The 57,671-nt window shown below is 61.6% G+C and carries 43 protein-coding genes, 3 pseudogenes and 2 CRISPR repeat arrays (2 of these 48 cut by a window edge); of the genes and pseudogenes, 26 read left to right on the top strand and 20 right to left on the bottom strand.

Annotation, left to right across the window (positions count from 1 at the left end; translation table 11 throughout):
* On the top strand, positions 1-1,574 hold the 3' portion of the coding sequence (locus tag ACX1NL_RS11915) for a DUF2075 domain-containing protein (RefSeq protein ID WP_239356539.1). Its footprint begins 274 nt before the window's first position; the window shows 1,574 of its 1,848 coding nt (coding positions 275-1,848); its start codon lies beyond the left edge, outside the window; the stop codon is at positions 1,572-1,574.
* A 73-nt stretch (positions 1,575-1,647) separates the two neighbouring features.
* Entirely contained in the window at positions 1,648-3,519 is a 1,872-nt protein-coding gene (locus ACX1NL_RS11910; protein ID WP_458898260.1) for a DNA/RNA helicase domain-containing protein, read from the top strand.
* A gap of 12 nt (positions 3,520-3,531) precedes the next feature.
* Here the strand turns inward: ACX1NL_RS11910 and ACX1NL_RS11905 are convergent.
* The 13 genes and pseudogenes from ACX1NL_RS11905 to ACX1NL_RS11845 all read right to left on the bottom strand — a co-directional run.
* A pseudogene (locus ACX1NL_RS11905) lies at positions 3,532-3,723 on the bottom strand (type I-E CRISPR-associated endoribonuclease Cas2); the annotation flags it as partial.
* Positions 3,724-3,830: 107 nt separating this feature from the next.
* Positions 3,831-4,589 (bottom strand): ATP-binding protein, encoded by a 759-nt coding sequence (locus ACX1NL_RS11900; RefSeq protein ID WP_092100363.1) that lies wholly within the window; start codon positions 4,587-4,589, stop codon positions 3,831-3,833.
* 14 nt (positions 4,590-4,603) lie between these two features.
* Positions 4,604-6,211 (bottom strand): IS21 family transposase, encoded by a 1,608-nt coding sequence (gene istA / locus ACX1NL_RS11895; RefSeq protein ID WP_458897662.1) that lies wholly within the window; start codon positions 6,209-6,211, stop codon positions 4,604-4,606.
* A gap of 154 nt (positions 6,212-6,365) precedes the next feature.
* Positions 6,366-6,524 (bottom strand): annotated as a pseudogene (cas2e, locus tag ACX1NL_RS11890) (type I-E CRISPR-associated endoribonuclease Cas2e); the annotation flags it as partial.
* The gene (cas1e, locus tag ACX1NL_RS11885; RefSeq protein ID WP_458898936.1) at positions 6,521-7,411 is read right to left on the bottom strand and encodes a type I-E CRISPR-associated endonuclease Cas1e; all 891 of its coding nucleotides are present in this window, start codon (positions 7,409-7,411) and stop codon (positions 6,521-6,523) included. The pseudogene cas2e and the gene cas1e, both read right to left, overlap by 4 nt.
* A 50-nt stretch (positions 7,412-7,461) precedes the next feature.
* Positions 7,462-8,163: a type I-E CRISPR-associated protein Cas6/Cse3/CasE gene (gene cas6e, locus ACX1NL_RS11880; RefSeq protein ID WP_458898259.1), complete on the bottom strand. Its 702-nt coding sequence runs from the start codon at positions 8,161-8,163 to the stop codon at positions 7,462-7,464.
* Entirely contained in the window at positions 8,160-8,882 is a 723-nt protein-coding gene (cas5e, locus tag ACX1NL_RS11875; protein WP_458898258.1) for a type I-E CRISPR-associated protein Cas5/CasD, read from the bottom strand. The genes cas6e and cas5e overlap by 4 nt, the downstream gene beginning before the upstream one ends.
* Entirely contained in the window at positions 8,882-10,012 is a 1,131-nt protein-coding gene (gene cas7e, locus ACX1NL_RS11870; protein WP_458898257.1) for a type I-E CRISPR-associated protein Cas7/Cse4/CasC, read from the bottom strand. The genes cas5e and cas7e overlap by 1 nt, the downstream gene beginning before the upstream one ends.
* Positions 10,013-10,035: 23 nt before the next feature.
* On the bottom strand, positions 10,036-10,680 hold the full coding sequence (gene casB / locus ACX1NL_RS11865; protein ID WP_458898256.1) for a type I-E CRISPR-associated protein Cse2/CasB: 645 nt from the start codon (positions 10,678-10,680) through the stop codon (positions 10,036-10,038).
* Positions 10,677-12,479, bottom strand: a complete 1,803-nt coding sequence (gene casA, locus ACX1NL_RS11860; RefSeq protein WP_458898255.1) for a type I-E CRISPR-associated protein Cse1/CasA — start codon at positions 12,477-12,479, stop codon at positions 10,677-10,679. The genes casB and casA overlap by 4 nt, the downstream gene beginning before the upstream one ends.
* Positions 12,480-15,305: a CRISPR-associated helicase Cas3' gene (cas3, locus tag ACX1NL_RS11855; RefSeq protein WP_458898254.1), complete on the bottom strand. Its 2,826-nt coding sequence runs from the start codon at positions 15,303-15,305 to the stop codon at positions 12,480-12,482.
* Between the two features lie 255 nt (positions 15,306-15,560).
* Positions 15,561-17,971: a CRISPR direct-repeat array (repeat unit 28 nt; unit sequence GTCTGCCCCGCACCTGCGGGGATGAGCC).
* A gap of 92 nt (positions 17,972-18,063) precedes the next feature.
* Positions 18,064-18,336: direct repeats of the CRISPR family, unit length 28 nt; unit sequence GTCTGCCCCGCACCTGCGGGGATGAGCC.
* 337 nt (positions 18,337-18,673) lie between these two features.
* On the bottom strand, positions 18,674-19,297 hold the full coding sequence (locus ACX1NL_RS11850) for a 5' nucleotidase, NT5C type (RefSeq protein ID WP_458898253.1): 624 nt from the start codon (positions 19,295-19,297) through the stop codon (positions 18,674-18,676).
* On the bottom strand, positions 19,294-19,716 hold the full coding sequence (locus tag ACX1NL_RS11845; RefSeq protein WP_458898252.1) for a hypothetical protein: 423 nt from the start codon (positions 19,714-19,716) through the stop codon (positions 19,294-19,296). The genes ACX1NL_RS11850 and ACX1NL_RS11845 overlap by 4 nt, the downstream gene beginning before the upstream one ends.
* Positions 19,717-20,111: 395 nt before the next feature.
* Here ACX1NL_RS11845 and ACX1NL_RS11840 point away from each other — a divergent pair, with 395 nt between their 5' ends.
* The 3 genes from ACX1NL_RS11840 (at position 20,112) to ACX1NL_RS11830 (ending at position 24,263) form a co-directional block, all read left to right on the top strand.
* Positions 20,112-23,075: a TrlF family AAA-like ATPase gene (locus ACX1NL_RS11840; RefSeq protein WP_458898251.1), complete on the top strand. Its 2,964-nt coding sequence runs from the start codon at positions 20,112-20,114 to the stop codon at positions 23,073-23,075.
* A 66-nt stretch (positions 23,076-23,141) separates the two neighbouring features.
* Positions 23,142-23,318 (top strand): hypothetical protein, encoded by a 177-nt coding sequence (locus ACX1NL_RS11835; protein WP_458898250.1) that lies wholly within the window; start codon positions 23,142-23,144, stop codon positions 23,316-23,318.
* A 132-nt stretch (positions 23,319-23,450) separates the two neighbouring features.
* Positions 23,451-24,263, top strand: coding sequence for a DEAD/DEAH box helicase (locus ACX1NL_RS11830; protein WP_458898249.1), 813 nt, complete (start codon positions 23,451-23,453; stop codon positions 24,261-24,263).
* Between the two features lie 49 nt (positions 24,264-24,312).
* Here ACX1NL_RS11830 and ACX1NL_RS11825 read toward each other — a convergent pair whose 3' ends face one another.
* Positions 24,313-25,080 carry an ATP-binding protein gene (locus ACX1NL_RS11825; protein ID WP_181889237.1) on the bottom strand — a complete coding sequence of 256 codons (768 nt, stop codon included), beginning with the start codon at positions 25,078-25,080 and terminating at the stop codon, positions 24,313-24,315.
* On the bottom strand, positions 25,077-26,720 hold the full coding sequence (gene istA, locus ACX1NL_RS11820; protein WP_458898248.1) for an IS21 family transposase: 1,644 nt from the start codon (positions 26,718-26,720) through the stop codon (positions 25,077-25,079). Before istA (ACX1NL_RS11820) ends, ACX1NL_RS11825 begins: the two co-directional genes overlap by 4 nt.
* 173 nt (positions 26,721-26,893) lie before the next feature.
* Here istA (ACX1NL_RS11820) and ACX1NL_RS11815 point away from each other — a divergent pair.
* Positions 26,894-27,202: pseudogene (locus ACX1NL_RS11815) on the top strand (3'-5' exonuclease); the annotation flags it as partial.
* A 78-nt stretch (positions 27,203-27,280) separates the two neighbouring features.
* Complete coding sequence (locus tag ACX1NL_RS11810) at positions 27,281-28,975, top strand: DUF262 domain-containing protein (RefSeq protein WP_458898247.1); 1,695 nt, start codon at positions 27,281-27,283, stop codon at positions 28,973-28,975.
* Between the two features lie 3 nt (positions 28,976-28,978).
* Here ACX1NL_RS11810 and ACX1NL_RS11805 read toward each other — a convergent pair whose 3' ends face one another.
* Positions 28,979-29,377: a DUF4357 domain-containing protein gene (locus ACX1NL_RS11805; protein WP_458898246.1), complete on the bottom strand. Its 399-nt coding sequence runs from the start codon at positions 29,375-29,377 to the stop codon at positions 28,979-28,981.
* Positions 29,378-29,681: 304 nt separating this feature from the next.
* Between ACX1NL_RS11805 and ACX1NL_RS11800 the strand changes: the two genes are divergently transcribed.
* From ACX1NL_RS11800 to ACX1NL_RS11785, 4 genes are all read left to right on the top strand, one after another.
* Positions 29,682-30,068 (top strand): hypothetical protein, encoded by a 387-nt coding sequence (locus tag ACX1NL_RS11800; RefSeq protein ID WP_034996604.1) that lies wholly within the window; start codon positions 29,682-29,684, stop codon positions 30,066-30,068.
* Positions 30,069-30,291: 223 nt separating this feature from the next.
* On the top strand, positions 30,292-30,516 hold the full coding sequence (locus tag ACX1NL_RS11795; protein WP_034996602.1) for a helix-turn-helix transcriptional regulator: 225 nt from the start codon (positions 30,292-30,294) through the stop codon (positions 30,514-30,516).
* Positions 30,517-30,859: 343 nt separating this feature from the next.
* The gene (locus tag ACX1NL_RS11790) at positions 30,860-31,480 is read left to right on the top strand and encodes a hypothetical protein (protein WP_458898245.1); all 621 of its coding nucleotides are present in this window, start codon (positions 30,860-30,862) and stop codon (positions 31,478-31,480) included.
* Between the two features lie 241 nt (positions 31,481-31,721).
* The gene (locus ACX1NL_RS11785; protein WP_458898244.1) at positions 31,722-33,071 is read left to right on the top strand and encodes an IS256 family transposase; all 1,350 of its coding nucleotides are present in this window, start codon (positions 31,722-31,724) and stop codon (positions 33,069-33,071) included.
* A gap of 92 nt (positions 33,072-33,163) precedes the next feature.
* Here ACX1NL_RS11785 and ACX1NL_RS11780 read toward each other — a convergent pair whose 3' ends face one another.
* Positions 33,164-33,757: a LysE family translocator gene (locus ACX1NL_RS11780; protein ID WP_458898935.1), complete on the bottom strand. Its 594-nt coding sequence runs from the start codon at positions 33,755-33,757 to the stop codon at positions 33,164-33,166.
* Between the two features lie 383 nt (positions 33,758-34,140).
* Here ACX1NL_RS11780 and ACX1NL_RS11775 point away from each other — a divergent pair, with 383 nt between their 5' ends.
* The 4 genes from ACX1NL_RS11775 (at position 34,141) to ACX1NL_RS11760 (ending at position 36,882) form a co-directional block, all read left to right on the top strand.
* The gene (locus ACX1NL_RS11775; RefSeq protein ID WP_458898243.1) at positions 34,141-34,947 is read left to right on the top strand and encodes a hypothetical protein; all 807 of its coding nucleotides are present in this window, start codon (positions 34,141-34,143) and stop codon (positions 34,945-34,947) included.
* 18 nt (positions 34,948-34,965) lie between these two features.
* Positions 34,966-35,265, top strand: a complete 300-nt coding sequence (locus ACX1NL_RS11770) for a type II toxin-antitoxin system RelE/ParE family toxin (RefSeq protein ID WP_458898242.1) — start codon at positions 34,966-34,968, stop codon at positions 35,263-35,265.
* Positions 35,266-35,277: 12 nt separating this feature from the next.
* Positions 35,278-35,613: a helix-turn-helix transcriptional regulator gene (locus tag ACX1NL_RS11765; protein WP_458898241.1), complete on the top strand. Its 336-nt coding sequence runs from the start codon at positions 35,278-35,280 to the stop codon at positions 35,611-35,613.
* A 99-nt stretch (positions 35,614-35,712) separates the two neighbouring features.
* Positions 35,713-36,882: a Fic family protein gene (locus tag ACX1NL_RS11760; RefSeq protein WP_458898240.1), complete on the top strand. Its 1,170-nt coding sequence runs from the start codon at positions 35,713-35,715 to the stop codon at positions 36,880-36,882.
* Between the two features lie 4 nt (positions 36,883-36,886).
* On the opposite strand, the gene ACX1NL_RS11755 is transcribed toward ACX1NL_RS11760, so the two are convergent.
* Positions 36,887-38,725 (bottom strand): CAP domain-containing protein, encoded by a 1,839-nt coding sequence (locus ACX1NL_RS11755; protein ID WP_458898239.1) that lies wholly within the window; start codon positions 38,723-38,725, stop codon positions 36,887-36,889.
* Positions 38,726-38,896: 171 nt separating this feature from the next.
* Between ACX1NL_RS11755 and ACX1NL_RS11750 the strand changes: the two genes are divergently transcribed.
* The 5 genes from ACX1NL_RS11750 (at position 38,897) to ACX1NL_RS11730 (ending at position 46,725) form a co-directional block, all read left to right on the top strand.
* The gene (locus tag ACX1NL_RS11750) at positions 38,897-40,258 is read left to right on the top strand and encodes an aromatic amino acid transport family protein (RefSeq protein ID WP_458898238.1); all 1,362 of its coding nucleotides are present in this window, start codon (positions 38,897-38,899) and stop codon (positions 40,256-40,258) included.
* Positions 40,259-40,341: 83 nt separating this feature from the next.
* On the top strand, positions 40,342-41,652 hold the full coding sequence (locus tag ACX1NL_RS11745; protein WP_458898237.1) for an inorganic phosphate transporter: 1,311 nt from the start codon (positions 40,342-40,344) through the stop codon (positions 41,650-41,652).
* A gap of 18 nt (positions 41,653-41,670) precedes the next feature.
* Positions 41,671-41,928 (top strand): hypothetical protein, encoded by a 258-nt coding sequence (locus ACX1NL_RS11740; RefSeq protein WP_181889353.1) that lies wholly within the window; start codon positions 41,671-41,673, stop codon positions 41,926-41,928.
* 491 nt (positions 41,929-42,419) lie between these two features.
* The gene (locus ACX1NL_RS11735; RefSeq protein ID WP_458898236.1) at positions 42,420-44,156 is read left to right on the top strand and encodes an RNA-binding domain-containing protein; all 1,737 of its coding nucleotides are present in this window, start codon (positions 42,420-42,422) and stop codon (positions 44,154-44,156) included.
* Positions 44,157-44,418: 262 nt separating this feature from the next.
* Positions 44,419-46,725 (top strand): LamG-like jellyroll fold domain-containing protein, encoded by a 2,307-nt coding sequence (locus ACX1NL_RS11730; protein ID WP_458898235.1) that lies wholly within the window; start codon positions 44,419-44,421, stop codon positions 46,723-46,725.
* A 9-nt stretch (positions 46,726-46,734) separates the two neighbouring features.
* Here ACX1NL_RS11730 and ACX1NL_RS11725 read toward each other — a convergent pair whose 3' ends face one another.
* Positions 46,735-48,174 (bottom strand): PucR family transcriptional regulator, encoded by a 1,440-nt coding sequence (locus ACX1NL_RS11725; protein WP_458898234.1) that lies wholly within the window; start codon positions 48,172-48,174, stop codon positions 46,735-46,737.
* A 127-nt stretch (positions 48,175-48,301) separates the two neighbouring features.
* Between ACX1NL_RS11725 and gabT the strand changes: the two genes are divergently transcribed.
* The 4 genes from gabT (at position 48,302) to ACX1NL_RS11705 (ending at position 54,192) form a co-directional block, all read left to right on the top strand.
* A complete protein-coding gene (gene gabT, locus ACX1NL_RS11720) occupies positions 48,302-49,615 on the top strand; it encodes a 4-aminobutyrate--2-oxoglutarate transaminase (RefSeq protein ID WP_181889349.1) in 1,314 nt (437 codons plus the stop codon).
* Positions 49,616-51,004, top strand: coding sequence for an NAD-dependent succinate-semialdehyde dehydrogenase (locus ACX1NL_RS11715; protein WP_392398677.1), 1,389 nt, complete (start codon positions 49,616-49,618; stop codon positions 51,002-51,004).
* Positions 51,005-51,023: 19 nt separating this feature from the next.
* Positions 51,024-52,394, top strand: a complete 1,371-nt coding sequence (locus tag ACX1NL_RS11710; protein ID WP_458898233.1) for an aldehyde dehydrogenase family protein — start codon at positions 51,024-51,026, stop codon at positions 52,392-52,394.
* A 160-nt stretch (positions 52,395-52,554) separates the two neighbouring features.
* On the top strand, positions 52,555-54,192 hold the full coding sequence (locus tag ACX1NL_RS11705; RefSeq protein ID WP_181889346.1) for a thiamine pyrophosphate-dependent enzyme: 1,638 nt from the start codon (positions 52,555-52,557) through the stop codon (positions 54,190-54,192).
* Here the strand turns inward: ACX1NL_RS11705 and ACX1NL_RS11700 are convergent.
* On the bottom strand, positions 54,152-55,327 hold the full coding sequence (locus ACX1NL_RS11700) for a helix-turn-helix domain-containing protein (protein WP_181889345.1): 1,176 nt from the start codon (positions 55,325-55,327) through the stop codon (positions 54,152-54,154). The two genes, ACX1NL_RS11705 and ACX1NL_RS11700, sit on opposite strands and share 41 nt — an antisense overlap.
* A 123-nt stretch (positions 55,328-55,450) precedes the next feature.
* Between ACX1NL_RS11700 and ACX1NL_RS11695 the strand changes: the two genes are divergently transcribed.
* A complete protein-coding gene (locus ACX1NL_RS11695) occupies positions 55,451-57,055 on the top strand; it encodes an amidohydrolase (protein ID WP_458898232.1) in 1,605 nt (534 codons plus the stop codon).
* 16 nt (positions 57,056-57,071) lie between these two features.
* Positions 57,072-57,671: the beginning of a M20 family metallo-hydrolase gene (locus tag ACX1NL_RS11690; protein ID WP_181889343.1), read on the top strand. It continues 660 nt past the right edge of the window; only the first 600 of its 1,260 coding nucleotides appear in the window; its start codon is at positions 57,072-57,074; its stop codon lies off the right edge, out of view.

The raw sequence follows: 57,671 nt of genomic DNA, 5'->3' as shown, positions 1-57,671 counted from the left end.
ATCCGTCCTTCGTCGTCGTAGAGCTGAAGCAGTGGACCGCGGCAGAACCCTTCGAGGGCGACGACGCGCTCGTTTCCGTGACGGGTCTTCCAGAACCGGTGCTCCACCCCGCGCGTCAGGTGGACGGGTACCGGCGCTACCTCACCAACTACCTGGTCAACCTTCACGACCACGAGGACTGGGTCGACGCGGTGGCGTACCTGCACGGTGCGGAAAGCGACCAGGGGCTGGTCGGGATTCTCAGGGGTGGGGATGTGCCGGTGTTTACCGGAGGACGTCGAGAAGCATTGCGCTCCTACTTGAAGGAACGGCTGAGCGGTGGCGGCAGTGCGGAGGTGCTGCTGGGGTCGGCTGTGCGGCCGTCGACAAAGCTCATGCAGGTCGCCGCGGACGAGGTGCGCGACCGCGAGCAGTTCATCTTGCTGGGCGACCAGCAGCTCGCGGTGGACATGATCAGGCACGAAGTACACCGGGCGGGCACCAAGAAGCGGGTCATCGTGGTGTCCGGCGGCCCGGGCAGCGGCAAGTCCGCGATCGCGCTATCCGCGCTGGGCGAGCTGGCCAGGGAAGGCAAAACGGTGCTGCATGCGACCGGGTCTAGGTCGTTCACGCAGACCATGCGCAAAGTCGCGGGACACCGGAGTAGGGACACGCAGAGCCTGTTCAAGTACTTCAATTCCTTCACCAAAGCGCTGCCGGATGAGATCGACGTACTGATCGCGGACGAGGCGCACCGCATTCGGCAGACCTCGAACAACCGCTTCACCAGGGCCGCGGACCGAAGCGACCGCCTGCAGATCGACGAGCTCATCTCCGCCGCCCGCGTGCCAGTTTTTCTTCTCGACGACCACCAGGTCGTGCGCAAAGGCGAGCTCGGCTCCGTCCGCGAGATCGAAGCGTTCGCCCGCGCGCAAGGTCTCGAGGTCGTGCGTATTGAACTGGACGAGCAGTTTCGGTGCGGCGGGTCCGCGGCGTATGTGGACTGGGTGGAGCAGATACTCGGGCTTAACGACGGCGTTCCGTTTGAAGCCGCACTCCCAGACGACGACCCGTTGGTGGTGGAGGTCGTCGATTCGCCGTGGGAGCTGGAGCGCTGCCTGCGAGAGCGCAACGACAATGGCTATACAGCCCGCATCTCCGCCGGCTACTGCTGGCAATGGTCCGACGCAAAACGGGACGGGTTGGTCGACGACGTGGTGATCGGCGACTGGGCTCGGCCGTGGAACAACAAGGAGGACCGTCGCGTCGGCACCGCTCCCCCGTCGGCGCTGTGGGCGACGCAAGAGGGCGGCTTCGACCAGGTTGGCTGCGTGTACACCGCCCAGGGTTTCGAATTCGATTGGGCGGGCGTAATCATTGGCCCGGATCTGGTGTGGCGGGACGGGCGCTTCGAAACCGTCCGCTCCGCTAACAAGGACCCGCACTTTCGCAACCCGAAGACGGTGCCGGACGAGGATTTCGATCTGTTGGTACGTCACGTGTACAAAGTGCTGCTAACGCGCGGGATGATCGGTACCATTTTGTATTCTCCGGACGCGCAGACCCGCGAGGCCCTGCGCGCCCTGTTGAACTAGTTCCCTTTCGGGCCCAACGGACTTCCCCGCCGGACATGTCCTCACCCCGCGTAACGCAGATGAGGCATGCCCCGTGGACGCTTTTCCCAAGCCGCTTATCCAACGAGTCCGGTACGACGACCAATTCGCAGTCAGCTTAGAGACGGCCTACGGTGAGCGCGCCGAAGACGAGCGCGCAGACTGGATCACTCACCAGTTGAACTTTCCCACCGTGTACGTGGTTCGCAGCCGCCGCGAGTATGAGCACGGGTACCGGTACAAGGTGTACGTCGGCGAGACTAACGACATTCAGAAGCGCACCCGCCAGCATCTTTTCCAGGACATCAAGACGCGGCCTGATTGGAGGGAGTTCAGTGAGGCGGAGGACGTGGAGATGTATGTAATCGGCCACCCGTACTTCAACAAGTCTCTCACTCTCGACGTGGAGAACCGGTTCCTGCATTACCTGGAATCGTGCAAGTCAGTGGAGCGCCGCAACAACCGGCGCACGAACGAGCAGCGCGACTACTTCACCTACGAGCATCTGGACCAGTTGTTCGATGAAGTTTGGGAGGAACTCCACCGGGTCGAGCCAGAGCTTTTTGAGTCCAAGGAAGCGATCACCTCCTCCGCGATTTTCAAGGCATCGCCATTTCAGAAGCTCAACGAGGAGCAGCTCACCGCGCAGAATCAGATCTTCGAAGCCGTGAACAACGCGTTGGAAGGCGGCGTGGGTGACGACGTGTTGGACCATAAGCTGATCTTGGTCTCCGGTGAGGCAGGGTCCGGCAAGACCGTACTGATCAGCAGTATTTTCAACGGCATCATGATGGGCGTGGAAGATGAGGACGAGCGCTTCCGTGCTCTAGCCGCAGGACTCGACATGGACGGGACTGGCATCGACGGGTACCTCGTCTCGGGCCACAAGAACGATGGTGGGCAGCTGGCGGTGTACAAGGAGATCATTAAGAAGGCGGGCATCCCCGACTCACGTAAAGGTGGCGACCGGGAGCGCGTATACAGCCCCACCCAGTTCATTAACCGCTTCTCTCCCGACGACCCCGCGGATGTCGTACTCATCGACGAGGCGCACCTCCTGCTTACGCAGAAAGCTCTCGGCTACTTCCACGACCAGCCGCAAATCGAGGCAATTCTGGACCGCGCCAAGGTCGTCGTGGCGGTGTACGACCCGAAGCAGACTCTGGAAACCCCGCAGCACTGGGAAGTCCCCGTCGAGGACTACTTCGCCGACCGCATGGCTCAGCCGGCGATTCGATTGACCAACCAGATGAGGTTGAATGCGGATCCGGAGACGATCAAGTGGATTCGCACGTTCGTGGACAAGGGCGTGATTCTGCCAGTGCACGCGGACTCGCAGGGTTACGACCTACGCATTTTTGATAGCCCTCATGCTTTGGATGCTGCGATCCGGGAGAAGGACTCGGCAGTTGAGAACAACCTGTCCCGCTTGATCGCCACCTACGACTGGCCGTATAGCGCTGCGAAGAAGAACGAGAACGACCCCGACGGTTGGTGGTACGTCAACGTGGAGCACGAGACCGGCAGTCTGCGCCGGCCGTGGAACCTGCAGCTACGAGAAGAACGCAAAGAGCGCCGCATCGCCTACCGCAAGGCATGGTCGGAGACGCCATCCACGATCGGCGAGATTGGATCCACCTACACAATTCAAGGTTTCGATCTGAACTACGCAGGCGTGATTCTCGGACCCTCAGTGAAGTACCGGAATGGTCGCGTGGTGTTCGACCCGTCCGAGTCTGCCCACAAGAAGGCTGTGCAGAATCGCGTATTCGCAGACGGCTCGCGTGAGTCGTTTGGAGAAGAGATGCTGCAGAACGAGCTCAATGTGCTGATGACCCGCGGCACCAAAGGCATGTTCATCTACGCGGTGGATGAGCAACTGCGGGAAGCGCTGTTGGAGGCGCAGCGAGCTTCAACAGCGGATTAGACAACCAGAAGATTACCGGGATCTGTATCGTTTGCGCTGGCGCCGAGCAGTGCTCCAGCCGGTTCGGCGCGCGTGAGAGCCCGGGGCGTCGGGGCGCATCATTAGCGTGAGTCCATCGAAGTCGGTGGGAACCCAGTCGTATCTGTGTGTGCGGAACTCCATCCCTTGTTCATTGTTGCTGGAATAGACCAGCAACGCGCGCCCATGTCAGATGCGGGTTTTTGGTACCGGTGTTCCGGAGACCCGGTACTGCTGTGTTCCGGGTAGTTGGTACCGGGGCCGGGCCGACGGAGTTGGCCCGGCTGTTTGTCTTATTCGTCCGGTTCTATTGGGGCGGTGGCCTTGCGCATGTCGAAGTCTCCGATGCGGATTCGGTGGCCGTTGTTGAGGCGGCTAACGAGTGAATCGGCTCCGACTCTGTCGGGGAGGGCTTCGACCCAATAGGCGGCGGCCGATTGGGAGGAGATCAGTGTTGGGAGCCGACCGTCGCGGTCGAATATGATCTTGCTCAGGTCTTCTTGCCCGCGCTGGTTGATGCTCATGGTCATAAAATCGTCGATGATAAGGACATCGACATTGATCAGTTTCCGCATCTTATCGAGGTAGTTTTGGTCAGTCGGTGAGAAGACCGCCAACATGTCTACGAGTTGGTCTAGCCGGTAGTAGGCCACGGAGTATCCGGCTTGGCATGCGGCGACGCCGATGGCGCAGACTATGTATGTTTTCCCTGTTCCGGTCGGTGCGAGGATGTGAATGTTGGTCGGGTTTTCCCGCCAGTTGGTCGCCGCGATTCGTTTCAGTTGGCGCATGTTGATGCCGCGTTGTTCTGCTCGGGTGACTTCAGCAAGGCTCGCGTCCGGGTATCGGAATTGTGCCTGGGTGATGGCTTTGGCGATGTTGCGTTGTTGCCGCTGTGTGTAGGCCTCTTCGACTGCTGCGAGGAAGATGTCCTCTGGTAGCGCATCCGCGTAGGCCTCGTCGTTGACAATCTCGTAGAAGACATCAGCGAAGGTCGATACGCGAAGCTTTCGCATTTTTGCCCGTACTGTTTCGTCATTGATGTTGCTCATGGTTCACGCTCCTTCTAGTTTTCGTAGTGGTCAGCAGGACGGATGAAGACGGCGTCAGCTGCGTCGCTGGTAAGCGGGGCGCTTGGGCGTTGTTGGTTCTTCGTCGCGGGCTGTGTCTTTCGCCCTGGTGCAGCAGGGGGCTGCTGAGCGTGCGCAATGTCAGTCTGGATGCGCTTGATCACAGCCATAGTTGGAGCCAGCTTCTTTTCTAAGACCTGCTGGCACGCCGGCTCGAGGGTGGCTTTGCTGTGCTTTTTGCCCAGGTTGGCCAGCACGTTGCGAGCTTGAAGAAGTCCGCGGGGGACGGCGGCACTATTACGATCGAGGATCATCGCTATGACTGTGTGCGTTGCAGAACCGAACGACGAGGCCCAAGCCAAGAGTTCGTCGCGGGTGAGCGCCTTGTGGCCTTCGTCATCGCTGCTTGGCCCATGGTTGGGATCAGTGGAGTACCGGTATTTGAATCCGTGAAGGCGTGTGTGTTCAGCAACTAGTTGATCACCGTTGAAGATGCTCACCAGTTGCGGGGTGAGCCTGACCGTCACTGCCTCTCCTACCAGCTGAAATGGCACAGAATAGTACTGGTAGTCACAGGTGATGTGCCAATTACGGTCGACTTTGAGCCGCTTGTATGACACTTCCGTAAACGGTGTCGGCGGCAGATCGCGCATCACTGGTGCTTCTTCTTGCTCAAAGCGCATGCGCCGTGTTGTGCCATCAGCCCGTGTCATTGCGCTGTTGATATCGGCAAGCCGGTCAGCGATTGCCTCATTGAGTTCATCGAGATTGTAGAAGACCTCGTCGCTGAAATACCCGAGTATTTTGGTGTAGGCGATTTTCACAGCACGTTCTACTGCCGCTTTGTCGCGTGGCCTGCCAGGTCTTGTCGGCACAATCGTGACCCCGTAGTAGTCGGCAAACGCTGCGTAGCGGTCAGTGACCATCCGGTAGCCTGAATGCTTCCTCGGCCGGTAGGTCGCCGTAGAGGCATTATCCGGCACGATGACCGCCGGTAATTTGCCAAGATAGTTCAACGCTTTGACGTGGCATGCAATCCAAGCCGGCATCTTCTCATTCGCAGCAGCAGTGACGTACATCAGCCCTGAGTACGGGCATACCGCGACAAACAGCGACGCCTTGAATGCGGTATCACCACTGGCCTGATCCACCACCGGCACTTTGTCGCCAGCCCAGTCGACGTAAAGCTCTTGCCCCGGCTCATGGGTGACGACTTCGACAAGATCATGAGCACGGAGAAATTCATTGAGCCCACTGCAAAACTGGGAGTACTGGTACTTTGTCTTGTCCGTCGGACACGGCTGCGACAAGTAGTCCATCCACAGCTTGTGCCTGGTCACGTGCTTTTTGCTTTGGAGCTTGCGTGCAAGGGCTTGAAAATCAGGCTGGTCGTAGGACATCGTCCGCTTACTCCGGCCGTCGCTGAATCGATCATCGAACCATCCCGGTGGGAGTTGGCGGAAACGCTCTGGCGTTAGTGCCTCATCAGCGATGACTTTCTTTGCGCGGGATACTTCTCGTCGTGAACATCCCAATGCGTGTGTGATCTGCGCGTAGCTTGCACCGTCAAGGCACATCGCGATGATCTGTTTGAAGTTAGCCACAAGGACCGGCTCCTTCCAAGTAGATGTTGACGCGACACCACCGGATTGTGGTGTCGCCAACATCAACTATGAAAGAAAACCCCTTGCAGTACCGGGTACGTGGAACACCGGTACCAACTACGCGGACTCGCGGTACCAACTACCCCGAATCGACACGCCCATCCTTGACCAGTTCGGTCGTTCGTCGCCAGAGCAATTCACGGATTCTCGCGGATGGCTTGCCTACAAAAGTGCCGGGCGCGATCTCCACCAGCCACTTGGTGAGATCGCCGCGCAGACCAGCAGGGCATGCGGTGACGACGAGAACCATCATGGTGTGCCCTCGTGTTCAGACCAGTTCACGCCGGCTGCGATGACTTCGAGTTCACTCCAGAGGTAGAGCTCGGCATCCGAGAAAGTCTCGTCGTCAGTTAGGTCCATAACGTATTTGAGGTCTTTGACCATCCTCGGCATGAGCCGTTTGTCGACAACGGCATCGCGCACAAGCCGCCTCACAGCGACGCCGGGTTTCATTTCACCGGAGGCGACAGCGTCAAATGCTGCAGGGATTGCTATTTCTGCCTTGTAGAGGTCCGCGATGTCATACACAAACGCGCGGTCGGTTCCGTTATGCACCACTCCGAGCGCAGGCACGAAACCAAGCCCGGCGATTACCGCGTGTGCGATGCCATACAACGCGGAGTTTGCAGAGGTCAACGCTTGGTTGATCGGATCGGAGGAATCGTAATCATTCGGATCGTATGCACGCCGGTTCCAGATGAGACCAACACGTGCCGCTTCGTCGGCGTACACCTTCTTCATCCGTGCGCCTTCGCGGCCGCGGAGTTTGGCCATGGAAAGACCGGTGAGATCCTCTCCAGGGAAACGCAGGCTGTACATGCGTTTTGCGCATGCAAGTCGCTTCCTCTGGTTTGTGACTATCTCGGCTTGGAGCTCTGCCATTCGCGACGACTTTGCTGGTGGTCTGCCACTCGCGTAGTAGCGAACTCCCCTCTCCCCTACCCACACGGTTGAGACACCGGCGTCCCCAAGGAGAGCCATCGCCGCATAGGTAATCCTGGTACCTGGGCCGAGGAGCAGAACTGCCAGTTGCGTTGCGGCGACATGGGCAACCCCGCGCTGGTCTGTGATCGTAAGCGCGTTGCCGTCACGGTTTACAACGGCACGCTCGACATACAGGAATGAGATCCGACTACCCATCTGCGACAAGGCCTGTCGCGTGATGGGCACTTCTTGCGGAGTCGGAGACACTATTTCACCGGTGCCAGGGTGAGCAAGCCACAGCCGTAGGCTCGCCCGCGACCGATTCCCTGTGTAAGCGTGGTGCGTAAACGCCCGGCATCGGCTACCTCGAGGTTGCCGACGAACCGGGCCTTGGAAATACGGACGGGCGGAACATTGCGCGATTTCTTATCGCGCCGGAACACGTCGGTCCACCGTTCAAGCACCTGAGGTTGATCGGTGACGTCCCATCGGGCCCGTTCTTCGTCAGTGACGCTGTCGTCTATACGCGGCGCTAAGCGAAAGCCGGCCCGCTCGGACTGTTTGTACAGCCAGGTGAGCTGATTGTGTGCAGAAACGTGAGGCTTTACCTTTCCACGCTTTCCTTCGCGGGGCTCGGAGTACGTGGGGTTGGCGACGAGTTCAAAATGCCATCGCTGTCCTCTCATGAGCGATGAAAGGAAACGCTCATAGTCGGCCGACTGAGCGGGTCGTGCTTCCCAGCCTGCTTGCTCGACAATGTGTGCCCCTGTCGGTTTCTCCGGGCCGACTATGTAAAGCACATGCTCATTTGGGTGTTTGTCTACCCGCCACAGCACTCGCGCTTCTGTTTGAGAGATGTCGGGTGGAAAAGCTTTACGAACAGCTGCATGCATCGCCTGTGGGTCTGTCAGTAGTTTCACACCCTGCCTGCGTGCTGGGTTTAAGGAAATTCGAGTCAACGTTGTCATGCTTGAACCACCGCCTCAAAGAACTCATCCGTGCTGATAGACGTTTCGACACCCTGGGGGTTGCCAAGCACAACATCGTGGCAGCGAACGACATCCCGCCACCCGTAGCGCCGGTGCTTGGGATCAAAGGAAAGTGGAACATCCTGCCGCGGAACGGCACCTGGTTCAGCGACGTTCGCGTCGCGATACAGCGCAAGCGACACTTCTTTCGGTGCCTGCTTCTTATGGTGATCGGTTGCGTACCAGGTCTTGTGGCTCCGTAGTGCGGTTTCAGCGTCGGAGTCCACAACACCAATCACCAACCCAGGGTGCACGGGACACGACCGGCGTCCCATGAACAATGGGTAGGCAGGTTTGCGGAGCGCTTCTGCCATGCTCTCTAGAAACGTGCGGTCCGCGTGTTCCACGGCAGCCAAAAATGCTGCGTCGGAGAGGAAGTAGCGGGTGACCAGCTGCGCCGGGTCTTGCGGACGCGTCTGCCAGGGTTGTGCGGTTTGGTAGTCGCGCAGCAAGCTGCCGGATTGATCGACGCGGACCGCAAGGCGCAACTTGGCAAGGTCCTCGATGTCATCGGTGCGTCGCCGCCCTTGGGCAGCCGCGATTAGGCCGACGATCCCTGACTTCGTTGGGGTGGTCGCTGTGGCTCGCGTCTTGTACCTGCTTTCATCGCCCCAGGACTGCATCGGTCCTTTGAGGAGGAGGAGCAAAGAGTGTGTCATTACTGGTCACCTACGACGCGCCCGAGAACTTCGTTGATATTCTGCGTTAGCTCCTGCAGAGTGGTTTTCTCCGCGATTTCATTGAATGAGTCGGCCGTCTCGCCGATCCCCATGACGTACGCTGCGAGCGGCTTGAATCCGTAAACGGACTCAACATCACGTGCTTCCCGCGCGAGGCGGTCCGCTGCCACCTTGCGGCGAGACACACCCTTTTCTGCCTCGACCGGAACTTCGAACGCGTTGACCAGGGAGACAGGTCGGGTATCGCGGATGGCTACGTAAACGAGCTCCGGGAGGGTTTGGTTGGCAAAGGTGTTGATTTTGCCGGTCGGCATGGAGCTCACGAACGCTTCAATGAAGTGCTCGACAGCGAGGCGAGCTGCATCGACAGAGTTCAGATTGTCCTTCAGGCCGTTGAAGTTGATCGTTGCGTAGCGGTACATCGTCGACGACATCATTTGGACCGTGCCGATCATGCCCGCGCCGGTCTCCTTGCCGTCCTCGGCAAGATCATCCACCGCCGTGAAGTAGTCGAAGTCCGGGGTCGAAGCGTGAATGCCGATGGCGTGTGCGACCTGGACGGATGCGTCCACATTGTAGGCGGCATCGTCGGCGACCATACGGCCGAACATCGCCATGTCTACCGAGTGATCAGTGTCAAGAATTGCCTTCGCCGCGGCCTTGGAAGGCTTCTCGCCATCCAGTGCGAGCAGTTCCTCTACGGCACGATCGATCTGTTGCTGGCTGAGGAATAAGAGGTAGCTAGTGCGGGGATACGGGCTCGGCTTGTCATCCGGGTCATCGTTCTGATTCGTCTTATCGAAGGCGATTTTGCGGTCGACGTTTTTGAACAGATCGTAGACGCGTTGGATTGCTTCGTCTTGCTCGAGACCCGCTTCGATGAGGCGCAGGGCGATCTTCTCCGGGAGACGCTTGGAGCGATCTCCAATCTGCTGCGCATCGAAGTTCTCTTCAAAGTAGCGACGGATGGCGCGCTTCCAGGATTGGGATGACACGCGTTGGCGTGGGACGCCGCCGAAGATCGCGGACTTTGGTGCACCGGTGTCGTCTCGGTTGATCAGTGATGGCGGGACGGTCTGTAGTGCGTGGATATCAATAACGATGGACATGATGAACCTTTCTTCGAGTATGGCTAGGAGGTGGCAAAGGGGGATGTGATTTCCGATTCGGCTTCAGCGGCGCGCTGTGCCTTCGGGCGTAGTGTTCCGACTGCGTAGTCCCTACCCCAGCGGAGCAGGACACCGTCGCGACGCGATGGGTACTGAAGCGACCGCAAGTCTCGGGCGAAACTGCCGTAGTCGAATGCGAGTTCCTTACTTCGCAGAAGTGTCACGAGCGACCGCAAATGCAGTACACGTGATGCTTCATCGCGCGCGGACTGCGTAGCGTCAAACCGTGGTTTGATCGAGTTGGAATCACTCAGGGTCTGCAGGCGACCGCATGCGCGTGCAAATGAGCATTCAGTGGTGTGCACTGGCTTCGTTGCACTTTGCATGTGTTGAGCGAACAGAGTGAGCGCGTTGTACGCCGCTAGTTCTGACGGGGAGGGGGCATCGCCACGCCCGAGCTCGTTGTCGCTGAGGGGAGGCTCGAGAAGCATCAGTACTTTTTGCAGTGCCAATGGGTCGGCGCTGAAACTGCGTGCCGCGCTTTGGCGGAGTTCCGCGAGAACACGTCGTGCGTCTGCGCCAGCGGCCGTTTCGGCTCGGTCCAGATAGTTTCGTTGGAGGTATGAAACGGTGTTCCCAATACTGAGTTGGAGTGTCGGTTCGGTCATGCTGTTTCTCCTTGCTCGGCGGGGGTTCGAGTGTCTCGGGCCCGATCGGACGGCCTATTTCGTTCGATCAGTGGTAGGTTCTCGCTCAGGCGGTAGCGCAACTGCCGGTAAAGTGAACCCGCATTGACAATCCGGCCAGAGTCGTCGTCCTGCGCATCGACGACTCTTCCAACGAGCGCCCGCTGTCCTGCGCCGCGGATGGCTTCATCTGCAATGTGGAGTACCTGATTCTCGATTTCGACCTGCCAACCAGTTGCTTCGTTGCCAATATGCGCGAGATCCAGGTTGCGCAGCCAGGTCAGGAACTTCGGCTCGAGAACGGTGTACAGACGGTCAGCCGCGTCAGCGTCGAAAACGTACTCTCCACCTGCTGCTACCTTGAGTTGGCCGGCAAACTTGCCGAGTGAACTCGCGGCGTCCTTCGTCGCTTCGGCCGCATCGCGCACGTACTGACGGTGGACAGCGGATAACGAGTTGTCCCGCAACAGTTGCAATGGAAGGCCCATGTTTGCGCTCACGATCGTGTTGACGGTTGAGCCTTTCGGTCCGTATTCCATGGACACGATATTTAAGTCAACGACTTCATCAGTTCCCTGGTCCTCTGCGATAGCAGAAAAATTCACCAGATTTGAGGGTCGTTTAGGGGCAAGATTCTTCTCATTGAAGCCGGGATCGGAGTGTGTGGCGATGAGGGCGTCTAGGGACCGCCACATCGTTCGTGTCGTGTCGTAACGGCAAGGGTAGAAAGCCTCAGTCCCCTTCTTCGATTGCTTGGGGTTATACCGATAAGGAGTCATCGGATCGCCATACACATTCTTGCCCTTATCCGGTATCTTATCGCCGATACTCACCAGTACATTAACAATCGCATCGCCTTCTGCGAACAGGCGAATCCTTCGCGATTGCCACGTGGCAAAGTCTGCTGGTCCATGAGGCAGTAGCGCGTCCGGCTTCTCAAGTTTTCCAGCGCGGTCGTTGCGTTGGCTTGGGGTATCCGGCTCCCGTTCCCACACGGGATGATCATCAGCGTTATCCAAGTAGATGGCCTCTGGAGTTGAGTTCAACAGCAGAGTTTCGAGCAACGTGGTGCCCCGAATGACGGTGCCTCCCGTCATTCCGGACCAACCGGTTCCGATTGGATAGCCTTTTCCGTTCTTGACTCGGGGGTCTCCTTCAACACCAGTTTTGATGCCTGCATAGTCGTACGCCTGCGCGTGAACAAGCCACCTAGCGGCTTCCGCAAACGATAGGTTCGACCGTCCGTCATGGGTGCGCATAGTGAAGTAGTCATGCTCAGCGTCGGGCACGATGCGGGAGATGTCGGATTTCGTGCCTTTCCTCGTTTGAAGGCCCGCTACCTGCATAAAAGGGGCTCCCTTGTGTAGCAGGTCAAAGCGCGATTCGTACTGTGCGAGGTAGGCCAGGACGGTTTCGTCGTGTCCGTCATTCAGCAGGGCTCGTCGCTTATCGACGAACCAGTCCTCCCACCGGAAGTCCCGGCGACCAGCACGGGTACTGAGCAGTTCTGTTATGGACTGGTGGTGGGCTCTCCAAAAAATAGCAAGAAGTAGACGAAGAACGGCGTAATCCTGGGTCGGTGAATCCCCAAGGACAGCAGTGGGCGTTGCGCTGCCGTCGAAAATTTCTCGGATGCTCAGCGTTGCGGAGCCATCGTTGGTCGTGCAAATGATCCACGGTTCATCCAACAAGTTAAACGATGGTGTGGTTTGTGGACGTTGGCTCATTTCTTCAACCTCCTTCGCTTTCTTTGTGTTGGTGTGCGGTGGTTCTGTGCTCATCTAACTACCCCCCTCGACATCAGGGTGGCTGGAATCGAACGCACTTTCTAAACCCAGTTCGGATGAGTATCTGACCCGGAAACTCCCTAATCGCGCTTCACCACTTTCATCCAGTGCCAGAGCAAGCTGTCCTTTAAGCAGGTAGTGGTCGTTCCATTCGATCGGGGTGGAGCGCTCAAGCACATCGATAACGGCTTCAAAGTCAGAATCGTCCCGGGTCATCCTGAGTGGCAGCCGAACTGTGCTTGAGGCGAGTTGAAAAGCCTGGTTGTAGTGCAGGGGAACCCCGTTGGCGATTCTGTCTACTCGGCCGAAAGGCGTGTAGAAATCGCCAGACTGTTGTATCGGGATTACTTCCACTGTCGGCTCAGTGTCGCGGACTTGTGCAGCCCCCTTTTCATCATCACCGAGCTGGATCGTTGCAGCGGTGGGGTCGCCAAATAGCTTCTGCATTGTGTCGGTGTCCTTCGGCGACTTGATCCGGAAAGATCTCGAGCGCTGATGGGCACGGTCGATGCGCTGTTTGCTTAGCGTCGATGCCTGGGCCCACACTTCTTCCCATCCTGCAGGGACCGTGTGGTCATCGCTGTAAGTCGATTGAACAAGCGTCGCGACGTCGTCGGGCCGCCTAAATTCGGCCGGCAGCTCTAGCAGGGTTTTCAGCAAAATGAGGGGGTCGTAAACCGCGCTAGCTCCTGAGTCGACTGTTGGGGCGGGCTCTACACGCTCGATCGCCCGGATGAACACTTGCGGCTTTCGCAATTGTTCTGGGCGATCCGATTCTGGTCGTCCATGTCTATGGAGCCGCCCGATACGCTGGATCACGAGATCCATCGGTGCGAGATCGGTGACAAGGACGTCGGCGTCGATATCCAGACTTTGCTCCGCTACCTGTGTTGCCACAACGATCCTCCGCCAGGGCCTGCCTTCACCCCGGTGGCTGTCCGGCCCGAGTTCCTGGCGCATTCGGTCTTCTTTTTCTGAGCGCTGCCACGCCATAAATCCTGCGTGGTGGAGTTCGACTTCGCCGGGGTAGTCAGCAACGAGAGTGCTGTATGCCTCCTGGGCCCGGGCGATGGTGTTGCAGATGATGAGGGCGACGCCACCGTCGATAAGCAGACGCCCGAGAAGTTCTTCCAGCGCGGTAATTGCGTCGTCGATAATCGTGATGCGTGCCTCGAGGTTTGTTGGGCTTTGCTCGGGTGTGACGTACCGCAAGGAGCTTTCGTTGGCGACGGTGATGAGGGGGTAAGCCTCTGTATGCTTGTTGACGGGTTTTCTGGTGTAGGCCTCAATGAGTTTCTCGCGTTCCGCGGAGGGCAGGGTTGCCGACATCATGATGACCGTCGCCCCGTAGTGCGCGAGCCATTCCAGTGTGGTCGCGAGGTAGTCCGATGTATACGCCCCGTATGAGTGGATCTCATCGAAAATAATGATCTTGCCGGCGAGCGCAGCGTGGCGAAGCATCGAGTACCGCTGCCGCAAGGCAAGCATGAGCACTTGGTCGACGGTGCCAACCACAATGTTGGAGAGGAGTCCGCGGCGCCGCCCACTCATCCATGAACTGGCAACTACGTCGCCGTTCGGGGAGGGGTTATAGGCATCCTCGTTGATGTCTCTGAACCGCAGCTCCCGATAGGGTGTGGAAAGCTGGTTCTTGGAGTGGGCGAGGTAAAGCGAAGAGACCGAACCCGTTTTCGTCGTGTTGCGGGCCCAGTTCATTGTGCGTTCTAAAAGTCCGTTCGCGGTAGCCATTGTCGGGGCAGCAAAGTAGACCCCTTGAGCCCCGTTAGAGGCGGCGATGATTTGCGCGGCCGCCAGTGCAGCTTCCGTCTTGCCGACACCCGTCTCCGCCTCCAGGATGATCAAACTCGGCTCGGTGCACGTCTCCGCTACGTCTGCCATCGCCTTTTGGATCGGCCTGGCTTGGAACGCAGCGGGCCACCCGAATGAGTCCCGGAACAGGGCGTGTACATCGGCATCTGGTTTTGGGGGTTTCCAAGGCGCAGTGAGATCGATGGCGCGCATGCCGTCTTCCGCTCGCTGCGTTTGGGTGCCGGAGACAACCATCGGGAAGGCATCGGGATTTGAGGCAATCCAGTCAGCCATCACAATGAGGCCGGTGAGAATCTGAGCCTCGGCCGCGAGGGGGCTCGGTAGCGATCTCAGCGACTCCAGTACGTCGTGAACACCCACGGTCGCCGTCATCGCGTCGATGATTTCATTGTGCACGGCGCGCCATTCGACCGGATACTCAGAGAGCACGTTGTTAATCGCATCGCGTTCTGCGCCCGATGGCACGCCGTGGTGAGCATCCACGGTCGACGAAAGCCAGTTGGCAAGACGGTGCGAATACCCCTTCTGCTCCAGCCAATTGCGTAGAATCAATCCTGAACTAATGCTGTGCGGCATTGACTTTCTACCGGCTTCAAGCTTGCTCATGGCAATAGGGAGACCAGCATCAGCCACGCCTGATAGAAGGTGCCTGAACTCCGGCTTCACGTCGAGTTGGCTCTGAAAGGTAAGGGTACCCTTACCCAGATCATGCAGGCCTGTCAACCATATGTAAAGGCGCCGGACTTCCTCAATGGACAGCTCTAGATTCTGGGCGACATTGACTTTGAGGGAGTGAGAAACCCACTTGTCGTAAACAACGGCAGCGACGCAGGCGGAGTCAATCAAGTGCTGAGCCAGACTGAGGTGCCCAGTCTCATCCCCTGATTTGGCCCACAGCGACTGGGCCTGTGGGCTCAGCTTGTCAACAAAAGAGTCGATCGTGGTGGAGGTCTGGTCTTGGCAATCGGACTTACACGTCAGTTCAGTCATGGGAACTCCGGTCGGGTCGTGTTAAGAACCACAGTAGGAGAATTCGATAGTTCATACTCCGTTTGACTAATTGAGAGCAATCGAGCTGAAGAAAGAGTCTGGACCGTGAGGTTTCCCCGCACCTGTGAAGCAGGGATGAGCCGTAGTAGAAAGGCGGCTTTAACTTTCCCCGCACCCGCGGGGTATCGTCGGAATGGCTCAACCAAGTTGTCCTCCGAGATCCTTTGGCCGATGCAACGTTGCTGGTCGCCAAGGGTCTGCCCCGCACCTGCGGGGATGAGCCCGGCGCTCCACGGACGCCGGTTCTGGGTGGCGGGTCTGCCCCGCACCTGCGGGGATGAGCCGTGCTGGCAGCCATTCGCGAAGCCACATCTCGAGTCTGCCCCGCACCTGCGGGGATGAGCCCGGCGAGAGTGTGCCGGTGGAAGATGTCAGCCAGTCTGCCCCGCACCTGCGGGGATGAGCCCCAGCTCGTCGCCGTCCTCGACGCGCGGGAGGTGTCTGCCCCGCACCTGCGGGGATGAGCCCCGGCGCGGGTTGGCTTGGATGAACCGCTGCTGGTCTGCCCCGCACCTGCGGGGATGAGCCCGGGAAGACCGTGTCGTGGGGTAAGGCCCAGTCGTCTGCCCCGCACCTGCGGGGATGAGCCCGTTGCCCGTAGCCGGATGTGAAGTTGTCCGGCGTCTGCCCCGCACCTGCGGGGATGAGCCCGCGTCGAGCCCCCACATGGCGTTCGACATGGAGTCTGCCCCGCACCTGCGGGGATGAGCCGTGCGGCACCGGAGTTCGACCCGGCGCGGTGCGGTCTGCCCCGCACCTGCGGGGATGAGCCCTACCGCGCCGACGCTCACCGTGCCGTGTTCGAGTCTGCCCCGCACCTGCGGGGATGAGCCCTGAAAACGGTGATGCTTCAGATCCGGGTTGTCGTCTGCCCCGCACCTGCGGGGATGAGCCGTCGGGGAGCCGTGCGGCGTCAAACAACTGAGAAGGTCTGCCCCGCACCTGCGGGGATGAGCCCTCGCCGTCTGGCACCCCGCCCGAGACTGGCCCGTCTGCCCCGCACCTGCGGGGATGAGCCCTACGTCAAGGTCGTGCCGGAGACGGCGAAGAAGTTTGCCCCGCACCTGCGGGGATGAGCCCTTCTTCACCCCGACCGGGGCGGTCACGCTGACCGTCTGCCCCGCACCTGCGGGGATGAGCCCGAGATCCGCGGGCACGGCCCCTCGTACTCCGGGTCTGCCCCGCACCTGCGGGGATGAGCCCAAATGCTTGTCCGCCAGACGCATGCCCACCAGGTCTGCCCCGCACCTGCGGGGATGAGCCCGGGTGGGCGGAAATCAGTTCGCTGATGGTGTGGTCTGCCCCGCACCTGCGGGGATGAGCCCTGAGGGCGCCGCTTTGGGTAGCGAGCTTGGTGGTCTGCCCCGCACCTGCGGGGATGAGCCCCGCTACATGGACTCCGACCCGGAGGTCATTGCGTCTGCCCCGCACCTGCGGGGATGAGCCCCAACGAAGCCCCCATGACCCAAGACAAGGTCGGTCTGCCCCGCACCTGCGAGGATGAGCCCACCAGCGCTCGCATGGCCGAGCTCATCACCTTGTCTGCCCCGCACCTGCGGGGATGAGCCGTGACGCCAATACCTGATATGGCACCTGCGAGAGTCTGCCCCGCACCTGCGGGGATGAGCCGTGACGCCGCCGCCCTATATGGTTCGTGGCGCAGTCTGCCACGCACCTGCGGGGATGAGCCCACCACCTGGCCAAACAGATACGGTGAAGCGGCAGTCTGCCCCGCACCTGCGGGGATGAGCCCAGCAGCAGGCAAGACAAAACCATCACGGAACTGTCTGCCCCGCACCTGCGGGGATGAGCCCGCCATCGTGCCGACCTCGCGCAACCGGCCGCAGTCTGCCCCGCACCTGCGGGGATGAGCCTGCAAAGGCGCCCGAGGGCATCCAGGCCGCCAAGTCTGCCCCGCACCTGCGGGGATGAGCCGAAGACGGACGCGCTGGCTGATGCCCGTGGCCGGTCTGCCCCGCACCTGCGGGGATGAGCCGTACTGGCCGTTGGCGTCCTTGGCGAGGCGGATGTCTGCCCCGCACCTGCGGGGATGAGCCCCGGGACGAGGAGCGCGGCTCCGAAGAAGTCCCGTCTGCCCCGCACCTGCGGGGATGAGCCCAAGGACCCCGGCTATGACAACATCTGGGATCCGTCTTCCCCGCACCTGCGGGGATGAGCCGGTCACTCGCCTGTTCGAGCACTACTTCTCCGAGTCTGCCCCGCACCTGCGGGGATGAGCCCATGTCCTGGTGGGCACCGGCGCGTAGCTTCGCGTCTGCCCCGCACCTGCGGGAATGAGCCCCGATGGCTGATCCGATCACGCTCCAAGACGTCGTCTGCCCCGCACCTGCGGGGATGAGCCGTCGGAGCCTGAAGCAACCGCAACAACGACCGGGTCTGCCCCGCACCTGCGGGGATGAGCCCACCTGCGGGTCCTCCGCCGCCTGGATGAGGAAGTCTGCCCCGCACCTGCGGGGATGAGCCCAGCATCTGGTCTTCGAGGTGCTGCACACCACCGTCTGCCCCGCACCTGCGGGGATGAGCCCCGCTAGTCACCAGCCGCGACTGGCTACAGTAGGTCTGCCCCGCACCTGCGGGGATGAGCCCTCCATGTTCGGTGAGGACAACGTCGTCATCACGTCTGCCCGCACCTGCGGGGATGAGCCCGGATTGAAGTTCCACGAGGCGCACTACGAGATGTCTGCCCCGCACCTGAGGGGATGAGCCCGATCGGGCCTGTTCTTGCTGTCGGACAGTTGCGTCTGCCCCGCACCTGCGGGGATGAGCCCATGAGCGGCATGTTCTCCGGGTGTTCGTCGCTGTCTGCCCCGCACCTGAGGGGATGAGCCCCCGGCCTAGCGGTGATGGTGCTGCACCACCACGTCTACCCCGCACCTGCGGGGATGAGCCCACGATCAAGAATGCGCCGGAGGGTGACTGGCCGTCTGCCCCGCACCTGCGGGGATGAGCTCAGCAGAGTGTCTTCCGGAGTGACGCATCGCGCGTCTGCCCACACCTGCTGGAGGGGCCGCAATCGCCGCATCTTTCTCTATGGCAACGGTGACCTCAACGTTAAAGGAAACAACCACGGAGACGGCGGTCGTGAAAGCGACCAAACTGTGCCCAAGGCGGCAGATCGCCCGGCTGACGGCAGCGGTTCTTCGCTCAGCGCCGGTGGCATCATTGGGATGGTGGTGGCGCCTCTCGCAGCGCTGGGTGTAGGCGCATTCGCTCTGGCGGGCGGCCTTCCGCCGCAGATCGCGAACGCGCTTCCTTCCAGGCTCCGCGCGGTACGCGGGGCGGGCGGCTCACCCCAGCTGCCCCGCCTCTCGCAAGAAGTCGATCACCTGCTCGGCACCTGTCTCCCAGTCCGTGATCCGGGGGCCCGCCACGTCTTGGTTATACGGCTGGTCGTAGACGAAGGTGGGGATGTTCATCTCGCGCAAGCTGTCAACGTTGTCGGGGGCGTCGTCGATGTACACGTGCGCACCAACCGAGTCCTTCAGGCCCGTGAAGCAGAGGGACATGTACGGAATGTTCATGCGGTCCAGCCAGGCTGCGGTGTCTGACACCACTTTTGCGTGAGAACCGCCGAAGATTAGCCGATGTGTCACCACGCGGATATGCGCGCCAGCGGCCGCGATCGTACGCATCGCTTCAGGCGCCCCGGGGATGGGTTCGAGATCGCGGTAAAGGCCGTGCGCCACGGCCGCCTTGTGGTGCTCCAGGAAGCCGTCTACGGTTTCGAAGCCCCATCCGGCGCGGTGCAGGGAGTACACCTCGGGCTCCGGCAGCGTTGATGGATCGACACCGCGCCGTTCGGCGACTACAGCGCGAATGCCGCCGGTGTAATCGGCGCACACTCCGTCGAGGTCCAGGCCCACGATGGCGCGACCACGAAAGGTTCTTTGGTTATCCTGCAGCTCAATCACGGTGTTTCCTTCCGTCGGGCATCCGGTTCCTCATCTGGTTTAGGCACTTTAGCTGCGACCTCCGACGCGGTTGCCTGCAAATCTCGCAGGTATTCGCGGATATCGAACTTGCCGGCGTAAAACCAGCAGTACCGATCGGTCAGGTACTCCACATCCCAAGCGCCGGTTTCCATGACTGAGATGGCTTCGCGCTGGAGGGTGCCGTCGAGAAGCACACTGCGAATGATGTACTCCTTGTTCTCGTAGTCGTGGTTGCAGAACCGCTCGTACTTGTGCACCCAGATCAGCACCGACACCGCATGGACAACGAAGGCCACCAGCAGGAACCCGATGATGATGTCGTAGGGCGGATATGCGTTCTGGGGGCGCCCCGGGAGGCATTTCGGCGGCCCGGCGCTCTCGTCCAGCAGGATCGCCACTAGGGGAAGAAGGAAGGCCAGGTCTAAAGTTCACTGATCAAGCTGGCGACCTCAGGAATTTCCATCAGCTTCTCGCTGATCTCATTGACCCTCGCCGGGTCATGGCCTTTCTTCGGTGACACCGTAGTCATTATCGGTGAAGCTCCTTCTAGATCAGAGCCCCACACACAAAATTCCTGACACCCTCTCCGAGTTATCTGAAGTGCTCGGAGATCGTCGGATTTGATTACGGAACTTCTGCTTTGCTCCCCTCGTTCTCGACCATTCTTTCCTCCCGTTTCGTCAGCTGCAACAAGAGGTCATGAAAGTTCTGGTCAAATAAGGGTTGGCGAGGAGAAGAGGTGGATAAGATTCAATTCGAGAGTTCGCAAGGCCTGAGATTTGATTAAGAGAAGATGAGCATCGAAAACCACCGGATTGGCGATCTATGGCAACAAATGGATCTCCACGTGCACACACCAATCTCCGCAGAGACTCGATACGGAGACAAGAACAGCAAATCGACATGGGACCGATTTTTCCAGGCGATTCGTGAGCTTGAGTCTGGAGTGTCTGTGCTCGGGATCAACGACTACTGGTCGGTGGACGGGTATAGGAGAGTTAAGAAGGAGCACGACCGGGGAAATTTACCCAACGTAAAGCTCCTGTTACCCGTCGTTGAAATGCGATTAACGGACAGCATCAACGAGAAAAGGAAGAAAACCAAAAAACAGAACTATCATGTTTGCTTCGATAACAAGATAGATAGCGACGTGATTGACCAATATTTCCTGGGGAAACTTGAAACGTCTTTTAAGTTTTCAGATGGAACGCAGCCAGCTTACTTGCTGGGCCGCCATGGTTTTATCGAGCTGGGGCGCCGATTGGTGGAGGAGCGTGTTGTGGCAGCACCGGATGGGGTCCTTAATGAAGACACTTTCCACTCAATTGGGAGGAAGCATTTTGCCGTTGGCCTGGAGCAAGTGCGCGCGCTTCTTCAGGAACCTTGGTTCAAGGGAAGAACCTTGGAATTTGTAGGCTACAGCGAAACAAAGGATCTCCTCAATTCGGGCTACGAAGGGATGGACAAGAGATTTCTGATGAATGCAGATGGGGCTTTCTTGGCGTCACCCGAGCCGGAGGCTTTTGCTCATAACCAGAAGTTGTTGGCAACGGCCAAGAGTGGTATCCCTCTGATCCATGCCTCAGATGCCCATCGTTTCGACGATGGCAGTGAGCAAACCCGATATCTGGGCAAATCCAGAATGTGGGTGCGGTGCTCTCCAAACTTCGAAAGTCTGCGCTTCGCTGTTAAAAAGTTTCAAGATCGTCTTTCTTTCGGCGAACCTGAAGAATCGAAACAGAAAAGGGGGGTCGCCAGCAATATCATCGAAAGACTCACAGTTGAAAGTCCGGAGAACGGTCCAGTTGTATTCGATTATGGGGTAGAGCTTAATCCTGGATATACCGTAATCGTGGGTAACCGGGGCAAAGGTAAATCCGCGTTAGCGGATTGGATCGCAGTGTCCGCCACATCTAACGCCAAGACCAGCTTTGCGTTTCTTAATGAAGACAGGTTTCGACCAGCGAGGAAGGGAGCCCCTAGTTATCAATTAACCTCTTCATGGACTGATGGTTCCGAAGTCGAGTTCACCTGGGAAAACGGTGCCGCTTCGAAAAACAATCGGGTGGATTATTACCCCCAATCCCGAATCGAAGAACTTTGCAGTGCCGATCCGGGCGCGGAAGGCGCAAAATTCCTGGAGAGCTTGATCGGAGACTTACTTTTCCGCAGGATTTCCGAAGTGGAACGCCGCGGTGCTTCGTCACTCGACGAGCTGAAGAACCAGTTGAGAAAAAGCATCGATGTAGGCAATGCGGGAGTAGATGTGGAGTACGAGCTTCGCAGCGCTCTAACCTGCATCAAGCGGATCAGCGAAATCAATGGGTTGGACTTGGGCAAAAGACGCGCTTCCGTGGAGGAGGAGCTGTCTCTCCTAAGGGAGAAGGGAAATGTTCAGTACTCCATTGACGCTGACACGTTGTGTTCCATAACCGAGTTGAACGAGCAAGCAGCGCTGGCAGCAGAGTCAACGAAGGCATGGGCGGCGCGCAATGACCGCTTAGATGACCAAATACGGCAAATCGATCACTCGGATTCCGTTCGCGACGAAATTACTAGAATCGCCCAGGACTGGATTTCGGGAATTAGGGGGCCGAAAGACTTTTGGGATTCACAAAACCGCTGGGATTCTCTGTTGTCCGACCATTATGACCGATTCGAGAGTTATGTAAGAGAGTGGTACTCAGATCTGCAGCTGAATTTACAACTACTCTCGTCGGAGTTACGGCAGAGGAAAGAGGAAATCGAAGCAACACTAGAGGCGCTGGGACTAACAGAAGCCGATATCGAAAACCGTCAGAGGCTCCAGGACGATGGAAATCGAGATCGACAGCAGTTCAATCAACTAAAGAACGGCGTGACCGATCCGGCGCAGGATCAATGGTCGTTAACCGGCATACAAGCCCTCCTAGATGAGAAAGACAAGAAGCAGGAGCAGCTGAACGAGATAGCGTCACGACTCGCAGCTTATGCAGTCAGATCGCATTGTGAGAACGTAGAGGCTGCCACCCAATTAACCAGTCTACTGAACGCTAGTTTGGACGGGCTCTCGTTAGGTGATGGCAGCGTTAGGATTCGAGTCAAGGTGGCTGACAGATTCAATCCCGAAATTCTGCGACCGTCTTTGAAAGTCAAGGGTCAGGATCAATTTGAGGCTCTATGCGCCGAACGTTCGGCGTTTGACGATGAGCTCGAGGTTCTTTCCCAAGCAAATATTGAAACATTTATGGAGAACGTCATTCAGTTCGCACTCTTAGCACAAGAAGGCGGCATTCTTCGTAATACGTCCGGAGCGCTCGGCAGTTTTGATTTCTTACGTCACCTAACTGATTTTTCCACCTACGACATCCGAGTTGAGTTGGCGTTAGACGGAAACCCTCTAAGCCAGCTGTCACCCGGTCAAAGAGGGCTAGTACTGCTGTTATTCATTCTTGAAGCCGATCAGTCGACCAATGTCTTATTGATCGATCAACCGGAGGACAACTTGGACAACGACGCGATCAAAAGGTTGTTGATCCCAGCTCTCGATCGAGCTAGAAAAAAGCGGCAAGTAATCGTGGTCACACACAACGCAAATATTGGCGTGCTAGGCGACCCAGATCAGGTGGTCTCATGCCAATTTGAGGAAAATGTTTTCTCACTGCGTTCAGGGTCAATCACGGATGACGGTATGCAGCGAGAACTTCTACGAATCTTGGAAGGTGCAGAAGACGCATTCAGAGATCGAGCAAACCGTTATGGGCTTGTCTTATCTTAAAGGCTAACTTAGTGTTTCGGCTTCATCTGAGAGTTACTGTGGTCGTCTCCGCTATACAGTAGTGCCGTGTCCTCCCTCATCCCCGTCCACGCATCCGAGCACGTCCTTGGCGGTGTCCCCGAGTACCTGGCCACCGCGTTCTCGCATGCGAACCCGGAGACGTCCAACGCGCTGAAGGCGTTTTTACAGGACACGGAACGTGGCATGTTCCATGGGCTGTACGTGCGGGTGCGGCTCGCCTAAGTACGCGATCGGGTGGGACGGGATTCTGGACTGGATGCTGTCGTGGTTCACGCCGTACCACCGCCAGGCGGAGGCGTTCCGCAGGCTGCGCAGCCGCGACGAACACGGGAGCGCCGACCGGATTCCACGCTGGTGATCACCGGCACGGGTTCGGGTAAGACGGAGTCCTTCCTTTACCCCGTGCTGGATCACCCGGCGCGCGCACGGGCTGAGGGCCACGCCGGTGTGAAGGCGCTGCTTTTGCACTCAATGAACGCGCTGGCGAACGACCAGGCGGATCGCGGCACGCCGCTGAACCGCAAGCAGGTGTGGACGGTGCTGGAATCGCTCATGCAGACCCAGGCTATCGACGGCCAGCTGTTCTGGCCCACCATGTCCGCCGTCGGCGCGGAGATCTTGAACGTCCGCTACGAACGCGGCGGCGGGTCGCTGTTCGATCACGTTGTTGTCGACGAGGCCCAGGACTTCAACGCGGACCACTGGCGCTTCCTCCGCGCGTGTGTGGCGCAGGAGCCGAACGATGTGTTCTTGGCAGAGGACTCGCATCAGCGCATCTATGGCCACCCACTGACCCTGTCGCACTTTGGCATCTCCACCCGCGGGCGGGCCTCTCAACGTTTAACACTGAACTACCGCACCACCAAGGAAAACCTGGACTACGCGTTGCGCATCCTGGTCGGCGGGGATACGGAGTATCTGGACGCCGAGGGCGAGGTTGACAAGATAGATCACTACCGCTCCGCGCGCTCCGGGCCAGCGCCGGTGATCCTGCCGGCGGCATCCGAGGACGAGGAGTTCGAGCTCGCCGCCGGGCTAATCCATCAGTGGCTTGAAGACGCCGAGCGTGTGCTGGACAGCGGAGTGCGCAAGGAGGTTCGCGTTGGCGTCATGTGCCGCACCTGTTTAGAAGATCGAAATGGAAGCGGTGTGGTGAGTTTGTGGTAGCGCCTGAGTGGGGATCCGGTAGCGGTCCCTGCTCAGGCGTGTTGTGGAGTTACTGGTTAGCTTCCAGTCTCATGTTTGGTCCTTCGAGGGTGATGATTTCGGCGCCGGCGATGAGTCGGTTGAGGATGGACTCGGCGATGACGGCGTCCGGGATGGATCTGTACCAGTCTTGCGGGGTGAACTGTGAGGTCACGATTGTTGATCGGTTGCCTTCTCGTTCGGAGAGAATGTTGAAGAGCAGGTGCGCGGTGGCGGCGTCGACTGGGGTGGTGAGGAAGTCGTCGAGGACTAGCACGTCGACGTTGATCAACTCGCGGGTGAGTTTGAGCCGGGCTGGGTCGTCGAGTGGCATTACTGCGAAGTGCGCGGCGAGCATGTCGGTGCGGTAGAACCTGGCGGAGTAGTCGTTGCGGCATGCTGCGGTGATCAGTGCTTGGGCGAGGTAGGTCTTGCCGACTGAGGATTTGCCCAAGATGACAATGTTTTGGCCCAGGTGGCACCATTGTCCGTGAGCGAGTCGGCTGACTTGTTCTGGGTTGATGTTGCGGTCAGGTGCGTAGACGACGTCTTCGAGGCAGGCATCGGGGTTTGGCGATCGTGATGCCTTGAGCAGTTTGTTGATGCGGCGTTCGCGTCTGGCCGCGACTTCTTTGTCGAGTGCGTAGAGCACCTTTTGGGAGAAGGTCCACGTGTCGAAGGCTGGGTCGTTGGCGATGTCGATGACGCTTTTGCCGAAGGCTGTCATGCGCATCGCTGTGAAGTCCGCGAGGACGGATTCGTCGAGGAAACGCTCTTGAGGCGGGGTCGGTGGGGTCATGGCGTTGTGGTTCCTTTCTTGATGAGGTTGTCCAGACTGAACTGTGCTGCGCCACCGAGGTAGGCGCCGCTGGTGTCGCGTGTGGCAGCGGCGGGTGCGTGGGCCCGATGCCCAGGTGTGGCCGGTGCCGGTTGGTCGAAGCCGTGTGGTCGGGTTGCGGCTTCTTTGCGTACGGCGGCCATCATGTTTTTGACCGCGGTGTAGGACACCGCCCGGCGGGTCCCGTCGGAGGAGACCAAGCGCTTACATGCTTCTTCCAACACGAGCTTGTTGGCGTGTTTGCCCATTGACAGCACGTTTCTGCACGATTGGTACGCCTGGGCCGGGATTGCTTTCGCCGCGATCATTTCCTCGATGACGGTGCGTGTCGCCGGGCCGATCTTTTGGGCTTCGCGCAGGAAGTAATCGCTCGTCCACAGTCCTTGGGTGTGATCCATGTTCGCCGGTATGTGGTCGGCATCGGTGACATACGCCCCGCGGGTGTGGGCAAGCGTGTGGGTTGTAACGGCACGGCCACCATCGAAGACCGTGAGCACTTGCCCGGTGATGCGCACATCGACAGTGCGGCCAACGAGCTGGTGCGGCACGGAGTACCGCACGCTAGCTACGGTGATGTGGAAATCTGGGGCGATCTTGGCGCGTTTCCACTCGGTGCGCTGCCACGGGGTATCGGGAAGCGCTGTCAACAGGTGCCTTTCATGCGCATCGAAAATGTCTTTGCGGCTTGACTGCTGGTGACGAAACGGTACCGCCTGGTTGATCTGGTCAACCAACTGCCTAATGCGTGTGTTGAGTTCGTCAAGGTCGACGCACTGGTGGCCATCGAGTGCGTGGATGACCTTGTGGGTGACGATCTTGACTGCGGCTTCGACATTCGCTTTGTCTTTCGGCCGTTTCGCCCTCGTGGGCAGTGCTGCGGTGTTGTAATGCTCCAAAAACTGCTCGTAGGTGTCGTTGACCTTGCGGTTTCGATCCGCCGCGCTGATCGCGTTCGACGCAGTCGAGGCATTATCCGGCACCACAACCTCAGGCACGCCCCCGAAGTAGGCGAACGCGTGGTGGTGGGCATCAAGCCAGGAATGCTGGCGCTCATCCGGACATGCGAGGGCAAAAATCATCCCGGAATACGGCATTGAGGCAACAAGTACGCTGACCTTTACCCCCGGTGCGCCATAAGGGTCGAACAGGCGCATCTTGGTGCCTGCCCAATCCACCTGCATGGTGTGCCCCGGTGTGTGGGTGATGCGTGCGGTCAAACCGGCCGCATCGACATGGGATGCCACCAACTGGCGAAACCGGTCGTAGCTGTAATGGAGCTGGCCGGGTAAAGCAGGTGTGGTGGTGTAGCGTGCCCACAGCACTTGCAGTGTCTGCTTGTTACGCCCGGTGCGGGCTTTGACCACCGCATCGAAATCGATAGGGACGAACTCGCCCTGGCCTGTGCTGCGCCCATCTACGAATAACTCGTCGAGCTCATCATCCGTCAACGCCAACACCTGGTCGATAGTGCGAATCCCGAGGGATCGAAGCACCTGGTTCGACCGGGAAATCGCGCGGTGGGAGCATCCGAGCTGTTGTTCAATCTGGCGGTACGAACGCTGCTGCACAAGCAGCTTCATCACCGCCCGGTAATCCGTCATCAGCGGACTCCTTCCGGTAACCGGCTACACCCCTGTGGTGCAACCACCCGAAAGCATCACCCGCCACCGCCAACCCCGCTACCGGAAACCCACTGAACCGCTACCCGAAAGTCACCACACCGCTACCAACTAGCCGGTCGCAACACCGCACCCGCGGGCAGCTCTCCCGCGTGGTGGCCGGGCTTGCCGACGGCGGCATCGACGCCGTCCAGACCAAAAACGCGGAACTGGCCTCCCACGAGCAGGTCAGCGTGATGACGATGCACGGTGCGAAAGGCATGGAATTTACCCACGTGATCCTCATGGGCGTGGGCAAGGAGTTCATGCCGCTGCGTTTCCGGTTGAAGAACCTCTCCGAGCAAGACGCCCGCGCCTCCCTGCAGCAGGAACGTTCGCTACTCTACGTTGCGGCGTCGCTTGCCCGCGACGCGTTGGTGATCACGACGGTCGGCAAGCGTTCGGAGCTGCTGCCGGAGGGGTGAGGTCGGTCCCTAATAGAATGCACCGATAGGTAGCCGGATGGCGTACAGAGCCTGGATGGATTGCATAGGAGCGGTAGCGTGGCGGGCGAACTCAACCGGATCGAAGCGAAAGAAATTAGCGTAGGCAAGCTGTTTCATTCCGGCGATTACGAATTCGAGATTCCGGAGTATCAGCGCCCATACGCCTGGGGAGCTGGGGAGTCTCTCCAACTGTTATCCGATTTGGCCGGTGCATTGGAGCGTGACACGGAGGAGCCATATTTTCTCGGCTCGATTGTGTTGGTCAAAGCCCCAGGGGATCCGCGCTCTGAGGTGATTGACGGGCAACAACGCCTCACCACATTGACAATCCTCCTGGCGTTGTTGCGGGATCTCGTTGAAAGCGAAAGCTTGCGGCGCTCAATCCACCAGCTTCTTGAGACCGAGGCGTTGGAATGGGACAACGTCCCGGCGAAGCCGCGACTGCGCATCCGCCCTCGTGACACGCATTTCTTCCACACGCATGTGCAAACGCCCGGTGCCATCCAGACCCTGATCGGACTTAGCGACAACGTCCCGGAGACCGACTCTCAAAAGAGAATCCGCAACAACGCAAAAGCGTTGTACGAGGAGCTCGTGGAATGGGATCAGGATCAGCTGAGAGAACTTTTCAAGCTCATCGCCGGTCGCGCGTACCTTGTGACGGTGTCAACGCCGGACCTCAACAGTGCGTACCGCATTTTTTCTGTGATGAATGCCCGAGGGCTTCCGCTTTCTCCCCAGGACATTTTCAAATCCCAGGTGGTGGGATCGATTGCAGAACATGAAAAGCAGCGGCACGCTGAGGTGTGGGAGAACCTCGAGGAGGAGCTCGGGCGTAAGGAGTTCGGCGACCTTTTCTTGTACATCCGCGCCATCAAGTCCCACACTCGTGCCGTGAAGGGGTTGCTGCAAGAATTCCCCGAGCAGGTGCTCAACGCGTACTTGCCCGATAACGGAACGGGCTTCATCCGCGAGGTGCTTGAGCCGTACGCGAAGGCCGACATCCGAATGCTCGCGCAGGACTTCCACGGTGATGATCCACGGTGGAGGGAATTGAACAATTGGCTGAAACGGCTGGATCAGCTTGATAACGACGACTGGCGGCCGCCAGCCTTGTGGGCACTCAAAGAGCATGGCGAAGACGTGGAATTCTTGGTGCAATTCATGGCCAAGCTTGAACGGCTGGCGGCAAGCATGCTGCTGCGGCGGGTCTATGCAACCCCACGCCAGCAGCGCTACATGGAGTTGCTCAAACAGCTGGCCGACGGAGATGGCTTACAGGCCGGCGCTTTCGAGCTTTCGGACGCCGAGCGGAAGGAGACGCTCGATCGCATCAACGGTGAGCTCTACCTGGCAACCCGCGTGCGTAAGTACGTCTTGCTGCGCCTCGACTCGGTGCTCGCTCAGGACCCGGGCGCCTCGTACGACCACCGCACTATTACTGTCGAACATGTGCTCCCCCAGCACCCGCCGCTGGAGAGTCAATGGACGCGGGACTTCACTGAGGAAGAGGCGGAGCAGTGGACGCACCGCCTGGGCAACCTGTTGCTGCTTAACCGCCGTTCCAATTCACGCGCGCAAAACTACGACTTCGCCGTAAAGAAGGATAAGTACTTCACTTCTGACCAGGGTGTGGCAGTGTTCGCCCTCACTACGCAAGTGCTGAAGGAGCCCGTGTGGACACCTGAAGTTATCGCTGACCGTCAGAGATATCTGGTGGGGACTCTGGCGCGGGAGTGGGATTTGTCCTAAGGCTTAGGGTGTTTCGGTCGGTGGGGTGAGCGGGCTGATTGGCGCTGCCTGCTGGTCGGCTTCGTCGCCCTCGCGGTCTTCCCAAGCCGCCAACGTGGTAGTTGGTTCATTCTGCAGGTGCCACATTGTTCTGCCATTTGCTGCACCGCCCACCAGAAACGCCGCTGCGGCGGACGGGCTGGTGAACTCCAAGTCTGTGGCCAGCGTGTTGTCTTGGATCTGGTCCGCGTAGCGTTCCCGGGTGGCGTGGACCCCTCGCGGGGCGCTGGGACGCAGCTCTGGGCGCAACGTGGATCCCTCCAGGACGAGGAAACCGGAAGCGGTGCGCTGGCCCAGGCCCTGAACGCCTTGGCTGAGAACGGTGAGCTCGAAGATCGGTTCTTTGTCGTCGCTTGGGCGCACCGGGGCTGCAGCCGTGTTGGTCGAGGTGCGAGCCTTCGATGAAGTTGCTTTCGGCTGGAACGCGGAAATACCCAGAGCGCTGATGACGAGGTTGGTGTTTTCGATAAACTCGTCCAGCTCCGCTTGGGTTGAGCGTAATCCTGACTCAGCTTGAGGTGGAGGAGGTCGTCGATGCGTCATCCCGTGCGGACTCTGCATTGCGCCGTGTGGGGCCTGCCGAGATTCGACAGTTGCGCAGCGCCATCAGTTAAGCCGGGGTCGGCAATGCCGAGGAAAACTGTGGCGCGGGAGATAGAGTGTTCCTATGAAAAAGTTTCCTCTCCTTGCTGCAACAGCAGCACTACTCATCACAACACTGTCCGCGCCTGCTGCTAACGCCGAGCTGACCCCAACTGAGCGGGACCAGTTCCGCACCGATCCCGTCGGGGCGATTGCTTGGCAAGCTATTAAGGGCTCTTCGGAATACGTGCGCGCCGATGGCAACACCATGATGGCCGCGTCCTTCTTCTCCATGACTTCGCCCGGGGAGAGTATCGGCCTGCCAGCCCTGGAGAACTGCGCCGAGCGCGTTGGCTCCTCTTCGCCGGCAGGCGGTGTGCGCTACGTGGCGGCAGCCCTGTGCGCAACTTTCGACCCGAATGCCCGCAGTCAGGTGCAGCGCGGTGACTTTGGCTACGCGCCGCTGGGCTAAGCCGGTGCGTAGATAGGCAGATCGCTGCGTGTATGCGGCCGAGACCACCCTGCCAGCTTGCCCTCGGCGGAACGAGCGTGCCGATCTGAAATCGAGGGCGCGTGCCTCCAAGTCGGAGCGAACGCACCGAAATGCGCTGTTTTGCGCTAACCTCACGGCCTATAGGAACAGATTCGGTGCGAACGTTCCGTAACAGAATACGGTCAGCGAGGAGACGTGACACGTGGACATAGAGGCACTCGGCAGCTTTGTGCGCGCCCAGCGTAAGGAGCGGAGGCTGACCCAACTGGAGGTCGCCGAGCTTGCCGACGTGTCGGACCGGTTCCTTCGGGAGCTCGAGCACGGTAAGCCGACGGCCGAGATTGGCAAGGTGATCGACGTTCTTGCCGTGCTCGGGTACGACCTTGAACCCGTCGTGCATAGAGCTGACGAGCTGGGGCGATTTTGAGCGTCGCCCCTTGCGGACTCCGCATTGCGGACAATTGGGTGCGCACCAACTGTTTCTGGGGGCAACCTTTGGTTCGTCGATAGGCAGATGTCCACTGAAATGAGCAACTCAGGGGCTGTGCTCGCGCGGGGTGCGACGTAGGCTGCCGGGCATGGGGATGAAAACTTGGAAAATTGGGGCCAAGGCGGCGGGAACGCACGTTGGGGGCCGGGTAATTGTTGCGAACCGTTTCGGTGAGATTGACGCTTCTGGGCGGGAGCTTGGGCAAGCGGTTGTTGCCGGACTGAATCGGGCAGCCAGAAAGTGTCGGCGGGTCAGTATGAAGCAGCCGGAAGTAGGTGAGGTGGCTGAGAACCTCGCAGGCATCGTCTTGATGGCTGGCTTGCCGCTGCTGCTGATGCGGCAAGCGACAACCGTCGAATCAGCGGGTTCGGCGGCCAGGCTGATGGTGGAGATCAGCGGGGAGGCACTCGCGCAGGAACCGCGGTTTGCAGGCGTATACGGGCTAGCGATCTCCGCCCGGGAATGCGCCGACGCCGGCCGTCTGGACATGATGGGGCCGTTTTGCGACACCATCTCCAGCGTGCTGCCCAAACCTCTCTCCCACGCGGGCGAAGCGGATCGCGCGATGCAGGTGGAAATCCGGGAGGTTGAGTTCCCGGAACCCGATGATGAATTGGCTGGTGACGGCTTGGCGGAGATAGACCTGAACTACAAATGCAGCGAGGTCGATGGCAGCGAAATCGGTAAAGACTCCGGCTCGGCGTACTTCCCGTTGCCGCTGTTTGCGCCGGGCACGGCGGAACCGCGCGTGGTTATGGAGATGTGGGTCGATGGCCTGCAAGTGATCGTGGACTTGGAGGCGAAGCTCGCGGGATACGGTGCCCTTCGGGACATGGTGTACGCCGTGGAGGAGGTTGTGGGGGCGCACCGGCTGGCGGGCTGGGGGTCGCAACCGGCGTAGGGGGTCTGAGCCGGGCACCGCTTTAGCCGTCGATAAGGTTGGCGTTCGTGAGCAACCACCGAAGATAACGGCATAAGTTTGGTAGTCGCCCTCGTATGCAGTGCCTGAAATGCTCTGGGCAGGCCGGAAGACGACGGCCTCGTCATCTCCGCGCAGTTGGATAAACACCAGCGTGGATAGCGCTCGAGGGTGTCAGGAAGTTTGTGTGTGAGGCTCTGATCTAGAAGGAGTTTCACCGATAATGACTACGGTGTCACCGAAGAAAAACCATGACCCGGCGAGGGTCAACGAGATCAGCGAGAAGCTGATGGAAAATCCTGAGCTCGCCAGCTTGATCAGCGAGCTGTCGACCTCCGCTGATGATGCAAGCGAGCTGGTCAAAGGCCTGCTGCAGGCATCGATCAACGCTGGTCTGCAGGCGGAGATGGATGCGCACTTGGGCTATAGCCATTCCGACCGCAAGGCCAAAGCCCAGGTGGATACCGCGCAGGGCAGCAATCACCGCAACGGGTCGTACACCAAGACCGTCAATTCTGGCTACGGCGCGGTAGAAGTGACCGTGCCCAGGGATCGTGCCGGCACGTTTGCACCGAAGATGGTGCCCAAGGGTGCACGCCGACTGACTGAGCTCGATGACATGATCGTCTCGCTGTACGCCGGCGGGATGACCGTGCGTGATATTCAGCACCATCTGGCAACCACGCTCGGGGTGGATATGAGCCCGGATACGATCAGCACCATTACCGATGCGGTCTTGGAAGAGGTCATGATCTGGCAGAACCGTCAGCTCGACGAGTTTTACCCGGTGATCTTCCTCGACGCGCTGCGCGTGAAAATCCGTGACGGCCACCGCGTGGTCAACAAGGCTTGCTACATGGCGGTTGGTGTCGACATGGACGGCATCAAGCACATCCTGGGATTGTGGATCGCGGAAAACGAAGGCGCTGCATTCTGGGCATCGGTGTGCGCGGATCTGGCCAACCGCGGTGTCCAGGACGTGTTCATCGTGTGCTGCGACGGACTCAAAGGCTTGCCGGAAGCTGTCGAGGCAACCTGGCCGAATTCGATGGTGCAGACCTGCATTGTGCACCTGATTCGGGCTGCGAACCGGTGGGTGTCCTACCAGGACCGCAAATCTGTCTCCCGGGCGCTGCGTGAGGTCTACACGGCCACCAACGAGGACACCGCCCGAGCCAGCTTGGATGCGTTCGAGGCCAGTGAACTCGGCCGGAAATACCCGCAGTCGGTCAAAGTCTGGCGCGACGCCTGGGAGCGGTTCGTGCCGTTTCTACAGTTCCCGCCAGCGGCACGCCGGGTGCTCTACACCACCAATTCAATCGAATCGCTCAACGCTGAACTGCGTAAAGCTACCCGCAACAGGGGCCAGTTCCCGAACGATACCGCGGCGCTGAAGACGCTGTGGCTGATGATCTGCAACATCGAAGACAAGCGCGCTGCGCAGCGAGCGAAGAAAGCAAAGCGCGACGTTGAATGCAACGGCTATATTGAAGGAGCGAAAGCCACCGGGTGGAAACAAGCCATCAACCAACTAGCCGTGGCTTACCCCGACCGATTCGCGGACTACTTGTAAACCAAACCCCCGCACACAAAAAATCGGACACTCTCTAGCGCTCCCCCGACGTTCTCGCGTTGCTGTGCGAACCTTGTTGAAAGGAAAAGCCCTCAAAGAGAACGTAAGCCCTCAAAAAGGATAATCGCACCCAGCAGAAGGAAGACCACACCGCTGAAAATATCCACCCAGGCGGAGTTCTTAGCCATCCACTTCGCAACCGCGCGGGTAGCCAAAGCCACACCCACAAAGAGCACGAGGCTTTCCAGAATCAACACGGCACCCACCATGAGATTGGCACCGATGCCCATGCCGGGATCGATGAAATTGGCAAAGATGGCGCCGAAGAAAATGACCACCTTGGGGTTCGAAAGATCGCAGATAAACCCCATGCGAAAAGCGGTGGCCGCCTTGATGATGCCGTCCGGTGTAAACCCGCGCGGCTGCGGGGCGCGGGTTTCGGTACCCACTACAGTTGCGGGCGCGCGGCGCTCCTTGATGCCATCGGTAATTGCGGTATAGGCCATCCACAGCAGGTAACAGCCACCGACAACCTGCAGTGCCACGAGGACGCCAGGGTGCGCAGTAATCAATGCAGACAGCCCCGCCAAGGAGGCCACGGTCCAGATGGTAAGGCCGGTGGTACTACCCAGCGCCGCCCATACGGCTGCGCGCGTAGAGTGCGCACCTAACCGAATGATTTGCATTACGTCTGGACCCGGCGAGGCAATCGCCGCGAACCACACGCCCATAAGGGTCACTAGGGCGCTAATAGCCACCTAACACCTCCCTGCTATTGGATTTGCGCATGACACTATAACGGCGCTCTCACCTGCAGCGAAACAGATAAGTTCTGTGATTTAGGTAGCTCGTATAACAACTCTTTTATAGAAATCCGCCACCTGCCCGAGGGCTTCCGCTTTCTCCCCAGGATCTGTCTTAAGCGCTTTGCGGACTCCGCATTGCGGACAACTGGGTGCGCACCAACTGTTGGGCGTTGGAAACCTTTGGGGCGTCGATAGGCAAATGTCCACTGAAATGAGCACGTGAGGGGCTGTGCTCGCGCAGGCTACCCCGTAGGCTGCCGGGCATGGGGATGAAAACTTGGAAAATTGGGGCCAAGGCGGCGGGAACGCACGTTGGGGGCCGGGTAATTGTTGAGAATCCGGGGCGCGAGCTGAACGCGACTGCGCGGGCGCTCGGGCAGGAAGTCGTGGATGCGGTGAACCGCACGGCGAAGCAGTGGCGGCCTGTGGATGATAGGCAGCCGGTCACTGGTGAGCGCGCCGAAGAGCTGGTCAGCTACACCGTGATGGCGGGCGTTCCGTTGATGATGCTGCGCGACGCGATGACGGCGAACAGGGCGGCGCGTGCTGCGGGGATGCTCGCGGAGATATGTAGGGACGCGATGTCGCTTGAGCCGAGGTTCGCTGCTATCTACTCGCTTGCTGTCACGGCACGTGAGCAGGCTGAACAGGGGATCATGGAATTTATGCCGGTGCTGTGCACCAGCATCTCGTGGGCTCTGCCCCAGCCGGTGCGTCTGGGCGCAGTAGCCCATGCAATGCGGGTCGAAATTAGTGAAGTGACGCTTCCGACACTTGGAGGCCCGAAGCGCGCAGGTCTTGCGGGCATGCGCATGGATTTCGAGTGCGAAGAAGTTCGCGGCGTCGAGATCGTGCCCGAGCCCAGCACCATCTACTTTCCGCTGCCGCTGTTCGGACCCAACAAGGCGGAGCCGGACGTGGTGCTGGAGATGTGGGTCGGCAGCGTGCAAGTGACGGTGGATCTGTCCACGAAGCGTTCCGGGTTCGGCGCGCTGCGGGAGATCGTGTACGCCGTGGAGAAGGTTGTGCAGGCGCACCGGCTAGAGCGGGCGCGCGTGCGGCCGGCGTAGGGGCGGGCACGTACGCGCATGAAGGTCCGATACGAGGACAAGAATCTGCAGCGCCTGGCAGAAGACCCCGATTTTCGTTCAAAGCGGTGGAGCCCTGAACTTACGCGGTCCTACCGGCGTAAAATTCAGATTCTCCAAACTGCTCACGATGAACGAGATTTGCGGAGAATGAAGTCATTGCACTTGGAGCAGCTACGGGGAGACCGTTTAGGGACTTCATCAATACGGCTGAATAAGCAATATCGCCTTGTTATTCGATTTGAAACTAGCGAAGATGGACGCATCGCAGTTGTTATTGAAATGGTCGACTACCACTGACGGAGGTGAACAATGGCTACTCAACCCTTGGCAGAAGCGTTCCCAGTAGGAGATTTCCTCGCGGAGGAACTGGAAGAACGTGGTTGGAGCGAAGCAGATTTCGCCGCGATCATGGGACGGCCGACGCGCTTTGTTGAAGAGCTCATCTCGGGCGAGCGGGAGCTTACGCGGGAATCCGCCGAGCTGGTCGGGGCAGCACTTGGTACCTCGGCAGAGCTGTGGCTCAATCTGCAGGACACATTTCTTGCGTGGAGACAATCCCACGACGAGAAAACTCAGGCGAGCCTTGCCGCTGTGAGAGAAAGGGCTCGCCACCGCGAGCTGGCTGACCTGCGCAAAGCACAGTAGCCAGGGCTGACTGATCGGGCGCCGCTTTAGCCGTCGATAAGTTTGGTGTTCGCGGGCAACCGCCAAAGATAACCGCCTAAGTTTGGTAGTCTCCCTCATATGAACTGGCCGCGGGTGGAAACTGAGACGCTCCCGTGGTCGCCTGCGCCCGATTCGTACCCGCGGCGGGCGGCGAAGAGGATGCCGCGCGAGTACGAGGCTGCGGCGGTCCCGAAGATTGCGAGCCAGCAGCTCACGCTCACCGACGAAACTCGTGCACTGGTGGAACGGGCGACGGTCGCGGCCGTGCGGTTCGATACGACGGACGCGCACCGCGTGGTCCCCTTCACCCCGCTGTTGCTTCGCAGTGAGTCGGCCGCGTCTAGCCGTATTGAGCAGCTCACGTCGTCGGCTCGCAAGGTGCTGGAGGCGGAGGTCACTGGCCGCGGGCGGGGAAATGCGGCGCTGATTGCGGCGAACACTCGCCAGATGGAGGCCGCCGTGGAGCGGGCGCGTGCGAGCGTGGACGGCATCGTGGAGATGCACCGGATCCTACTGACGGATTCCGCTCCCGAGATCGCGGGCGTGCTGCGAAATGCCCAGGTGTGGATCGGCGGCAGCGACTACTCCCCCGCCGGGGCGATGTTCGTGCCGCCCCACCAGCGCCATCTTGGGGAGCTGATGGCGGATCTCGGCGAGTTCATGGCGCGCGATGACCTCCCGGCGCTCGCCCAGGCGGCGGTCGCGCACGTGCAGTTTGAAACGATTCACCCGTTCGCCGACGGCAACGGCCGCACGGGGCGTGCGCTTGTGCATGTGGTGTTGCGGGAGCGCAGCCTGACGACGAGCTCCGCCCTCCCCCTGTCCGCCGGCCTCCTCACCGACACAGCGGGGTACTTCGCCGCGCTCGACGCCTACCGCGGCGGCGATGTGGATCGGATCGTGCAGCTGTTCGCCCGCGCCGCCATCGATGCCGCCGAGCGTGGATCCTGGCTGGCGGCGGAGCTAGTCGCCCTGCGTGAAGAGTGGAACGAGCAGCTCACCGCCCGCGCCGATGCGCTGGCGTGGCGCGTGCTCGAACTGCTGCTGCAGCGGCCTGTGTTGACCACGGCGGCGGTGTCCGCCGAGTTCGGCGTGTCAGCGGAGACGGCCCGCAACGCCCTGGAGCGGCTGGAGGTTGACGGCATCGTCATCTCCGCGCAGCTGGACAAGCGTCAACGCGGGTGGCGCTCTCCCGACGTGCTCGCGTTGCTCGACGAGTTCGCCGACGCCGCCGGCCGCCGCGGCTGAGCCGCTACTGCCAGGGCAGCTCGATGCCGAGGCGTGGCGCCAGCGCCACCACGCCGATGCCCACGACCGCCAGTGCGGCCAGCACACCCAGCACCACCGCCGCCGTGTTCGTTTCGGTGGTGGTGTACTGCGCCAGCGTCGGGCGCTGCGCGTTGACCTGCGCAAGCTCAGCTTCGGCTTCGGCGACGTCGTCCTCGGCCTCGTCGAGGGTCATCTGCTCGGCGGCGGAAAGCTCGTACGCGTCCTCGACACCCTGCTCCGCCTCGGCGAGGCGCTCCCGGGCGGACTCCACCGCTGCCGCCAGCGCGTCCTGGTCCGCGGCCTGCGCCCGCGCGAGCTCGGCCTTTGCGGCATCCTTCGCATCCGTGGCCTCAGCCTCGGCGCGCGCGAGTTCATCCCGCTCGCCTTCCAGGCGCTGTTGCCAATCGACGGCACTCCGCAACCGCCTCTCAGCGTCCTCCAGCGCGCCCGCGGCCTGCGCCAACGCCTCCTGTGCGGCGGCGTCGTGCTCCTGGGCGGCGGCGAGATCCGTCTGCGCGGCGGAAAGTTCGGCCTCATCGGCGGAAAGCTCGGCGGCGTAGTCGTGCGAGACCGCCACGCCGAGCCTGCTGGTCGTGCGGGCCGGGATGGCGCGGATCTCGTCGCGCTTCAGGCCGTCGTAGCTCGGGTTGGCTTGCCTGCGATCGCCCAGGTCCACCGTGAGCTCGGGGGTGCGCAGCGTCTCGCGTGCTCCGGTGGAGACGTAGTACGGCACCCCACTCGCGTTAGCCTTTTGCGAGCCGCCGTCCGGGCCGAACGTGTAGGACGTGGTCGGGTAGGACAGCCGGTAGAACTGCATTGTGGCAAACGCTTGGCCGTTGGGCGCGACCCGCACACCGACGCCGATGCCGGTCTGACTCGAATCCAACATGCCTTCGTTGTGCCCCGAGGTGGAGTTGCGCCACTGGGTAAACAGCGCCTCGGGAAGCTCGGCCCACTGCGTGCGGTCCGCGGTAGCCGGGGAGACATCTGGCCAGCCGAGCCAGTTGTACGCGATGTTTTCCCCGCTGTGCCCGTAAGCCTCGAACTCGGCGTGGCGGAAGTAGTCGTTGCCGCCGCGCTGCATGTCGGCGGACATCACGCCGCTCCAGTCGCGGGCGTTGTCGTTGAACACGTCGTGGCTGACCAGCGGGTGCATGCCGTGGCGCTGGCGGTACTCGTTGGTGATCTCCACGATCGCGTCCGCGACCAGGCGCTCCCAGTCCTCTTGGGTGTAGTCGGCGCCGGCGGCCTCGCGGGCCTGGGCGTCGGCGAGTTTGGCCTGCGCGGAGTCCGCGGTCTGCTGCATGTCGGCCTTCTCGGCCGCGGCGTCGGTTGCAGCTTCGTTTGCCGCGGCGGCCGTTTCCTCCGCAAAGGTGACGTCCTCGGCGAAGGCGGCAGTGTCTTCCTCCGCCGCAGCGAGCTGCTCTTGCTTTGCGACGAGCTCCCGCTCCGCCTCCTTCAGCACCTCCGCGGCGGCGTCCAGCTCTGCCTTCCGCTTCTCCACATCTGCCCGTGCGAGGTCCTTCTCGGCCTTCTTCAGCGCAGCCTCCGCGGCCTCCACCTCTGCGTTGGCGTCGCGTACGGCGGCGTTCGCGGAGTCGCGTTGCGCCTGCGCCGATTTGGCGTCGTCCTTGGCTTGTTGGAGGGAGGCGGATGCGTCGTCGTAACGCTGCTGCCACTTCGCGGTGGCCGCGTCGAAGCCTTGCTGGTCGACGGTGGTGGTAGAACCTCCTGACGACTGCGCCTCAGCGACGGGGACGTGAACAGTGCTGACGGCGAGCGCGCAGGCCAGTGTGGCGGTTGCGATGCGGGAACGGGACATGGTGGTGCGATCCTTCGGGGCACAGGTCAAACGGTGACGTTTTAAAAATCTAGATCACCACAACCTGGCAAACAACTGGATGTTCGGTGGGGGTGGGCACTAACCGGAGGCCCGTCGATAGGCGAATGCAAAAGACCGGCCCCAAAGGCACCGCGAGTAATCTAGATCACCATGACTAACGCCCAGCTACCTGAGCAACACAGCGACGAGCACCTCGAGCTCTCGCGCCAAGAGTTCGACCGCGAGAACCTCTCGGACGCGGACATCGAGCAGATCAAGGAGCAGCGCGAGGGCGACGAACCCGACGGTTCGTTCATGCGCTGGGTGATCACGCTGTTCGGCACCGGCGTGGGCGCTGGCATTCTGTTCCTGCCCATCAACGCAGGCAGTTTCGGGTTTTGGCCGCTGGTGATTGCCACGCTTTTGATCGGCCCGATGGTGTTTTTCTCCCACCGCACCTACGCGCGCATCGTCTCCGCGTCCCCGGTGAAGGGGTTGGACGTGCTGCAGGTGATCACGGCGCTGACCGGCCGTAAGCGCGGGTTCGCCTCGGCGCTGGTGTACTGGCTGGGTATCTATCCCACGGTGTTGATCTACGCCATTTCCATCACCAACACGCTGGACAGCTTCATCGTGAACCAGCTCGGCGGACCGGAGGTGAGCCGGTGGGTGCTGGCCACGGCCTCGGCGGGGCTGATGACGGGCGCGTACGCCTTCGGCAAGAAACTCACCCTGTGGCTGGCCAACGTGCTGGTGTACCCGCTGATCATCGCGCTGGCGGCGGTGTCGTTCTACCTCATCCCGAGCTGGGATTTCGCCAGCTTCCGTTCCTACGAGTCCTCCTACCCGGTGTGGCAGGGTCTGTTGCTGATCCTTCCGGTGCTGGTGTTTTCCTTCAGCCACATGGCGGCGCTGAGCCAGTTCGCGCTGGATGTGCAGAAGAAGACGGACGGCGACGTCGCCGCCACGGAGCGCGAGGTGTCCAAGGTGGAGCTGGTCACCGCGATCATGCTGGTCACCTTCACCATGTTCTTCGTGTGGTCCTGCGCGCTCGCCCTGGGCGCCGACGGCATGGACGCCGCGCGCGAGCAGAACGTGCCGGTGCTGTCGTACCTGGCCAACGAGACGCACGCGCCGTTTATGGCGTGGATCAGCCCCATCATCGCCATCTGCGCGATCATCACCTCCTACTTCGGCCACCTGCTCGGCACGGAGGAGGGCACCGCGTACCTGTTGCGCAGTGTGGCGCCGAACTTCGCAGCTCGCTTTTCGACGTCCACGCTTCGCCTCACAGTCAACATCTTCGTGTTTGTCACCGCAGTGATCGTCGCCGTGTTGAACCCCTCGATCCTGGACATGATCTCCGTGGTCGGCGGCGTGTTCGTGGCGTTTTTGGTGTACATCATGCCGGCGCTGCTGTTTCACAAGGCCACGGCGTTCAAGCACTACGCCCGCCGCCCGGACACCATCTTTGTGCTGGTGGTGGGCCTGGTGATTATGGGCGTGGCGGTGCGCAACATCATCGCGGGCTAGGACGGTGACGCGCAGGTGAACTTTGCGCGAACATTGGCTTCCGGACGTTTCGGTTGTTCTCAGTCAGGCGCATAATCTCCCGCGTGAGCATCACAATCCTCCTCGTATTAATCATTGTCGTCGCTTTGTTCTTCGACTTCACTAACGGTTTCCATGACACTGCCAACGCGATGGCCACCTCCATCGCCACCGGCGCGCTCAAGCCCAAGGTGGCTGTGGCGCTCGCCGGCGTCCTCAACCTGATCGGTGCCTTCCTCTCCGTCGCTGTGGCGAAGACGGTCGCGGGCGGCATCGTGAAGCTCGATCTGTTCGACCTCAACGACACAGTTGACTCCGAGCGCCTTCTCCTCGTGGTGTTCGCCGGCCTGGCCGGCGGCATCATGTGGAACTTGTTTACCTGGCTGTTCGGCATCCCGTCCTCTTCCTCGCACGCGCTGTTCGGCGGCCTGATCGGCGCGGCCATCGCCGCCATCGGCTTCGACGGCGTGGTATGGCAGGGCGTGCTGGACAAAATCATCGTCCCCGCCCTGTTCGCCCCGTTTGTTGCTGGCCTCATCGCCGCGATCGGTACCTGGCTGGTCTACAAACTGACCGCCAATGCGGAAAAGGACCACCGCGACAACTACTTCCGCTGGGGCCAGATCGGCACCGCCTCCCTGGTGGCGCTGGCGCACGGCACCTCCGACGCGCAGAAGACCATGGGCGTGATCTTCCTGGCCATGGTGGCGGCAGGCCAGTTCGGCTCCGACCACCCCATGCCGTTCTGGATCCAGCTGGCATGTGCGCTGGCGATTGCTATCGGCACCTACTCCGGCGGCTTCCGCGTGATCCGCACCCTGGGCAAGGGCCTGGTGGAGATCCACCCGCCGCAGGGCATGGCCGCTGAGACGTCTTCCGCCGCCATCATCCTTACTTCCTCGCACTTGGGTATGGCGCTGTCCACCACCCACGTGGCAACTGGCTCCATCCTCGGCTCCGGCCTGACCGGCCCGAAGGGCGAAGTCCGCTGGGGTGTGGCCGGCCGCATGGCTCTGGCTTGGATCACCACCCTGCCCATTGCGGCGCTGGTGTCCTTCATCACCTGGTGGATTGGCCACTGGGCCGCTGAGCTCGGCGGCGACCTCGTGTGGGGCGGCGTCGCCCTGGCGCTGATCATCCTCATCGGCGGCGGCTACATGTTCTGGCAGGCATCGCAGAAGCCGGTGCACAAGGACAACGTCAACGACGACTGGGACGGCGACTCCAACTCGCCGGCGCAGACCACCGGAGGGGCGTCTGAAAGCGAACTGCCCCACCGCGACTCTGGCGAGCCCGCAGACTTCGTGGACACCTCCGTCGGCCTGCGCGCGCCGGGGTCCACCGCAGCCACCCACGACCACCACCCGCGCGGCTAGCCGGAAAGGACAACCCGCATGCTTGAACTGCTGAAATCGCTTTTTTCCGTTGTCGCCGTCGGCATCCTGCTCGGCGCCGGACTGCCGGCCCTGTACGCCCTGAGCATCCACTTCCTCTCTCCCGCTAGCGACGGCTCCGCTCCGCAAGGCGGCCGCCGCGTGCTGGGATGGATCTTCCTGGCCATCGTGTTCGTTGCCGTTATCGCCGCGATCCTGCTTATCGCCCGCGAGCGCATCGAGTACTTCACCGGGTGGGATCCGTACCCGTTCCTCTAGCTCATCCCTAGTTTCCGAAGGGCCCTGGCACGTGCCAGGGCCCTTTTCGTGGACGCGCGCCAATCGTTGGTGTTGACAAACTATTTGCGCGAACCTAGAGTTACCGCGAAGTGAACGGAAGGTTAACAACCTTCCCCTGGTAACGAAAGGAGGTGAGCCATGAAGGGCTTCATCAACAACGTCCGCGCATGGTTCCGCGACGAGGAGCGTGGCATCGCGTCTCTGACGGATCTCTCACCGCTGGCCGTGCTCCCGCACGTCGACGCGCGTTCCTAAAGCAGCGTCGTGACAGCCCGGGCCCGATCCCCTCTTGTGGGGCGGGCCCGGGTTTTCGCGTGCGGAAAGATATAGAAAAGATATCGGAACAATTCGCTGAACAGCGGAAACGGTAGATTTTGACCTGTATCCACCGCGCCATATCTTTCCTATATCTTTCGTGGTCGAAAAATGGTCCCAAAAAGAATTCCCTGGGGAAATGTATAATCAGCGGCATGGTTACGGAGTCTGCCTGGGATGATCTTGCCCCTCACGTCCGCGATGCTCTCGAGGCGATCCATGGTGGGGCGACGGCGGACTCGCAGGAGTCGCTCATCCTGGAGTTCAAGGAGGATCCTGCCTCCCGGGAGGGGGAAAAGGGGGCGAAGGCGAAGCTCGTCGAGAAGCTGTTGAATGAAGCCATCTGCATGGCTAACAGTGAAGCTGCGACCGGCCACATTGTTGTGGGGGTCGCGGATAAGGTCGCTGGCGAGGCCGCGTTCACCGGCACGCAGATGGACGAGGAAAAGCTCGCCCAGCAGATTTTCAACGGCACGAAGCCGAACATGAATGTGCAGATCGCGCCCGTTCGTGTGTGGGGAGCGAGACTTCTGGTGATCCATGTGCCGGAGGCGCGGGCGCTCTACACCCGTGGTGACGGCGCTGCGAAACGTCGTACCGCAGATGCCCAGTTCTCCTGCCAGCCGATGACTGAGGAAATGCGCCGTTCGATCGACGAAGCCCGGCGCAATCCCGATTATTCGAACGGCCCCGCGGACACTTCCGTAGACGAGCTGCCATTGGCGGTGGTCGAAGAAGCACGAAGGATGCTTCGCGAGCACAGGAGGGCGCGCGGCTCCGAGGCCGCAGTCCCGCAAACAACGACGGGGCTGCTGCGCGAACTTGGCCTGGTGCGTGATGACGGCCAGCTCAAACGCGCGGCAGAAATTCTCTTTGCCGAACCCGAGCCGACAGACGTTGTAGTCCGGCACCTGTGGCGCAGTATCCCGGGGGAAGACCCGAAGGCCACGCTGATTTCGGACCCAGTTTTGTTGGCGTTGCCCCGCTTGCGCCGCCTGATTGCGGAAAACGGGGACAGGGAAATTGAACGGGTCCAGTTCGACGACGGTGAAGAGATCGCCATCAGCCGCTTCCCCGAACAGGCTGTAGATGAGGTGGTGTCCAACGCGTTCATTCACCGCGATTGGCGGCTGTCTGGCCCGGTTGTGGTTGAGCAGACCTATCGCACGCTGAAGATCACCTCGCCTGGTCCCCTGCCGCCGGGGGTGACGGTGGACAAATTGTTGACCACCACATCGGTTCCGCGGAACAACCGGCTCATGGCGGCGATGCGCACGCTCGGTCTGGCGGAGGAAAGCTCCCGCGGATTCGACCGCATGTGGGCCACGATGATCCGCACTGGCCGAGACGTCCCGGAGGTCTTTGCTACTGAGTCTCATGTCCAGGTGGTCCTGGCCGCGCAGCAGCCCGACACGACCTTTATCAAGGGGCTCAGGAAACTGTCGGAACTCTACGGCGAGGCGGTTATTGGCAGCGTCGCAACGCTGATCGTGCTTTGGCACCTCAGTTCCGCTGCCCTGATCACCGCCACAACTGCAGCCCACAAAACGCAGCTCACTGCCCTCGAGGTGGAAGAACTCATGGGCGTGCTCGTCGAGCTTGGACTACTCGATTCGGTAGCGGACGCCAGCGAGTGGACGCTCAGCGGCGAAGCGCGCAAGCTGCTCGGGCGCGGGCGGGCAGGCGACCTAGCAACGGTGAGCATCCAAGAGTGGATAGAAGCGAAGCTTCTCGACGGCGAATCGCTCCGGTCCGCCGACATCGCAGATCAAACCGGTGTCAGTGTCGCCGAGGCGGGGCGGATCCTCCGCCACCTGCGCAGCCTCGGTCGCGCACAGATTGACCCCGAAGGTCCCCCGCGTGGGCGCGGCACCCGCTGGATCCGGGCGTGAAAGATATAGAAAGATATCGGAACAATTCTCTGACCAGGTGAAACGGTGGAAAACTGGCCGTATTCACCCCGCTATATCTTTTCTATATCTTTCGGATCCGAAAAACGGGTCTAAAAAGAATTCCCTGGTGAAATGGCGGGAAACGGCGGCGGGGCGGAGCTGAACGTCGAGAAGCATAAGTTTCACCTGAAATTCACCTCAGCGAAACCTTAGGGCGCTACGTTTCCAACTGCCTACCAACCCTCGGACACGAAGGACCCTCATGCGCAAGCACATCGCCGCGATTACTGCCCTTGCCCTGCTCACCCCAGTTCCCGTTGCTAACGCGGAGGATCTCGCCTCCCGCTTCACCCTCGGCGTCATGCCGGACACCCAGTTCTACGCCCGCTACGGCACCGAGGCCGCCGGCGACATCTTCGGCGACCGCTACGGCACCAACCCGTTCGATGTGCAGACCGAGTTCCTGGCGGAAAACCACAAGAAGCTCGGCACACAGTTTGTCACCCACCTGGGCGACGTGGTGGACCAGCCGGAAGACCGCGCCAGCTGGGACATCGCGGACCGCGCGATGAAAAAGCTCGAGGACGCCGGAGTGAACTACTCCGTGCTGCCGGGCAACCACGACCTGACCATGTTCGACGGGAAATCCGCGTTCACCGAGTACTTCCCGGAGGAGCGCGCGAAGAAGAACTCCACCTACATGGGCCGCACCGCCTCCACGGAGATCCACAACGGCGGCGACGGCTACGCCTTCCCGGGCCAGAGCGTCGACTCGGAGTACCACATCTTCGAAGCCGAGGGGCAGAAGTACCTGGTGCTCGCGCTCGGTTTCCGCGCCAACGATGAAACGCTGGAGTGGGCGCAGCAGGTCATCGATAAGCACCCGGAGCTGCCCGTGATCCTCACCACGCACGAGATCTCGGGTATCAACGGTGATGGCTCCACCTACTTCACCAAGGAGTACGGCGAGCACCTCTGGGACAAGCTGATCCGTAAAAACGACCAGATCTTCCTCACCATCGCCGGCCACCACCACGGTGCGGGCTACCACGTGGAGAAAAACGACGCTGGTCACGACGTGATCAACATCCTGCAGGACTACCAGATGGCCTACCTGGGCGGCAACGGCCTGATGGGTCAGCTGCAGTTCGACCTGACCAACAACCAGCTCGAGATGCTCGCGTACTCGCCGTGGGTGAAGTCCAAGAAGTACGAGCAGCTGAACTCCTTCGACCACCTGATCATGGAGGGCGAGGGCGATTCCTACACCATCGATCTGGACTTCGCGGAGCGCTTCAAGGCGTTCGCGCCGGGCTTCAAAGCCGGCGACGCCAACGACCCGGACTACAACGAGACGCTGAAGCAGACCATCACCGACGGCTACAAGGCCTACGAGGTCACCGAAAAGGACAAGCCGAAAGACGAGCAGGACTACGCGTACGTGGACGGCACCGTCGTGCACTGGCGCCCCGGCCAGACGAAGGTCGAGGGCACTTTGCTTAACGACGGCGAAGCTGCCCCCGCCGGCGCCGTCATCCCCGACGTGGCAAACGGCGACGACATGACCCGCGTGCGCCACCGCATCGCGGCAGGCGCCGATGCCGTGACCTTCTCCGACGACAAGCACCCGCTGTCCGCGGACCGCGGCTCCCTGCGCTGGAAGGACCCGAAGTTCAAGCACTCCACCGCCTGGTTCGAAACCGCCACCGGCGCGGACATCAACACGGAGGAGTTCAAGAACGGCTACACCGTGGAGGCCTTCCTCAAGCTCGACGAGGACTGGAACGCCGACAACAACAAGTGGTCCAACGCCCTGATCCGCGACGCCTCCGGCACCATCACCCACCCCGAGGACGAGGACGGCGACCCGATCCAGATGCTCGGCGTGTCCAGCCTGCGCGAACTGCGGTGGTACTCCTACGGCGAAAACGGCGAGGGCTTCTCCAACTGGACCCACGAGGTGCCGAAGGGCAAGTGGATGCACATCGCCGTGGTCAACGACCCGGCCGATAAGTCCGTGACCATGTACGTCGACGGCTCCCCGATCCTGCGCGACGGCTACGGCCCGCTGGGCATGGGCGGCAACGGCGACAAGTGGCTGCTGGGCACCTCCGCCTGGGACAACGACAAGGTCGACGGCTGGTTCGGCAACATCGGCGAGATCCGCATGGTGGACCACCCGATCGGCCCGGACCAGTGGCTGACCGCCCGCGGCAAGGCCCCGGCGCCGACCACCACCGCCGCTCCGTCTTCCGCTGCGCCTTCGTCCGCGCCTGCTCCGGTGACGACCACCGTGGCCGTGCCGACCACCGTCACCAGCACTGTGTCAGGCACGCCGACTACCGCGACCACGACCGTGGCCGTGCCGACCACTGTCACCGCCGAGCCGCAGCCTACCGACGACAGCTCCTCCAGCGACGGCTCCTCCAACGTGGGCAGCAGCGTCGGCGCCTTCGCCGGCGGCGTGCTGGTGGGCGTGCTCGGCCTGCTCGTGGCGGTGCTCGCCGGCGCGGGCGGAACGCTCCAGTGGATTGTGGACCAGCTGCGCCCGTTCCTGCCTCAGATGTAGGTTCGTGGCCTAGACCTCGGCTGTCGCGGCGAAGAACGCCTCGGCGAACGTCGCCGGATCAGACAAGTCGATTCCGCACAGCTCCTGGATTCGTGCGATGCGGGAGCGGGCGGTATGCCGGTGGATGCCTAGCGCCTCTGCGGTTTGGACGAGTTGCCCGCCGTGCTGCAAGAAGACCGTCAGGGTTCGGGCGTAGTCGGTGTGGCGCTCGGCGTCCTCTGCCTCAAGCACGCCGAACAGCTCCTTGCGTTGTGCTCGCAGAGCCTCTGCCACCGCGGGTTCGGTCAGCCAGCTCGCGCGCGAAGAACCGGGAAGAGAACTGTCGCCGAGTGCGAGCACCCCGCACCGCGATTTCAACGCACGGATGTGGGCTGCATCGAGATCTGCCGCAGGCAGCGGGCGGCTGACGGCGACGCGCACGCGCTGAGCGGTGGCGCCGAGAGCGGCGAGAAAGTCCGCGCCGTCTTGGTCGGGGTGGACCAGCACTACCATGCTCAGCCGGTCGAGGGGCGCCGCGTACAGAAAGTGCCCTTGTGCGTCGGCCGCAGTATCTAGTGCGTTGCGCGCCTGTTCGAGTGCACGCGTTCTATCGGCGGTGATGACGGCTGGGCGGGTGAGACCGGAGTCGTCGATAGGCGTGTCGAAGCCCCGGGGCAGCAGCGTGGACCCGTCGCCGAGTCCGAAGCGTGCCGAAAGTGCGAAAGCGTTGAGCTCGTTGCGTGCCGCGCGCAGCTCCGCGGGGCGTGCCAGCAGCATGTCTGCCAGACCAGCGCAGTGGCGCAGCAGCGCGGCAGGGGGACGCTGCGCCGAGGCAACCTCCAGCGAGTACGGGCGCTTCGGCCCCGACACCAGGCGGTGCGTTGAGCTGCGCAGGCGCGCGCCCTCGTCCACGGCGCGTGTGTACCCGGCGGACTCGGCGGCGGCCACCGGCGCCGCGCCGGGCCCGTTGATGCGCACGCTGGCATCCAGCAGCTCAGCAGCCGTGCTGACCAGCATGTCCAACGAGCCTGGGATGGCGGCGCGGGTGAGGCGTTCCTGGTCGTCGATGAGGCGTTGCTGCTCAAGTTGGGCGCGGCGGCGCTGCTCCTGGTGGATCGCCGTCAGGATCGAAATGAACGGAATGTGGCGCGGCACCTCGAACAGTCCGATGCCGCGCCGCCGGGCCGTGGTGACCACCTGCTCGGGGATGGTGGTAAACGTCAGGCCGGTGCCGAAGCCGATCGCCACGGCCCCGGCGTCCGCCAGGTGGTCGATGTAGCGCCCCAGGTCCGATTGGTTGTCCTTGAAGGCGATGCCCACGGTGAGCACAAGCGAATCGGGTTGGATGAACTCGGTGGCGTCCTCGAGTTCGTTCGTCTGCGCAAGCGCGAAGCCGCTGGTAGAGGGGGCGACAACTTGGCGCAATGCCAGCTCTGGTTTGTGCGTGAGCCAGGTGAAGGTCAGATCCATTGGGCTCCATTCCGTACATCACGTCGATGCAATATCGCCACACTGTACATGGCGCCGGTCACACCGAGTCCCCATACTGTGCTGCAACACGTTGAAACGATGGTTGCAAGGAGACAAGGAGCACAGCATGCAGGATCTGAAGTACCACCTCCCCCAAGAACGCCGCGTGAGCACCGACGGGATGGGGCCAAAGAGCAAGGATTTGGACGCTCGCCGCCAGAGTGCTGTGGCGCGCGCCCTCTCCCCCGGGCTGCCTGGCTATGTGGTCGAGGGTGACGGTGGAGTGCTCGTGGACGCGGACGGCAATGCGTTCATCGACTTCGCCTCTGGCATCGCCGTGACCTCGGTCGGCGCGTCCAACGAGAAGGTTGCTGCGGCGGTTGCAGACGCGGCAGGGAAGTTCACCCACACCTCGTTCATGGTCTCGCCGTACGAGTCCTACGTCGCCGTGTGTGAGAAGCTCAACGAGCTCACCCCGGGCGACTTTGCCAAGAAGTCCTTCCTGCTCAACTCCGGAGCAGAGGCGGTGGAAAACGCTGTGAAGGTGGCGCGTTCCTACACCGGAAAACCAGCGGTAGTGGTGTTCGACCGCGGCTACCACGGACGCACCAACCTCACCATGGCCATGACGGCGAAGAACAAGCCGTACAAGACCAAATTCGGCCCCTTCGCTTCTGACGTCCACCGGGTGCCGGGCTCCTACCCGCTTCGCGACGGCCTGACGGGCCAAGAAGCCGCCGACCGCGCAATCAAAACCATCGAGCAGGAGGTCGGCGCAGAAAACCTCGCCTGCGTGGTCATCGAGCCGATTCAGGGCGAGGGAGGCTTCATCGTCCCCGCGGAAGGGTTCTTGCCGGCGATTGCGCAGTGGTGCCGCGACAACGACGTCGTCTTCGTCGCCGATGAGATCCAGGCCGGATTCGCCCGCACCGGCGAGTGGTTCTCCGTCAACCACGAGGGCGTGGTGCCGGACGTGATCACCACGGCCAAGGGAATCGCCGGCGGCCTGCCGCTGTCCGGTGTCACGGGCCGCGCCGAAATCATCGATGCCCCCATTCCCGGCGCGCTTGGCGGCACCTACGGTGGCAACCCCGTTGCCTGTGCCGCCGCCTTGGCCGCCATCGAGGAGATGGAAACGCACGACCTGCCGGGCCGCGCACGCGAGATCGAGAAAATCGTGCGCACACACCTAGAACCCTTGGCGGAGCTCGACGGAGTGCGGGAGCTGCGCGGCCGTGGCGCGATGATCGCGCTGGAGCTTGAGGACGGCGCGGCCACCGCAGACGTTGCCTCCGCATGCAAGGAGCAGGGGGTGCTGATTCTCACCTGCGGTATGGACGGCAACGTGATCAGGTTGCTGCCGTCGCTGGTGATCCCCGAGAACCTACTTGTTGAGGGGCTGGAGATCCTCGCTGGCGCGATTAAGGAGCGTGTGGCGTAAATGGCGAAACAGTTCGACGTATTGAACCCCGCCACCGAGGACGTCATCGCCCAAGTACCGGACACAGGCAAGGACGAGTGGCTTGCGGCTCTCGGCCGTGCGGTTGAAGCGCAGCGGGCGTGGGCGGAGTTCTCGCCGCGAGGACGCGCTGAGGTGCTGCGCGCTGTGTACGAGAAGATCACCGCGCGCACCGACGAGTTCGCGCGCACGATGACCAAGGAGATGGGCAAACCGCTGGCGGAAGCCAAGGGCGAGGTTGCTTACGGTGCCGAGTACTTCCGTTGGTTTGCGGAAGAGGCGGTGCGCATCCCCGGCCGCCTCGGCCGAGCACCCGCGGGAAACGGCGACATTGCGGTCACGCGCGTCCCGGTTGGCCCCGTGCTGGCGATTACGCCCTGGAACTTCCCGCTGGCCATGGCCACCCGCAAGATCGCCCCGGCGATGGCGGCGGGGTGCCCAATCGTGGTCAAGCCCGCCGCAGAGACCCCGCTGACAATGTTGCTTGTCGCAGACGTCATCGGCGAGGCGGTTGCGGAGGCAGGCGGCCCGAAGGACCTGGTGCAGATTCTCACCACCACCGACTCCGCCGGCTTGTCGGAGACCCTGATGGCGGATGAGCGCTTGCGCAAGATCACCTTCACCGGCTCCACCGCAGTGGGCAAGATCCTGGTCAAGCAGTCTGCAGACAATCTGCTGCGCACCTCGATGGAGCTCGGCGGCAACGCGCCGTTTGTGGTCTGCGAGGACGCGGACCTGGATCTCGTTGTGGAGTGCGCCATGCAGGCGAAGATGCGCAACGGCGGCGAGGCCTGCATTGCGGCGAACCGCTTTATCGTCCACGAGTCTCTGGCCGGGGAGTTCACCGAGCGCCTCACCCAGCGCATGTCGGAGGTGACTATGGGCAACGGCCTTGACGACGGCGTCACGCTCGGCCCGATGATCACCGCGAAGCAGCGCGACGGGATAGCGGAGCTCGTCGATAAGGCGGTTGCGGCCGGAGCCACCGTCACCACCGGCGGCGAGGTCCCCGAAGGCAAGGGCTATTTCTACCCGGCCACCGTCCTCATCGACGTCCCTGCGGACGCCCCCATCCTGCGCCAAGAGATCTTCGGTCCGGTGGCCACCGTGACCACCTTCGCCGACCTCAACGAGGGCATCGCTGCCGCCAACGACACCGAGTTCGGGCTGGCGGCGTATGGATTCAGCGAGAACGTGCATACCTGCCACCGTCTCGCCGAAGAGCTCAAGGCCGGCATGGTGGGCATCAACCGCGGCGCCATCTCGGACGCCGCGGCCCCCTTCGGTGGTATCAAGCAATCCGGCTTCGGCCGGGAGGGCGGCGCCGAAGGCATCGACGAGTATCTCGACGTGAAGTACCTGGCGCTGTAACCAGAAAGGAATCACAACCATGTCCCAATACGCAGTAACCAACCCGGCTACCGGCGAAGTCGTGGAGACCTTCACTGGCGCTACTGATCAGCAGGTCCAGGACGCGATCGCAGCGAGCGCCGCCGCTTTTGCCGGCTGGTCCGCGCAACCGTACAGCTACCGTGCGGAGCGCTTGAAAACGCTCGCGGAGCTTCTCCGCGGCAACAGCCGCGAGCTCGCAGAAGTGTCGTGCACAGAGATGGGCAAGCCGTTGCAGGAGATGGTGGCGGAGATCGAGTTTTCCGCCGATATCATCGACTATTACGCAGACAACGGCGAGAAATTCGCGGCGGAACAGCAGCTACCAACCGAAGGCGGCACAGCGGTGATGCGCCGCTTGCCCCTCGGACCCTTGCTAGGCATCATGCCGTGGAACTTTCCTTACTACCAGGTCGCACGCTTTGTGGGCCCGAACCTGATGTTGGGCAACACCATCGTGCTCAAGCACGCGGAGATCTGCCCGCGCAGCGCACTGCGATTCGAGGAACTCACGCGCGAGGCCGGGATCCCCGACGGCGTGTACGTCAACGTCTTTGCCTCGCATGAACAGGTCTCGGACATTATCGCGGATAGGCGTATCCAGGGGATTTCTCTTACTGGCTCCGGGCGTGCCGGCGCGGCCGTCGCGGCTCAAGCCGGCGAGAAGCTGAAGAAAGTCGTGCTGGAACTTGGCGGCACAGACCCCTACATCTTGCTGGATACGGACGATGTGGCCGCGGCGGCGAAGCTGGCCTTCACCACCCGAATGATCAACACCGGCCAAGCGTGCAATTCCAACAAGCGCATGATTGTGATGGAGCATATTTACGACGAGTTCGTGGCTGAGCTGGTAGAGCTGGCAAAGGCGATGCGGCCGACGACCTGGGACAAGGTGGAAGAGGGCACGTATTGCCCGCTGTCGTCGCGAGGCGCGGCAGAGGGGCTGCGCCAGCAGCTCGACGAGGCCGTTGCCGCCGGCGCCAACCTGCGGGTCGGCGGAGAGCTCAGCGAGTCCGGCGCGTACGTCTCCCCCGCTGTAATCACGGACATCCCCCGGGGGTCTGAGCCCTTCTACGCGGAATTCTTCGGCCCCGTCGCCGAGGTGTACAAGGTCTCCTCGGACGAGGAAGCCGTCGCCCTTGCAAACGACTCCCTATACGGGCTCGGCGGCGCGGTGTTCTCTACGGACGAGAACAGGGCGAAGGCGGTCGCGGACCGTCTGGAGGTTGGCATGGCCAACGTGAACACTCCCGCCGGCGAGGGGGTTGAGTTGCCCTTCGGCGGCGTGAAGCAATCGGGCTACGGCCGCGAACTCGGCCCGGTGGGCATGGATGAGTTTGTGAACAAGCAGCTCTACTACGTGGCCGAGTAGACGGCGGTGCTGGGTGAGTGTGCATTTGCATACGCTCCTGACATAGCCGTTGACGTTTCGCACGGGATCTCCGCAACCACATTTTTGGCTGCGGCGTCTCAAATACGCTCGGGGAAACGCTCCCGAGGAGGCATAACCGATTGAGAAAGGTGGCACCCGCATGGTCCATGTCGGCAAGGAAATCGTGAACGCGCTGGAGGCGCAGGGCGTCGAGCGCACGTTCATCGTCCCTGGGGAAAGCTTCCTCCCGGTGCTGGACGGGCTGCACGATTCTTCCATCGACACAGTGGTTTGCCGGCAGGAAGGCGGCGCCGCCTACATGGCGGAAGCCCAGGGCAAGGCGACGGGCAAGCCCGGCGTTGCCATGGTCACCCGCGGCCCGGGTGCGTCCAACGCTTTCGTGGCCATTCATGCGGCATGGCAGGACTGCACCCCGATGGTGCTGTTTGTCGGACTGATCCCGTTTTCGGACCGGGACCGCGAGTCCTTCCAGGAGTTCGACCCGAAGGCGTGGTTTGGGACGCAGGCCAAGCAGGTGTTCGTTTTGGACGACCCGTCTTCCGCATCCCGCGTCGTGGCCGACGCGTTCTTCCAGGCTTCCACCGGCCGCCCCGGACCGGTAGTGGTCGGTCTGCCGGAAGATGTGCTCTACGAAGAGTTCGAAGGCACTGTGTATCCTCCCCGCCCGGTGTCGCGGGGAGGGGCGTCGCAGGGGCAACGGGACGCCGTCGAAAAGCAGCTTGCTTCCGCGAAACGGCCGCTGATCTACGCAGGTGGCCCCGGGTGGGACCAGGAGACCTCGCGCAAACTCGCCGAGTTCGCGGACGCCCACAACATTCCGGTGGTGCACGACTGGCGCGCAACGGACCGCATCGCGTTTTCCGCTGCCGCCAACGCCGGTTGGCTGGGCTACGGCCGCGACGAGAACGTCGCGCGCCTGTTGGACGACGCCGATGTGTTGGTGCAGGTAGGCGCGGCGCTTACCGACGTCCCGACGGACGGTTACACCCTGCGCCAAAGCCCGGACGCGGTGAACATCATCGCACTGATGGACACAGCGCTGCGCGGCCACTCCGGCGCGGTGACCGAACACATCGTGGCCTCGCCAGCGGAGTTCGTGGACGCGCTGGCCACATTGGACGTGCCGGTGGCGGACGAGCAGCGCTACGCCGCCGCGCACCAGGCGCACCTCGACTTTGCCGCGATCAGCCAGCCGGATACCTGGCGTAAAGCACCTGAAGGCACCGCCCACCTGGAGGAGGTGTTCCGGCAGCTTCAGGAGCAGGTTGGCAACGACGGGATCTACACCTTCGGCGCCGGCGACCACTGCATCTGGGCCCAGCGTTTCCTGCGCACCGAGCAGTTCCCCTCCCAGCTGGGCATGCGCAACGGCTCCATGGGGTACTCGGTGCCTGCGGCGGTTGCCGCCGCGCTGGAGTTCCCGGAACGCACCGTTGTTACGATCGCCGGCGACGGCGAATACCTGATGAACGGCCAGGAGTTCGCCACCGCAGTGCAGGAGGGCACCGCGTTCCTGGCGGTGACGGTGACCAACGGCCAGTACTCCACTATCCGCGGGCACCAGGAGAAGTACTTCCCGGGCAGGGTGAGCGGAACCCAGATGGTCAATCCGGATTTTGCGGAGGTGGCGAAAGCGTTTGGCGGCCATGGCGAGCTGGTCACTGCAGACGACCAGGCCGCCGGTGCCATCGAGCGGGCACTGCGGAAGGTGCGCGAGGAGCGCGTGCCCGCCATCGTCAATGTGATTGTGGCGCAGGAGCTGGGGCTGCCGGAATAGCGCCCTTCCACGGTAGCGAGGCCAGCGCGAGCGCCGCCTGCGACGGGACGGTGACGTCCAGGCCGGTGTGCGCCTTGAAGGACTGCAGGCGGTTGACCACCGTGTTCCGGTGGCAGTGCAGCAGCGCTGCCACATCTTTGGTGGATCCACTTTTCAGGTACGCCTCCACGGTATCCACCACATCCGGCGCACTCTTGCGCAGCTCCACCACCCCGGCGTGCGCAGCGTGAAGCTGCACAGGAAGCAACGGGCGGATCTGCTGCGCCGCTAACGCCCAGGCCACGTCCTGCACAGGGATGAGGCGGCCGGGGTTTTCCGCGGCGTCGAACATGCTCACGCTCGCACGCACAGCGGCTCGCACCGCCGCCAAGTTTGGGAGCTGGTTGAACGTCACCGCACCGAGGTGGTCTGTGTGATCCCGGATGAAATCCTGGGCTTGTGTGCTGGCGGGAAAGAAGGCCGCGTACAGGCCGTGGTATCCGTGGCCGAAGATTTCCCCGCGGGCGGCGAGAGGCTCCAGCACGGTTTGGGCCGGGGCCCACTCGCTGGGGTGGAACACCACGAGGTCGATGGCGGTGCCCTCCGCAATCCCCAGTGCCCTGGAGATGGCCCCCATGGCCTGCTCCCCCAAATGCTCGGCGGAAAAGAGCCGCTCAATGTGGCGGGCGTGGGCGAAACGGGCGTCGTGCCGCGCCCGCGCCTGCTCGGCCGCATACGCGCCGCGGATATGCACCGTGTAGCGCGACACCAGCTTCTGAATGTCCGCCACGTGCTCCACCAGCACAGGCAGCTGTTCCGGGGAAACCGTTGCGCGGAAGTGGTCCCACAACACAGTGAAGTCGATCTGGATGGCATCTACCAGCGCGGACAGGCGCACGCCCTGGTGCGCTCGTTTGGTGCCCAGCTGGCGGGCGTGCGCTGCGAGTGAGTCTTCATCCATCCCGTATTCGAGCTGCACCAGGAAAAGCCCCAGGATGCTGGAGGCTGTCGAGCGGAGCTCGGCGTCGTCCACGATGTCCTCGCGGTAGTAGCCCAAGTCGTGGAACTGCTCGAGGAAAGCATCGACGAGCTCGGGTAAGTCCTCACGAACCTGCTGGACAATGTCGTTCCAGCCGTCCGTCGAATCAGTGTGCATGTGCACAACGTTACAAGCGCGGGTTATGAGATGTGCCAGATGTCCGCAAAGAGGTGCCAATCACGGCGGTTACCCAATAGTGTCAGGGGACACAATTTAGAGCTGCACGGAGGAGGCGGGCTTATGAACGCAACCACCATCATCAACGCGCGCGCAAAAACTATGGACGGGGCGGGCGGCACCGCGACGTCGATACGCATGGGCTTCGGCCGCATCCTGGAGGTGGACAGCGAGCCAGCGCCCGGCGACACGGTGATCGATGCACGCGGCCGCACCGTCATCCCGGGGTTCAACGACGCCCACGCGCACAGCGTGTGGTTCGGCCAGACACTGCGGGAAATCAACCTCGGTGGCGCGCGCACGCGTGGCGACGTGCTGGCGGCACTGCGGACGGGAAGCACTGGCGACTGGGTCGTAGCCAGCGGATTCAATCCGAACCTGCTCACAGACGGGCCGGTGCCGATCGCCGACTTCGATCACGCAACCGCGGGCAAACCGCTGTTGATCAAGCACAATTCCGGGCACGCATACACGGTCAACAGCGAGGCGCTGCGCCGAGCCGGAATCGATCCGGCGAACCCGCCGCAGATAGAAGGCGGAGAAGTGGTCGTGGACGACACCGGCAACGCCACTGGGTTGCTGGACGAAAACGCCATGCGCCCGATCAACGATGTGCTGCAGCCGGAAAGCGAAAGCAACATCACCGACGCGCTTGACCGCGCCGGGCGGCACTACCTCGGCGAGGGCATCACCTCGGTGACGGACGCAGGCGTCGCAGGCGGCTGGATCGGACACAGCCCCCAGGAGTTCGGCTTCTACCAGCGGGCGCGCGAGATGGGAAAGCTCCACGTGCGTACGCAGGCGATGATCACTCTCGACGCGCTGCACGGCATCGACGGCCACGAGGGCGACCCGGTGGTGCACGGCCTCGACGCCGGCATCCGCACTGGACTTGGAGACGATCTGCTGCAGATCGGGCCAGTGAAGATTTTCACCGACGGATCCTTGCTGGGAAAGACAGCGGCCATGACCGAGGACTACGCCTGCTGCTGCCACGCCGGGTACTTCCAAGGCGACACCGAAACGATGCGTTCGCGTGCGCTCGCGGCAGCGGCCGGCGGGTGGTCGCTGGCATTGCACGCGATCGGAGACAAAGCGGTGGATTTTGCGCTGGACGTGATCAGCGAAGCCGTCGATAAGCATGGGCCCCGCACGGTCCCGCACCGCATCGAGCACGGCGGAGTGGTGCGGAACGACCAAATCGAGCGCATGGCCAAGACCGGAGTCGTGCTCGTGCCACAGCCGCGCTTCATCGCGGAATTCGGAGACGCGATGGCAGAGGCGATCGGCGCCGAACGGGCAGCACTTTCCTACCCGGCGAAGCGGCTGCTCCAGCGCGGCGTGGTGCTGCCGGGCAGCTCCGACAGGCCAGTGGCCACGGGCACCCCGCTCGCCGTGGTGCAGAGCTTTGTCGAACGCACCACGGCCGCGGGCAAAGAGTACGGGCCGGAGGACCGGATCACCGTCGACGAGGCGCTGTACGCCTACACCGCGGGATCCGCCGCGGCGACAGGCTGGGCTGGGAAGAAGGGGCAGATTGCGCCTGGCCAGCTCGCAGATCTTGTGGTCCTGGGAGCCGATCCAGCCGAAGTGCCGGCCAGCCAGATCGGCGACATCCCCGTTGAGGCCACTGTGCTGGGCGGGCAACTCGTCCACGGCAGCTTTTAGGAAGGACTTGAACACAATGCAGACCATTCAGCCAACAGATGAGCGGTTCCTCTCGGATTTCGCGGCGATGAGCAAGAACGGCGCAACCCCCGGCGGCGGCGTGGAGCGCCAGGCCGCAAGCGAGGGCGACGTGAAAAACCGCGCCTGGTTCACCGGCGTGCTCGAGGGTTTCGGCGCGGAAGTCGGCTTCGACGAGATTGGCAACCAGTACGGCCTGTTTGAGCTGGTGCCGGGCGCCCCTTACGTCGCTGTTGGCTCGCACCTGGATTCGCAGCCACTCGCAGGACGCTTCGATGGCGCGTACGGCGTGCTCGCCGGTGCCCACGCCGCCGCGCGTGTGGCCGCGAAAGCGAAAAGCGGCGAGCTGACACCCCGGTTCAACCTCGCGGTGGTGAATTGGTTCAACGAGGAAGGCTCCCGCTTCGCCCCGTCGATGATGGGCAGCTCAGTCTTCACCGGCTTCCTCGACCTCGGGGTGGCGCGTGAAGCCACAGACCTGCAGGGAGTTACAGCGGGCGAGGCCATTGATGCGGCGAAGTGGGCGCCGCTTATCGACGCCCCAAAGGTAGCCACCTACGCCGAAATCCACGTCGAGCAAGGCCGGGAGCTGGAAGAT

The sequence above is a fragment of the Corynebacterium sp. CQ3829_602738 genome, assembly GCF_054478435.1.
Note: the sequence above shows the minus strand (reverse complement) of the source record. Positions and strands in the feature narration are given on the sequence as shown.

Coding starts and splice junctions, on each gene's coding strand:
- ACX1NL_RS11765 (WP_458898241.1), top strand. CDS start 35,278: ATGGCTACTCAACCCTTGGCAGAAGCGTTCCCAGTAGGAGATTTCCTC.
- ACX1NL_RS11725 (WP_458898234.1), bottom strand. CDS start 48,174: ATGGATCTGACCTTCACCTGGCTCACGCACAAACCAGAGCTGGCATTG.
- ACX1NL_RS11755 (WP_458898239.1), bottom strand. CDS start 38,725: ATGTCCCGTTCCCGCATCGCAACCGCCACACTGGCCTGCGCGCTCGCC.
- cas6e (WP_458898259.1), bottom strand. CDS start 8,163: ATGACAACGTTGACTCGAATTTCCTTAAACCCAGCACGCAGGCAGGGT.
- casB (WP_458898256.1), bottom strand. CDS start 10,680: ATGACCGAACCGACACTCCAACTCAGTATTGGGAACACCGTTTCATAC.
- ACX1NL_RS11840 (WP_458898251.1), top strand. CDS start 20,112: ATGAGCATCGAAAACCACCGGATTGGCGATCTATGGCAACAAATGGAT.
- ACX1NL_RS11785 (WP_458898244.1), top strand. CDS start 31,722: ATGACTACGGTGTCACCGAAGAAAAACCATGACCCGGCGAGGGTCAAC.
- ACX1NL_RS11710 (WP_458898233.1), top strand. CDS start 51,024: ATGTCCCAATACGCAGTAACCAACCCGGCTACCGGCGAAGTCGTGGAG.
- ACX1NL_RS11775 (WP_458898243.1), top strand. CDS start 34,141: ATGGGGATGAAAACTTGGAAAATTGGGGCCAAGGCGGCGGGAACGCAC.
- ACX1NL_RS11825 (WP_181889237.1), bottom strand. CDS start 25,080: ATGACCCCACCGACCCCGCCTCAAGAGCGTTTCCTCGACGAATCCGTC.
- ACX1NL_RS11760 (WP_458898240.1), top strand. CDS start 35,713: ATGAACTGGCCGCGGGTGGAAACTGAGACGCTCCCGTGGTCGCCTGCG.
- ACX1NL_RS11750 (WP_458898238.1), top strand. CDS start 38,897: ATGACTAACGCCCAGCTACCTGAGCAACACAGCGACGAGCACCTCGAG.
- cas1e (WP_458898936.1), bottom strand. CDS start 7,411: ATGGGTAGTCGGATCTCATTCCTGTATGTCGAGCGTGCCGTTGTAAAC.
- casA (WP_458898255.1), bottom strand. CDS start 12,479: ATGAGCACAGAACCACCGCACACCAACACAAAGAAAGCGAAGGAGGTT.
- ACX1NL_RS11740 (WP_181889353.1), top strand. CDS start 41,671: ATGCTTGAACTGCTGAAATCGCTTTTTTCCGTTGTCGCCGTCGGCATC.
- cas3 (WP_458898254.1), bottom strand. CDS start 15,305: ATGACTGAACTGACGTGTAAGTCCGATTGCCAAGACCAGACCTCCACC.
- cas7e (WP_458898257.1), bottom strand. CDS start 10,012: ATGTCCATCGTTATTGATATCCACGCACTACAGACCGTCCCGCCATCA.
- ACX1NL_RS11700 (WP_181889345.1), bottom strand. CDS start 55,327: ATGCACACTGATTCGACGGACGGCTGGAACGACATTGTCCAGCAGGTT.
- cas5e (WP_458898258.1), bottom strand. CDS start 8,882: ATGACACACTCTTTGCTCCTCCTCCTCAAAGGACCGATGCAGTCCTGG.
- ACX1NL_RS11770 (WP_458898242.1), top strand. CDS start 34,966: ATGAAGGTCCGATACGAGGACAAGAATCTGCAGCGCCTGGCAGAAGAC.
- ACX1NL_RS11715 (WP_392398677.1), top strand. CDS start 49,616: ATGGCGAAACAGTTCGACGTATTGAACCCCGCCACCGAGGACGTCATC.
- istA (WP_458898248.1), bottom strand. CDS start 26,720: ATGACGGATTACCGGGCGGTGATGAAGCTGCTTGTGCAGCAGCGTTCG.
- ACX1NL_RS11900 (WP_092100363.1), bottom strand. CDS start 4,589: ATGAGCAACATCAATGACGAAACAGTACGGGCAAAAATGCGAAAGCTT.
- ACX1NL_RS11780 (WP_458898935.1), bottom strand. CDS start 33,757: ATGCAAATCATTCGGTTAGGTGCGCACTCTACGCGCGCAGCCGTATGG.
- ACX1NL_RS11730 (WP_458898235.1), top strand. CDS start 44,419: ATGCGCAAGCACATCGCCGCGATTACTGCCCTTGCCCTGCTCACCCCA.
- gabT (WP_181889349.1), top strand. CDS start 48,302: ATGCAGGATCTGAAGTACCACCTCCCCCAAGAACGCCGCGTGAGCACC.
- ACX1NL_RS11705 (WP_181889346.1), top strand. CDS start 52,555: ATGGTCCATGTCGGCAAGGAAATCGTGAACGCGCTGGAGGCGCAGGGC.
- ACX1NL_RS11735 (WP_458898236.1), top strand. CDS start 42,420: ATGGTTACGGAGTCTGCCTGGGATGATCTTGCCCCTCACGTCCGCGAT.
- ACX1NL_RS11800 (WP_034996604.1), top strand. CDS start 29,682: ATGAAAAAGTTTCCTCTCCTTGCTGCAACAGCAGCACTACTCATCACA.
- ACX1NL_RS11695 (WP_458898232.1), top strand. CDS start 55,451: ATGAACGCAACCACCATCATCAACGCGCGCGCAAAAACTATGGACGGG.